Here is a 56,757-nt window from a genome sequence, read left to right on the forward strand (position 1 = left end):
GCTCTTCCGATCGGGGGGGGGGGGGGGGGTGGCGGGGGGGGGGGCGGTGTGCGGGGTGGGGTCCGGGGTGCGGTCGGCGGCGACCAGGCGGGCGTAGAGGCCGCCGGCGGCGAGCAGGGTGCGGTGGTCGCCGACCGCGTCCACCCGGCCGCGGTCCAGGACGACGATCCGGTCCGCGTCCCGTACCGAGGACAGCCGGTGGGCGACGATCAGGCAGGTGCGGCCGCGGGCGGCGGACCGCAGGGCGGCGCCGATATGGGCCTGGCGGTTCTCGTCCACGGCGCTGGTGGCCTCGTCCAGGACGAGGACCGGGGCGTCGGCGAGGAGGGCGCGGGCGAGGGCGAGCCGTTGGCGCTGGCCACCGGAGAGGGTGGCGCCGCGTTCGCCGAGGACGGTGGCGTAGCCGTCGGGCAGGGTGAGCAGTTCGTCGTGGACGCCGGCGGCGCGGGCGGCGGCGTGCAGTTCCCGCTCGGTGGCGTCGGGGCGGGCCAGACGCAGGTTGTCGGCGACGGAGCCGTGGAAGAGGTAGGTGTCCTGGGAGACGACGGCGATGCCGTGGCGCAGGGCGGCCAGCGGGTGGTCCCGGATGTCGGTGCCGTCGAGCAGCACCCGCCCGGCGTCCGGGTCGTGGCGCCGCAGCAGGGTGCCGAGGAGGGTGGACTTGCCGGCGCCGGAGGGGCCGACGATGGCGGTGGTGCGGCCGCCCTCGGCGGTGAAGGCGACCTCGGTGAGCGCGGGATGGGCGGCGCCCGGGTGGCGGTAGCCGACGGAGTCGAAGCGGACGGCGGGGGCGGCCGGCCAGTCGGTGGGGCGGGTGCCGGTGTCGGGTACGCCGCCCTCGGCGGTACGGAGCCGGGTGAGGCCGTCGGCGGCGGAGACGCCGAGGTGGCCGGCGTGCCAGGCGCGGGAGAGGTCGCGGACCGGGCGGAAGCACTCGGCGGTCAGCATCAGCAGCAGATAGGCGCCGGTGGGGGCGAGTTGCCCGGTGGCGGCGGACCAGCAGGCGACCAGCGCGGCCGCGAGGGCGCCGCCTTGGAGGGCGAGGTCGGTGAGGGCGGTGTCGACCAGGGAGACCCGCAGTTTGGCGACGGTGGCGCGGTGCAGGGCGCCGGAGGCGGTGGCGAGCCGGGCCCGGGTGCGGTCGACGGCGCCCGCGGCCCGCAGGGCGGGCATGGCCTGGAGGGCTTCCAGGAAGTCGGCGGCGAGGGATTCGTACGCTCCCCAGTGCTGCTGGTCGCGGCGGCGCAGCAGCCGGTCCCAGAGGCGGGGGGCGAGCACGGCGAGCAGGACGGCGGGGGCCAGGGCGAGGGCGGCGAGGGGTTCCACGGCGGCGGTGGCGGCGAGCAGCAGGGGCGGCAGGGCGCAGGTGACCAGCGCTTGCGGCAGATAGCGGGAGACATAGGCGTCCACGCCCTCGACGCCGTCCACCAGCACCGCCCGCAGCGCCCCGGCCCGGTCTTCGGCGCGGGCCGGGCCGCCGGTGCGGCCGAGGTGGGCCAGCAGTTCGTCGCGGAGGCGGACGCGGACCAGGGCCCCGGCCCGGACGGCGAGGGCGCGCTGCCGGTGGCTGAGCACGGCCCGCGCGAGTACGGCGGCCAGCACCCCGGCGAGCAGGGCGGGCAACTGTCCGGTGTCGCCGCGGGCGATGGAGGCCAGGGCGAGGGCGAGCAGCACCGCCTGCCCCAGCTGGGTGAGGGCGACGGCGGCGAGCAGCCCGGTGGCGGCGAGCAGCGGCCCGCGTGCCGGGCGGGCGGCGCGCAGCAGCTCGGGGTGGAGCATCATGACGGATCCCTGGGGGTGGCGGTCGGGAGGGCGGGCGGTCCGGACGGGTCGTCCTCGGTGCGGCCGAGGGCGAGTCCGTGCAGCACCCAGTCGCGGTCGGCCGGTCCGCCGAGCGCGGCCCCGAGATCGGCGCGCTGCCAGGAGCCGACGGGTCGGGACCTCAGTCCGAGGGCGGCGGCGGCGAGTTGGGCGTGGCCCATGGCGTAGCCGGCGCCGAGGTGGGCGGCGCGGATGGCGGCGGGCGGCGCGTCGCCGGGGCAGCCGTGGGCGAGCAGCAAGGCGCCGCTGTCGGCGATCCAGTCCTGGCGGGCCGCCCAGGCGGCGAGGGTGGGGCGGGCCTCCCCGGTGGCGAGCAGGACCGGACCGCGTCCGTCCGGGCCGAGCCGGCGCAGACCGGGGCGGAGCCCGCCGGTGGCCGCGCACCAGGAGACGGCGGCCGGGCCGTGTTCCGTGGCCGTGCGCAGGACGGCGCCGAGTTCGGCGGCGGAGGGCGGGTGCGGGAAGCCGGGTGGGGCGCTGCGGCGCTGGAGCAGCAGGGCGTCGGCGTGGCGGGGCGCGGGGGCGGCCTGCCAGGACGGGGTGGTGCCGGGGGCGCGGGTGAGGGCGTGCAGGAGGCGGCCGGTGGGGTGCGGGGAGCGGGTGGGCGGGTCGGTGTCGGCGGCCCAGCGTTCCAGGGCGTCGGCGGGGCCCTCGGGGGTGAGTCGCAGCGCGGCGACCGGGTGGTGGCGGCCGGTGGTGGTGAGCCCGGCGGCGCGGGCGAGGAGGTCGCCGTCGGCGTCCAGGCAGAGCGCGGCGGCACCGGCGAGCGCCAGGGCGGCCGCCGTGTGGCCGGCGTCGAGCAGGAGCAGGGGCCAGCCGCGGTGGCCGTAGTGGGCGGTGGTCGGAACGGGGTCCAGGGTGAGCACGGCGAGGGTGCCGGGCGGGGCGTCGGCCGGGGCGGGGCCGGTGGGGTGGAGGCGGTGGTGGAGCGGGTCGTAGCGGTGGCGGCCGGGCGGCAGGGCGCCGCCGGGGCCGGCCAGCAGGTGGGCGGTGACCGGGTGCAGGGCGCCCGCCGAGGGTGCGGGGCGCAGCCGGCCGCGGAGGTCCTCGGGTGAGGCGGCGAGGGCGAGGCGCAGCAGCCGGTCGAGCGGTGGCGGCGGGGCGATGCCCGGGCCCCGGGGTGCGGCGGCGGCCCGGGGCAGGGCGGCCGGCGGCCGGGGGACGCGCCCGGAACGCGCCCGGGCCAGGGCGGCCGCCACCAGCGGATCGGGCGCGGGTGCGGACGCGGTACGGGGCATGGGGTGTCCTCGACGGAAGGCGGAAGGCGGAATGCGGAGGCGGAAACGGTGGCGTGGTGCGGTGCGGTGTGTTCGGCGGATGGGGGGCGGTGGGCTCGTGACGGAGGCGGTGCGGGGCGGTCCGTTCGGCGGACGGGGCCGGTGGGGGCGGTGGCTGTACGGGGCGGGGTTGCCGCAGTCGTCGCGGCGGCGACCGTCGGAGTGCCGGGCGGCGTCCCCGCCGTACCGGCCGGGGTTCCGCGGTGGGGGCGGGCGGGGCCGGACTCGCGGGCGCACAGGGCGGGTTGCCGCCGCGGCTATCGGGCCCGGTGGGCGCCATGGCGGGCGGGGTCACATATGCGGCGGGGGCGCCAGGGTGAAGTCGGCGGGTCCGGCGGGCGGGCTGGTGCGCCAGCCGCGGCGGAGGGCGGCCTCGGCGAACCGGGGGCAGCCCACGTAGGCAAAGGCGGCAGGGGCGTTGGGGATCAGGCCGGAGACCAGGACGCGGGCGACCCGTAGCGGGGTCTCGGCGACGTCCTCGGTGGTCAGGTCGAAGGTGATCACCCGATGACCTCCTTCGGCGAGGCGGGCGTCGAGCTCGGCGCGGCTGCCGTTCCGCAGGTCGGTCACCGCGATGGTGCCGAGGGCGGGTTCGGTGAAGCGGCGGGCCAGGGGGGCGGTGCGCGGGTCCAGCCAGACCTGGACATGGGCGCCGAGGTCGCGGACCCGGGCGAAGTCGGTGCCGCAGTCGTCCAGATAGCGGCGGTCGGGGCGGTGGTCCAGATAGAGGCCCGGGGCGAGCAGACCGGCCTCGATGGCGCGGAACACCCAGCCGTCGGCCTCGACGGCGCCCTGGCTGAACACCCAGGTGTGCACCGCCTCCAGCACCGCCTTGCGGGCGGCCTCGGCGGGGTCGAGGCGGCAGGCGAAGCCGGCGGCGTGGATGCCGAGTGCCGGGTCGTGGACGAGTGCGGCCATACATGGTGCGAACTCGGAGGGCATCTCCACGATCCAGACGTCCAGTCCGCAGCCCGCCAGATCGCGGTCGAGCCCGGGAACACTGGCCGGGTCGATGCCGCGGGTGGGGCCGTCCAGATGCCACCAGAGTTCGAGCGCGTCGCGTTCCACGATCTCCAGCAGGGCGCGTTCGACCGCGTCGTCCAGCCCCTGACCGGTGGCGATGCCCGCGTAGTTGAGATGGTGGGTACGGGGCAGGGAACGCAGCTCACCCTGGCGCCAGTTGAGGTGGGTGAGGGCGACCGGCGCCCAGCAGTCGCGGCCGTCTTCGCTGCCGCGGGCCCAGAGCGCGGGGGTGTCGGGGGTGAGGCGCTGGTAGGGGAAGCCGGGGCGGGCGTACTGCCAGTCGGCGTACCCGGGCAGCTCCTCGGGGCCGTACAACCGCAGCCCCTCGGCGCGGAGTTCGGCGGCGGTGGCCCGGCGCGGGGCGTCCGGGTGGCCGGGGGGCGGGAGCCGGTTGCCGCAGTAGCGTTCGGCGGCCTCGGCGATGGCGGCGATGCGGGCACCCTCCGGGTCTCCGAAGGTGGTGCCGAGGGAGACCCGGTCGGCGGGCCAGGCACCGAATCTGCGGGCGTCGGAGACATCGGCGGTCATCGCGGTGTAGCGGGGTGGGGCACCCTCGGGGTGGTCGACCGGGGCGACGGCGCGGATCAGTCCGCAGACCGGGTCCACCAGGGCGTCCAGCGGCAGGGGCGGCGAAGTGGGGGCGGTGGCGGTGGTCACCGGCAGGTCTCCTCGGCGGGGTCGATGGGGGTGGCCCGGCCGACGGCCAGCCGCAGGGTGCTGCCGGTGGGCCGGACGGTACGGCGGGAGGCCAGCAGCCGGGTGGCGGTGACCGGGTCGGCGCCGGTGTGCGGCTGGCGGACATGGGCGGGGAAGTGGTGGCCGGCGACCTCCACCCGGAGCCGGGTGCCGGCCGGCAGCCGGCGGGCGAGCCGGCCGAGCGGCACGGTGAACGCGGCGGTGGCGCCGGGCGGGTCGGCGCGGCGTACGGCGCCGAAGGCCAGCGGGTCGGCGGTGCCGTCGGGGGCGAGCGCGACCAGCCGGACGGCCCAGTCGGCGTGCGCGGTGTCGGCACTGGCGGTGAGGGCCAGTTCGGCGGGGCCGAGCAGGTCCAGGGGCCGGTCCAGGGGCAGAGTGAGCAGCAGGCACCGGTCGGGGGTGCCACTTCTCGGGATGTCCAGGGTGTCGGAGCGTACGGGCCGGGCCGGATCGGCGGTGAACGCGGTGCCGCGCAGCGGGCGCAGCCCGTCGGGGGCGCCGAGGTGCCAGCGCCGCTCCCCCGCCGGAGCGGTGGCCCGGCACCACAGTTCGCTGCCGCCGAGGGCGACCGCCCCGGCGGCGCCCTCGGTGAGCCGGCCGGCCAGGGCGGCGCTGGCCCAGCGGGCGTAGAGGCCGCCGAGGTCGATGCGGTGGCCCGGGCGGGCCTCGGGGCCGGGTTGGGCGGTGAGGCCGTGGCCCCAGGGGCCGAGGAGCAGCCGGGCGGGGGCGCCCCAGGAGGCCCAGAGGCGGTGGGTGTCGCCGGCGAACGGGTCGCGGCTGCCACCGACGGCGAGCAGCGGCACGGTGGCGCGGCCGGCGTGCCGCAGCAGTGGCCCGGGGCGGGGGTGCCGCCACAGCTGGGGCCAGGAGGGCAGCGGGCGGCCGAGCCGGTCCGGGAGGGCGGCGACCGGCAGGTGTTCGAGGAGCCGGGGGTCGGTGGCGAGGGCCCGGTCCAGGGCGGCGGGGTCGGAGTCGGGGCGGTCGCCGTGCGCGGCCCACCAGCCGGCGCGGGCCAGGAGGCGTTCGGGGCCGCCGGGTTCGCGGGCGGTCTCGGCGGTGCCGAGGGCGGGTACGGCGGCGATCACGGCGTCCGGTCGGGTGGCCGCGCGGGCGGTGAGCGCCAGGGCGAGCGCGCAGTGGGCGGCGTAGGAGGCCCCGGCGGCCACCACCCGTCCGTCGCACCAGCGTTGGGCACGCAGCCAGCGCAAGGTGCCGGCGCCGTCCTCGGTCTCGTGCCGGTAGGGATGCCAGCGCCCCTCGGAGGCGTACCGGCCGCGGACGTCCTGGAGGACGGCGGCATAGCCCCGGGCCGCCCATCCGCGGGCTTCGGCCCGGTGGGCACGGCGGTCGTAGGGGGTGCGCAGCAGCACGGCCGGGTGCGGTCCGGGCGGCCCGTCGGGAAGGTGGACCTCGGTGGCGAGCCGGATGCCGTCGGCGGCGGCGACCTGCTGGACGGCGGTCATCGGGCGGGCCGTTCGGATCGTGCGCGGTCCACCGGGGTGGAGGGATGGGATACGTGGGCAGGGTGGGGTACGGGGCTGGGCGGGAGGGTGCGTCGGATGCGGGCCGCGCGCCGGAGGGCGGCATGATCGGCGGCGTCGGCCGCGCCTGCGACAGGGCGCGTGGCTTTGGCCTTTCGGCCGTCGAGACCGTCGTACGCCGGGCTCATCGGGCCGTCGGCAGGGCCTGTGGGGAACGCCGTCTGGGCGCGGGAACGGCCGTGGGCCGGGCTCATCGGGCCGTCGGCACGGCTCGTCGCGATGGCGGTCTGGGCGCCGGTACGGCCGCGTATCGGGTTCATCGGGCAGTCGGCAGGGCTCGTCGGGATCGCGGCGCGGGCGCCGATACGCCCGTGGGCCGGGCCCACCGGGCCGCTGGAAGGGCCCGTCGCGATCGTGGCCTGGGCGCCGGTACGGCCGCCCATCGGGCTCAACGGGCAGTCAGCAGGGCTCGTCGGGATCGCGGCGCGGGCGCCGATACGCCCGTGGGCCGGGCCCACCGGGCCGCCGATAGGGCCCGTCGCGATCGCGGCCTGGACCCCGGTACGGCCGCCCATCGGACCCATCGGGCAGTCGGCAGGGCCCGTCGCGATGGCGGTCTGGGCGCCGGTATGGCCGCCCATCGGGCCCAGCTGGCCGTCGGCAGGGCCCGTCGGGATCACTGTCGGCGCGCCGATACGGCCGTGCACCGGGCTCATCGGGTCGGCTGCTTCGGCAGGGGGGCAACGTCGGGCACCGGGAGCACCGGGTGCTCGGTGACGGTGAGGTCGCGCAGGTCGAGGCGGCGGAGCCGGCGGCGTACGGGGAGGGGGCCGCGGCCAGGGTCGGCGGCGGCCCAGGCCAGGAGGTCGGCGGCGAGCAGGGCGGCGGCGAGGGCGGCCGGGGCGCCGGTGGTGGGCGGCGCGGCCTCGGGGCTGCGGTGGCCGGCCCAGTAGGCGGCGAGTTCGCGGTGGGCGGGGGTGGCGGCGAGGCGGCGGAGCCGGATGTGCGCGGAGGTGACGTCACCGGGCCGGTCGGCGAAGGGCTCCAGCCAGAGCTGGGCGCCTTCGCGGTGGCAGCGGAGCCAGGCCGTGCCGTGCGCGGGGAGGCGGTCGGCGTCGTCCCAGAGCCCGGGCGGCACCGGCCGGTCCAGGCACCAGACGACGGCGGTGGCGGCGGCCCCGGTGCCGGATATCGCGGTGAGTTCGCCGGGGTGGGTGGGGCGTACGGTGCCGCCCTCCTCCCGTATGAGCGCGGCGAGGGGTTCGGTGAGGGCGGCGTCGCCGAGGAGGTGGACGGTGCGTCCGTCAAGGCGGCCGGGGTGGTCGGCCGGCGCGGGGGCGGCGTAACCGGCCTGCTCGAACGCGGCGATGAGGTCGGTGAGTTCCGGCGCGGGGGTGCCGCTGTCGCCGTAGGGGTGCCCGGTGAGGGCGGCGGTCAGCGCGGCGGGGTCGGTGTCCGCGGTGTCGACCCGCAGGAAGGCCCCGTCGGCGGTGCGGACGGCGAGGCCCTGCCCGGGGGCGGTGACAAGGGTGACGCCGGGGGCGAGCTGCGGGGCGCTGGCCACGGGGAACTCCTGTGCCTGGTTGGGGGGGAGGGAGGGGAACCCCCGGTCGGTGGCGCGGACGGGCGCTGCCGGCCGGGGGCGGTGCGGGCCGGCCTGGGCGATGACCCGGGCCGGCCCGCTCGGAGGGTGTTACTCGTTGCCGTCGGTGTCGGCGGCGGCCTGCTCGTCGAAGGGGTTCTCGACGAGGGCGTTGGAGTGGGTGGCGGACAGGTGGGCGAGCTGGCCCTGCTCGGCGATCGGGGTGAACACCTTGTTCTGGTCCATGAGTTGGTCCTCCGTCGGTTCGGATGGTTCCGCTGCTGCGGATTCGCGCGGCGGTCGCCGTGCGTCGTGAGAGACTCTAGTGAAAATGATTGTCATCTTCAATGCCTGGTGGATCAGGCAGAGGGTGATCCGGGTAACACACCGGCCAGCCGCCCTCCGGATCGCGCCCCACTCGCCCCACCACGCCCAGGGCTTCGGCGAGCAGACGGGGGGTCACCACCTCATCCGGCGGTCCGTCGGCGACCAGCCGGCCGTCCCGCAGGGCGACGATCCGGTCGGCGAACCGGGCGGCGTGGCCGATGTCATGGAGGACCATGACCACGGTGAGGTCGCGTTCGGCGCGCAGCCGCACCACCGTCGACAGAACCTCCAGCTGGTGGCGGAGGTCGAGATAGGTGGTCGGTTCGTCCAGCAGCAGCACCCGGGTGTCCTGCGCCAGGACCATCGCCAGGCGCACCCGCTGGCGTTCGCCGCCCGACAGGGCGTCCACCGGCCGCTCGGCCCAGTGCGCCACGCCCGCGTCGGCCATCGCCCGGGCACACACCGGATCGTCGGCCTCGCGGAGCATGCCGAGTGGTCCGCGTACCGCGTACCGGCCCTGGCGCACCAGCTGCCGCACCGTCATCCCGGGCACGGCCGGGGCCGACTGGTGGAGCAGGGCGATCCGGCGGGCGGTGGCCCGGCGGGAGAGCCCGGCGACCGGGTCCCCGTCCAGCAGCACCCGCCCGGCGGTGGGTTTCAGCAGTCCGGCGCAGAGCCGCAGCAGGGTGCTCTTGCCGCAGCCGTTGAGGCCGACGAGGGCGAGGAGTTCGCCGGGGCGGACGGTGAGGTCCACCCCGCGCAGCACCGGGCGGCCGGGGTAGCCGAAGCAGAGCCCCTCGGTGCGGATGCCGCCGCCGGGCGGGGCCTGGGGCGTGCCGGAGGCGGTCTGGTCGGTCGGTGCGGTGGTCATGGCGTCCTCCCGCCGGGGGGCGGATCGGGTACGGGGCGGGCGGGGGTGGATGGGGTGCGGGCGGGGGCTCATGGGTCGAGTCCCCTCCCCCGGTGGGCGACGGCGAGCAGCAGCAGGGCGCCCACGCCGGTGGTGACCGCGCCGGTGGGCACGGTCAGCCGGTCGGCGTCCAGGGCCCCGGCGGCCAGCCGGGAGAGCCACTGCGCTGCCGCGTCCGCCCAGCCGACGGCGGCCGCGCCGAGCAGGGCGGCGCCGGGCAGCGCGGTGCGCAGATCGGCGCCGAACAGCGCGAAGGCGAGGTGCGGGACGAGCAGCCCGACGAAGCCCAGCGCGCCTACGGCCGGGACGGCCCCGGCGGTGAGCGCCACCGCGCAGACCAGGGCGGCGGCGCGGGCGCGGCCGGTGGCCAGCCCTGCCGCGGCGGCTTGCTCCTCGCCGCAGCGCAGCAGGGTGAGCGGACCGGCGAGCAGCCATGCGGCGATCGCCCAGGCCAGGGCCCAGGGCCAGAGCAGCTGCCAGTGGGTCCAGACCCGGCCCTCGGTGGAGCCGACCAGCCACTGCACCACGCTGCCCAGTTCTCCGGGGGCGACCAACAGCACCACGGCCGTCAGTCCGGAGAGCACCGCGGAGGTGAGGACGCCGTGCACGGCGGTACGGGCCGGGTCGGAGCGTTCCCGTCCGGCCAGCGCCCAGAGCAGGGCGGCGCCCGCGAAGCCGCCGGCGCAGGCGGCGGCCACCACGGCGGCGGGGTGCTCCCAGCCGGCCAGTCCGAGTCCGGTGGCGGTGACCGCGCCGAGCACCGCGCCGGGGGTGACCCCGGTGACCTCGGGTCCGGCCAGCGGATTGCGCAGCGCGGCCTGGAGCACGGTCCCGGCGAGGCCGAGGGCGGCGCCTGCCCCGGCGGCCACCAGGGCGCGGGGCAGCCGGAGTTGGAGCAGGACATGGCGGGCGGTGGCGTCACCGCCGCCGCGCAGCACCTGCCAGACGTCGGCCGGGGCGAGGGCCCGCCCGGCGGTGAGCCCGGCGACCGCGGCCGCCGCCACGAGCACGGCGAGGGTTGCCAGAAGGGCCGGGGCGGGGAGCGTACGGGCGCGGGCGGCGGCCGCGGCGAGTGGTGCGGCGCTCATCGGGCTGCCCCCTCGCTCCGGCGCCGTCCGCCGAGCAGCAGGGCGCCGGCCGGGACGCCGAGCAGCGCGGTCCAGGCGCCGACCGGGGTCTCCACCGGGGCCAGGGCGAGCCGGGCGGGCAGGTCGGCCAGGAGCACGGTGGCCGCGCCGAGCGCCGCCGACCAGGGCAGCCAGCCGACCGCGGTGGCATCGGGCCGCAGCCGCCGCGCCAGGTGCGGGGCCAGGAAGCCGACCCAGGCGACCGGCCCGCAGACCGCGACCACCGGGGCGATCAGCAGCGCGGCGAGCGCCAGGGCGGCGAGCCGGGCGCGGCGGACCCTGACCCCGAGGGCGCGGGCGTCGTCGTCGCCGAGGCGGAGCACCGAGAGCACCGGTGCGCACAGCAGCAGGGCGGGTAGGCAGACCACCAGCCAGGGGGTGAGGCCGGTGACGTCGTCCCAGGTGCGGGCGGAGAGGCTGCCCAGCAGGTAGCGGTAGACCAGCTGGAGGTCGAGCTGGTCGGCGAGGACCATCAGCACCAGCAGCGCGGACTGGAGGGCGGCGGTGACCGCGGCGCCGGTGAGCAGCACCGCGGAGGGTGAGCGGCCGAGGCCGCCGGCGAGCAGGGTGAGCGCACCGCCGAGGACAGCCCCGGCGAGGGCGAGCAGGGGTTCGACGGCGGCCGGCAGGGAGAGGGCCAGCACTAGGGGGGCGGCGACACCGAGCGCGGCACCGGAGGAGACGCCGAGCAGTTCGGGCACGGCCAGCGGGTTGCGCAGCGCCTCCTGGAGGACGAGCCCGGCCGCCCCCAGGCAGGCCCCGGCGACCAGGGCCAGCACCAGCCTGGGGAGCCGCAGTTCGGTGACGACGACCCCGGCGAGGTCGTCACCGCCGAGCGCGGCGGGGAGCCGGCCCGGCGGGACGAACGGGGTGCCGAGGGTGAGGGTCGCGAGGGCGGCGGCGGGCAGCAGGACGGCAAGGGCCAGGAGAAGGGTGCGCTGCCGCACGGCGACGGGGACGCGCTGCCGTACCCCGGCGGGCACGCCGCCCTGCCGTACCCCGGCGGGCACGCCGCCCTGCCGTACGCCGGTGGGGACGCCCTGCTGGGGCGCGGCGGGGGTCTGTCCCTGGGTCGCAACGGGGAGGCGCCGCCTGAGGGTCACCGGGCTCGCGGCGGAGGCGCGCTCCCGTAGCGCACCACGGGCACGCCCCGGCAGCGCATCGCGGGCGCGCTCCCTCGGCCCAGCGAGGACGCCCTCGCTCGGCTCCTCGCGGGCGCGCTCCCCCAGCGCATCGCGGGCGCGCTCTGCCGACTCGGCGCGGGCGCTGACGCTTGCCTCCTCGCGGGTGCCTTCGCTCGGCTCCTCGCGGACGCGCTCCCCCAGCGCACCACGGGCGCGCTCTGCCGACTCGGCGCGGGCGCTGTCGCTCGCTTCAGCGCAGGCACCTTGGCTCGCCACCTCGCGGGCGCTGCCGCTCGGCTCATCGCGGGCGCGCTCCCCCAGCGCACCACGGGCGCGTTCGCTCAACCCGGCGCGGGCGCTGTCGCTCGCCTCATCACGGGTGCCTTCGCTCGGCTCAGCGCAGGCACCGTGGTTCGCCGCCTCGCAGGCGATGTCGCTCGGCTCATCGCGGGCGCGTTCCCCCAGCCCATCAAGGGCGCGTTCTCCCGACCCGACGTGGGCGCGCTTCGTCCCCGTAGCGCGGGTACGCCACCTCATCGGAGTGCGGCCCGGGCCTCGTCGAGGACGATGCCGAGCGAGCGGGTGCCGCGGCCCTTGGCCCACACCTCGGGGTCGACCTCGACGACCTTGCCGTTCTTCACGGCGGGGATGCGCTTCCACAGCGGGTTGGCGGCCAGCTTGTCGGAGAGCCGCTCACCGGGCTTGGCGGGGCCGCCGAAGGAGAGGGTCTCCACGAAGAGCACGTCCACGTCCCGGGCGAGGATCTCCTCCATGGCGTAGGAGCCGTCCACGCCCCGGCTCTCCCAGGGGTAGTGGGCGACCTTGGGCAGCAGGCCGGCGGCCACGTCGTTGCCGGGAGTGGCGACGCCGAAGTTCTCGTCGCTGCCGAACATCACCAGCGCGGTCTGGTCACTGCGCTCCGCCTCGGCGGCGGCCAGCTTCTCGCGGAAGGCCTTCTCGGCCCGTTCGCCCTCTCGGGTGCGACCGGTGAGCGCGGCCAGGTCGCGCAGATAGCCGACGCTGTCCTGCCACTTCGCGGGCTGCACCGGCCAGAAGGTGGTGGCGCCCCGGAGAGCGGGAGCGAGCTTGCCGTGGGTGTCCTCCAGTCCGATGACCAGGTCCGGCGTGAAGCCGACGATCGCCTCGGCCTCGGGGCTGAGGAAACCGCCGGGGACGGTGGGGACGGCGGCCGCCTTCCTCGGGCCGAGGAACTTCTCGTGGGCCAGCAACCGGGAGTTGGTGGCGGTGGGCGTCATACCCAGCTCGGCGAGCATGTCGTCGCAGAGGGCCACCAGGCAGACGATCCGCCGGGGCGGCTGCTTGGTGGTGACGGTGGTGCCCCGGGAGTCGGTGATGGTGCGGGCCGCCTTGATGGGCTTGACCTCGGTGCCGGTACGGGCGGTGGTTCCGGCGGGCTTGCCGTCGGCGGCACCGGTGTCGGCGGCGGTGCCGCAGCCGGCCAGGGTCGAGGCGATGACGGCGCTCAGCGCCAACCGTCGTAGGGCGTACAGGGTGGTGCGGGACATGTCACTCCAGGGATGCGGCCCGGCGGTCGGGCCGGGGTGGTGAGGGGCAGCGCGGTGCGGGCGCCGGCAGTGGCAGCGGCGACGGCCGGGGGCATGCCCCGACAGAACGATGCCACATGATAATCATTACCAACAAGCCCCTACCCACCCACCTTGGAGGCCCGTGATGGCCACATCCCTGCCCCCGCGCCTGCTGGTCGCCGATCAGGTGGCCGACACCCTCACCGTGCTCAACCTCCCTGACGGCAGCGAGAGTTCGGCGCTGCACGGCCGCCATCTCGCCGAGCACGCCGGTTTCCTGGCGCTGCCCGGCGGCCGGGTGGCCTTCGTCGACGACCGGGCGGGTGAGCTGCTGGTGCTGGACCCCTACGGCCCGGACCGGGACCGGCCGCTGGTGGCGGCGGCCGTGCCGGTGGCCGTGCCCGCCGAGCATCTGGCCGCCGATCCCACCGGGCGGCGGCTCGCGGTCACCACCGGGCTCGGCCGCAACGAGGAGCCGTGGTCCGATCTGCTGACCGCCGTGGACCTCGGCGCACCGGAAGGCCCGGAGGCGGTACGGATACGCACCCGCACCGGCGAGCCGGGGGTCACCGTCACCGGCGGCGCCGACCCGCTGGTGGTGCTGCGCCACCGCGAGCCGGGGCGGTTCGCCGCGTACCGGCACCGCACGCTGATGGCCGCCGCCCCGGCCTGCCCCCGGACCGAGCCGGACGCCGACCTCGCCCTGCCCGACGACGACGGGCACGGCGACGCCCATGACCCGGTCACCGGGCGGCTGTTCGCGGCGGCCGGCTCCGGGGTGCACCGACTCGCCTACGGTGAAGGGCGGTTGACGGCCGAGGAGGCGCTGCCCTGGGGCGGTCCGGGGCGCGGCTACTACCTTCGGCTCGACCCGGTGCGGCGGACGCTGTGGTCCTGCGTGCGCGGCGGGCCCGCCGATCCCGGGCGGTGGCCGGAGTGGAGCAACGACGCCTGGTGGTACGGGCTGGACTCCGGCCGCTCCGGCCGCGTACCGCTCGGCCCGGGCCTGGTGTTCCGGCTGGCGGTGACCGCCCGGCACACCGCCTTCGCCCGGGTCCATCCGGACGGCGACGAGCTGGTGCTGCTCGCCGTGGACTCCCCCGGCGGCCCCCGGGTGTCCGCGCGGGTGGGGCTGGCGCCGATGGCGGGCGCCCCGAGGGCCGGAGGCAGCCCCTGGGACGGGGTGGAGCGGCGGGCGATCGCCGCCTCCCCGGCCGGTTCGCTGGTCGCCGTCAGCCGCGGCGGCCATGGGCAGGTCGAGCTGGTGGACGCCGAGCGTCCGGAGTGGCGCCGCACCCTCACCGTACCCACGCCCCTGCACGAGGGCGGCCATCTGGCGCTGGTCCACCCCGACGACCCGGCCGCCGGGGATCCGGTGGGGCGGTGAGCGGGGGGCACAGTGAGCGCCGAGGGACAGCATGGGGGTCGGGGAAAGGCATAGGGGTTGAGTGAGGGGGGTGGCGAGGACTCGCCACGCTCGCACCTCCCCTCCCCGCGACCCCGCGCTCCGAGCCGAGGCAGCCGCCGGGTCGGCCATGGCGGGTCCACCCGCCTGGCCCCTCACGGCGACGAACGACCGGCCAGCCGGGGTGTCGCGGCGGCGAGAGGTCGCCATGTCAGGCGCCGGCCCGTGTGGCGCCTCTGGGCGGAGGGCCGCCGCGGGTGGGGTGCTCCCGGCCCCGGAGGGCGTTGTGCAACTTGTTGCATAAGCGGGTCGGCTCGGCGACACTGGGGCGCGACGAACCGCCCGAGGAGGCTCCGTGAACCCGACCCCGTCCCCGTATCCGCATCTGCTCAGTCCGCTCGACCTCGGGTTCACCACCCTGCCCAACCGGGTGCTGATGGGTTCCATGCACGTCGGCCTGGAGGAGGCGGAGGACGGCTTCGCCCGGATGGCCGCCTTCTACGCCGAGCGGGCCCGCGGCGGGGTGGGGCTGATCGTGACCGGGGGTATCGCACCCAACGCGGAGGGGCGGCCGTACGAGGGCGGGGCAAAGCTGACCACGCCGGAGGAGGCCGAGCGCCACCGCGAGGTGACCGATGCGGTGCACGCGGCGGGCGGGCGGATCGCGATGCAGATCCTGCACTTCGGGCGGTACGCCTACCACCGCGAGCTGGTCGCGCCCAGCGCGCTCCAGGCGCCGATCAGCCCGTTCGTCCCGCATGAGCTGACCGACGAGCAGGTCGAGCGGACCGTCGAGGACTATGTGCGGGCGGCGGAGCTGGCGCGGTCGGCCGGCTACGACGGGGTCGAGATCATGGGCTCCGAGGGCTATCTGATCAACGAGTTCATCGCGGCGGCGACCAATCGGCGCACCGACCGCTGGGGCGGCTGCTACGAGAACCGCACGCGCTTCCCGCTGGAGATCGTCCGCCACACCCGGGAGCGGGTGGGGCCGGACTTCATCATCGTCTACCGGCTGTCCATGCTGGACCTGGTGCCGGGCGGCTCCTCGCTGGAGGAGGTCGTCGCCCTCGCCAAGGAGGTGGAGGCGGCCGGCGCCACGCTGATCAACACCGGGATCGGCTGGCACGAGGCCCGGATCCCCACCATCGCCACCTCCGTCCCGCGAGCCGCCTACACCTGGGTGACCCAGCGGCTGATGGGCGCGGTGTCGGTGCCGCTGATCACCTCCAACCGGATCAACACCCCCGAGGTCGCCGAGCGGGTGCTCGCCGAGGGGCGGGCGGACATGGTCTCGATGGCCCGGCCGTTCCTCGCCGACCCGGCGTTCGTCGCCAAGGCCGCCGAGGGCCGGCCGGAGACCATCAACACCTGCATCGGCTGCAACCAGGCCTGCCTGGACCACACCTTCAGCGGCAGGATCACCTCCTGCCTGGTCAACCCGCGCGCCTGCCACGAGACCGAGTTGGTCCTCTCCCCCACCCGGCTGCGCAAGCGGGTCGCGGTGGTCGGCGCGGGCCCGGCCGGGCTGGCCTGCTCGGTCGCCGCGGCCGAACGCGGCCATCAGGTCACCCTGTTCGACGCGGCCGAGGAGATCGGCGGGCAGCTGAACACCGCCCGGCGGATCCCCGGCAAGGAGGAGTTCGACGAGACCCTGCGCTACTTCCGCGCCCAGCTCGACCTGCGCGGGGTGGAGGTGCGGCTCGGTACGTACGTCACGGCCGAGGCGCTCGGGGACTTCGACGAGGTCGTGGTGGCCACCGGGGTCACCCCGCGGGTGCCGGAGATCGACGGTGTCGGCCACCGCAGTGTGATCGGCTACCGGGACGCGCTGCACGGCACCGCGCCGGTGGGCGAGCGGGTGGCGGTCCTCGGGGCGGGCGGCATCGGCTTCGACGTGGCCGAGTACCTCACCGACGGCGGTGAGGGCGCCGGGCGGGACGCGGAGACCTACTTCCGGCAGTGGGGCGTGGACACCGGCTACGCCGAACGCGGCGGACTGCGTACCCCCGAACGGCCCACTCCCCCGCGCGAGGTGCATCTGCTCCAGCGCAAGACGTCCAAGGTGGGCGCCGGGCTCGGCAAGACCACCGGCTGGATCCACCGCACGGAGCTGAGGCACCGGGGCGTCACCATGGTCGCCGGGGCGGTGTACGAGCGGATCGACGACGAGGGGCTGCACCTGACCGTGGACGGCGAGCGCCGGGTGCTGCCGGTGGACACGGTGGTGCTGTGCACCGGCCAGGAGCCGCGCCGCGAGCTGTACGACGAGCTGGTGGCCGCCGGGGTGGAGGCGCACCTGATCGGCGGCGCCGATGTGGCGGCCGAGCTGGACGCCAAGCGCGCCATCGACCAGGGCACCCGGCTGGCGGCGCGGCTGTGAGCGGCCGGCGCCGTCCCTAGGATGCGGTCATGTCGCTGCCGCACGCCATCCTCACCGCCCTGTTGGAGAAGCCCTCGTCCGGGCTGGAGCTGACCCGCCGCTTCGACCGGTCGATCGGTTACTTCTGGTCCGCCACCCATCAGCAGATCTACCGGGAGCTGGGGAAGCTGGAGGAGGCCGGGCAGATCCGGGCGCTGCGGTCCGCGGAGCCGGCCAGGGGCGGGAAGAAGGAGTACGAGGTGCTGCCGGCCGGCCGGGCCGAGCTGGCGGAGTGGGTGGGCCGCAGCGAGGAGCCCAAGCCGATCCGGGACGCGCTGCTGCTGCGGCTGCGGGCCGCGGCGGTGGCGGGCCCGGACGCGGTCGCCGGGATCGAGAAGGAGCTGGGCCGCCATCTGGCCCTGCACGAGGCGCAGCTGGCCGAGTACCTGGACATGGAGCGGCGCCAGTTCGGCCCGGACCAGGACAGCGAGGCGGACCGCCTGCGCTATCTGGTGCTGCGCGGCGGGATCGAGCTGGAGCGGTTCTGGACCGGCTGGCTGACGGAGGCACTGGCGACGCTGCGGACCCGTTGAGCCGCGTGGGTGACGGACGGGGACCTGGGCCGGTGGCGGTCCTCCCGAGGGCGAAGCCCCATGGGCCGGTGGCCCGCCCTACCGGTGCGGGGCCCCGTGGGCTGGGGTCCCGCACCGGTAGGTCGTAAGGCCGGAGGGGTGGGTCAGGGGCGCATGACGATCTTGACGGCGCCGTCCGCCGTCTCCTGGAAGGTCTTGTACGCCTCGGCGCCCTCGGCGAGGGGGACGTGGTGCGTGGCGAAGCCGTCGACGCCGAGGGGGTCCTCGTCCACCAGGAGCGGCAGGATGTCGTCCACCCAGCGGCGGACGTTGGCCTGGCCCATGCGGAGTTGGACCTGCTTGTCGAAGAGGGTGAGCAGGGGCAGCGGGTCGGCGGCCCCGCCGTAGACGCCGGAGAGCGAGATGGTGCCGCCGCGGCGGACCAGTTCGATGGCGAGCAGCAGGGCGGCGAGCCGGTCGGTGCCGGCCTTCTGGAAGAGCTTGGCCGCCCAGGCCTGCGGCAGCAGTCCGGCCGCCTGCTGGCCGAGGCGGGCGGCGGGGCTGCCGTGCGCCTCGGTGCCCACGGCGTCGATGACCGCGTCCGGCCCGCGTCCGCCGGTGCGGTCGCGGATGGCCTCGATGAGCTCCTCCTGCTTGTCGAAGCCGTTCAGGTCGAAGGTGTCCACCCCGCGCCCCCGGGCCCGCAGCAGCCGCTCGGGCACCAGGTCGACCCCGAAGACCTTCTCGGCACCTTGGTGCAGGGCGACCCGGCAGGCCATGTCGCCGATCGGGCCGAGGCCCAGTACGGCGACGGTGCCGCCGGGCGGGATCGCGGCGTACTGGACGGCCTGCCAGGCGGTGGGCAGCACGTCGGAGAGGTAGAGGAAGCGGTCGTCGGCCGGGCCCTCGGGGACCTTGATGGGGCCGAACTGGGCCTGCGGGACGCGCAGGTACTCGGCCTGGCCGCCCGGGACCGCCCCGTACAGCCGGGAGTAGCCGAACAGCGCGGCGCCCATCCCCTCGTCGCGCACCTGGGTGGTCTCGCACTGGGTGGGCAGCCCCGAGGAGCACATCCAGCAGTGCCCGCAGGCGATCTGGAAGGGCACCACCACCCGGTCGCCCACCTTGAGGTCCCCCGCCTCCGGGCCGACCTCCTCCACGATGCCCATCGGCTCGTGGCCGAGGACGTCGCCCGGGGTCATGAACGGGCCGAACACCTCGTACAGGTGCAGATCCGATCCGCACAGCCCGGTCGAGGTCACCCGGATGACCGCGTCCGTGGGCTGCTCGATCCGCGGGTCGGGCACGGTCTCCACCCGTACGTCCCTCTTGCCCTGCCAGGTCACGGCCCTCATCGTCTTCGTCCCTTCGCCGGTTGCCCGCATCACGCGTGCGAGAGGCGACGAGTACCCAGGGCGGGGCCGGACGAACAACCGAAGCGCGGTACGCCGGGCGGGCGTTTCGGCCAGAATCGCCGGACCCCTCTTCCCTAGAGGTTTAGACCAATGGTAGGAACGGGTCACCCACACGGCAGGCTCGGCTACGCTGAGCTAAGGACATTGAGGGTTGAACCAATGGCTGAGTCCCGCGTCTCCACGCCGCTTCCGCTCTATCTCCGGGTCGCCGCCTCGCTTCGGGACGACCTGGCCCACCGGCGGATAACCCCGGGGGCCCGGCTGCCGTCGGAGCGCTCGCTGGCGAACCGCTTCCGGGTGAACCGGCAGACCGTGCGCAGCGCACTGCAACTGCTGCGGCAGGAGGGCCTGGTGGCCACCGAGCGGCGGGGCACCTTCGCCGCCGCGGGACCGGCGGACCCCTCCGGCGGCCGGGTGCTCGTACCGGCGGGGGCCGGGATCACCGGACCGGCCGGGACGGCGGACTTCCCGTGCGGACCGGTCACCGCGTCGCTGGACGCGGTGACCGGGATCTGCTGGGAGCCGGTGCCGGCCGGGCCCGCCGGACGGCTGGGGCTGGCGGCCGGCGAGCCGTCGCTGGTGCACCGCTACCGGGTGCCGGGCCCCCGGGGCGCGGTCCTCCAGGAGGCGCTGACCCGCTTCTCCCGCCATGCGCTGGCCGAGGTGCCCGAGCTGGCCCGGCTGCGGCGGACGGCGGACCGCCCCGCCGATCCGGACCTGCGTCCGCTGTACCGGTGGATGCGGCGGGCCGGGCTGCGGCTGACCCGGCGGGAGTCGATCGGGGTGGACACCGGCATCCGCACCGGTATCGGCGCCGGTGCCTTCCTTTCGGTCCACCGGGAGGTACGCGACCAGCACGGCCATGTGCTGGAGCTGACCGATCTCCGGTTCGCGCCGGACCACGCGGGCCTGACCTACGAGTTCACCGGCTGAGCCGCCCCCGGGACCCGGGGGCGGCGGGGGTCAGACGATGCCCTCGGATATCTCCGCCTGCTCCCGGGCGGAGCCGTACGCGGTGGCGGTGGGCACGCCGTAGGAGCGGCGGGCCACGTACCACCAGACACTGGCCAGGACCAGGACGACGGCCAGCGCGATCACCGCGTAGTTCATCGAGTCCACGGTGACCGGTGACTTCTGCGGCAGGCAGAACAGCACGGTGACGAAGGCGACCCAGACCACCGCGATCCAGCCGATCGGCTTGCTCCAGCGGCCCAGGTGCCAGGGGCCGCGCTGGAAGCGGTCGCCGGCGCGCAGCCGCAGGTAGATGGGGATGGCGTAGGCGGGGGTGATCCCGATGACGTTGATCGCGGTGACCGCGCCGTAGGCGGTGGCGGACCAGAGCGAGGGCAGGGCGAGCAGCGCGGGCACGGCGACCGAGAGCCAGACGGCGGCGACCGGGGTCTGGGTGCGGCTGCTGACCTTGCGCCAGACCTTGGAGCCGGGCAGGGCGTTGTCGCGGCTGAAGGCGAAGACCATCCGGCTGGCGGCGGCCGTCTCGGCGTTGCCGCAGAACAACTGGGCGACGATGACGACCAGCAGCAGGGCGCTGGCGGAGCCGTCGCCGAGCGCGTCGATGAGGATCTGGGCGGGCGGCACCCCGGTGGCGCTGTTCTGGGTGCCGGCGTAGTCCTGGATGGCGAAGGTCAGTCCGGCGAGCAGGGCGAAGCCGGCGATCCAGGAGACCCAGATGGCGCGGACGATGCCCTTGGCGGCCGCCACCGAGGCGTTGGAAGTCTCCTCGGAGAGGTGGGCGGAGGCGTCGTAGCCGCAGAAGGTGTACTGGGCCAGCAGCAGGCCGACGGCGGCCACGTAGAACGGGTTGGCCCAGCCGGTGTCGTTGACGAACTCGGTGAAGACGAAGCTCGCCGACTGGTGGTGGTCGGGGACGACGGCGAGCGCGCCGACGATCACGGCGACACCGGCCAGGTGCCACCAGACGCTGATCGAGTTGAGCAGGCTGACCAGCCGGACGCCGAAGAGGTTCAGCACGGCGTGCACCAGCAGGATGATCAGGAAGATCACGAACGTGGAGCCGGGGGTCGGTTCGAAGCCGAAGCGCAGGTTGAGGAAGGCGCCGGTGAACAGGGCGGCGCCGTAGTCGATGCCGGCGATGGCGCCGAGCAGCCCGAGCAGGTTGAGCCAGCCGGTGTACCAGCCCCAGCGGCGGCCGCCGAGCTTGTCCGCCATGTAGTACAGCGCGCCGGAGGTCGGGTAGGCGCTGGTCACCTCGGCCAGGGCCAGGCCGATGAAGAGCACGAACAGGCCGACGCCGGCCCAGCCCCACATCATGGTGGCCGGGCCGCCGGTGCTCAGGCCGAAGCCGTAGAGGGTCATGCAGCCGGACAGGATGGAGATGACCGAGAAGCTGATGGCGAAGTTGCCGAACCCGCCCATGCGGCGGGCGAGCACCGGCTGGTAGCCGAGCTCTCGGAGCCGCTGCTCCTCGTCCATGGGCGGAGCCTGGGGCTCCGGCCGGGCCGCCTGGATGCGGGACATGGCGCTACCTCCGGGGGTGGTGAGGACGTACGGGGACGGGGGGATGTACGAGGACGGGTGCGGGTGCAGGTGGACGGGCGGGGCGTCAGCCGTCGCGGGCCGCCGACAGGCAGCGGACGCGGGCCCGGGTGAACAGCTCCTCGGCCGCCGCCCGGTCGTCCGGCTCCCGGGTGCGGTACATCCAGGGCTGGGGGGTGTAGTACGGGCCGATGGCCTGGAAGACGGGCCCGGCGGCGGCGAACCGCAGCGCGCCCCACAGGGCGTGGGCCAGATGGTTGAGGTCGGTGAGCGAGCGGGCGGACGGGTCGGCGTACTGGAACCACGCGAGCAGGGCCCGTTCGGCGTCGCGGGCCGCGTCCTCGGCCACCCAGTGCAGGTCGAGGGCGCGTTCCTGGCCGCGTTCGCGGCGGTAGCGCTCGACCCGGGTGTAGAGCGGCAGGGCGTGCAGCGGGGAGCCGGCCGGGGCCGAACCGGCGGCCCACTGGACGAAGTTGACGGCCTCGGAGAGCGCACCGCGCGAGCCCCGGCGGCGGGAGTGCAGGAACTGCAGCATCCGGTGGTAGGCCTCGCGGTTGTAGGCGTCGCGCTTGTCGGCCTCGGCGAGCAGCCCCCAGGGCCCGGGCGGCAGCATCGGCCCGGGCGGGCGGACCCGGTGCTCGGCCATCGCCTGGTCCTCGTCCAGGACGGAGAGCGCCAGCAAGCAGATCCAGGGCACCGGGTCGTCGGGGGCGGTGTGCGTGGCGGTACCGCAGGCCTGCCAGGCGGCCTGCCACAACTCCTGGGTGCGCGGGTGGCGTTCGCGGTGGGCGCGGACCGCGCGCTCGACGGACACGCGGGCCTGCATCACCTGGGCGGCGGTGCTGCCGGGCTGCTCGGTCCGCCAGACCTCGACCAGGTCGGAGCCCGCGGCCACGGCGGCCAGCACCTGGGTGCGCTGGGTCCACGCCGGCCAGTCGGTGGTGGCGGCGAGCAGCTGGGCCATCGACAGCCAGCGTCCGGCCCGGAGGTCCTGCACGGTCGCGCGCAGGGGGCCGTCATGACCGGCCGGATGGTAGACCGGCCGGAAGTCGGGGCCGGGCATCACTCCGTTCCCGTCGGCGGGCAGGCGGATCTCGGTGCGCTGGTCATGGTTCCTCGTGCGGGGCGTACAGGCGTGCGGGCGGGGGGTGTGCCGTGCTGCGGTCGGCGCTCGCGCGAGGCGGCAGGCGTCCGGAACGGACCGCCGGCTACCGGCCGTTGATCGGCGATCACTATAGGGCCGATCGATGGCGCGTTGTGCACTTCCGTTCGACAATTGCCGACATTCGTGCGCGGATTTGAGCGGACACGGCCTGTCGGCTTGCCCGGGCCACCCGGTGAACGGTACGGGCGGATGAACTTCGGATGATCTTCCGTACCGTGGGTGGCACTTGACGGAGGCTCCGGTCTGGACCACTCTTCGAGCGACGATCATGGCCGGAGCGCGGCGGCCGATCATGGCCGCAGTGCGGCCGGCGACCACGGCCGGAGGACCGGCGGGCGGGACGGGAGAGCGATGACGACGGGTCCGGTACTGGCCGTCGACCAGGGCACCTCGGGCACGAAGGCCCTGGTGGTCTGCCCGGAGCGCGGGGTGATCGGCTCCGGCTTCGCTCCGGTGCGGCCCCGCCATCTGCCGGGCGGGCGGGTCGAGGTGGATCCGCGCGAGCTGCTGGACTCGGTGCTGGCGGCCGGACGGGCCGCGCTGGCCGGGGCCGGGGGGCCGGTGGCCGCCGTGGGGCTGGCCAACCAGGGCGAGACGGTGCTCGCCTGGGACCCGGCGACCGGTGAGCCGCTGACCGACGCGATCGTCTGGCAGGACCGGCGCGCCGAGGAGGTGTGCGCCGCGCTGGCTCCGAGGGCCGAGGAGCTGCGTGCGCTGACCGGGCTGCCGCTGGACCCCTACTTCGCCGCGCCCAAGATGACCTGGATCCGCCGGCATCTCACCCGCGAGGGCGTGGTGACCACCAGCGACGCCTGGCTGGTCCACCGGCTCACCGGGGCCTTCGTCACCGACGCGGCCACCGCCGGGCGCACCCAGCTGCTCGATCTGGACACCGCCGCCTGGTCCTCGGCCGCCCTGGACGCCTTCGGACTGGCCGGTGAGCGGCTGCCCGAGGTGGTGGACGGCGCCGGGGCGTTCGGCTACACCGGGGCGTTCGGCGCCGAGGTGCCGCTGACCGGGCTGGTCGTCGACCAGCAGGCGGCGCTGCTCGCCCATGGGGCGCACCGCTCCGGCGAGGCCAAGTGCACCTACGGTACGGGGGCGTTCCTGCTGGCCCACACCGGCTCCACGCCCCTGCGCGGGGACTCGGGGCTGGTCTCCTGTGTGGCCTGGCGGCTGGCCGGCCGGACCCGCTACTGCCTGGACGGCCAGGTGTACACGGCCGCCTCGGCGGTGCGCTGGCTCACCGATCTGGGCGTGCTCTCCGGGGCGGCGGAGCTGGACGCGGTGGGCGGGGCGGTGCCGGACGCCGGCGGGGTGGTGTTCGTCCCCGCGCTGGCCGGGCTGGCGGCGCCCTGGTGGCGGGGCGAGGCCCGCGGCTCGCTCACCGGACTGGGCCTGGACACCGGCGCCGGGCATCTGGTGCGGGCGCTGTGCGAGGGGATCGCCGCGCAGGTGGTGGAGCTGGTCGCGGCGGCCGCCGCCGATCTGGGCGCCCCGCCGGCCGCGCTGCGGGTGGACGGCGGGCTGACCCGCTCGGCGCTGCTGATGCAGACCCAGGCCGATCTGCTGCAACTCCCGGTGGAGGTCGCCGCGTTGCCGGACGCGACCGCGCTGGGGGTCGCCGCGCTGGCCCGGATGGGCCTGGACCCGGGGCTGACCCTGAAGGAGGCGGTCCCCGGGGCCGCCCCCTCGGCCGTCTACGAGCCGCGCATCGGCGCCGCCGAGGCGGCCGAGCGGATGGCCGCCTTCCGCGCCGCCGTCGCCGCACTGCCCGACACCCCGGCGGCCCCCTCCCCCACCGCGCCATGACCTCCGGGGAAGAGCGCGGGGCCGGGATCGCCGGTGAGGGGGGCCGGGCCGGGGTCGCGGGGGACGGATACCGGGCCGGGGTCGCGGAGGATGGGCGCCGGGCCGGGGTCGCGGGTGAAGGGCATAGCCCCCGGGTGGCTGATGAGGGGTGCCCTCCTAGCGCCGCCGGGGACGGCCGCCGGGCTGCGGCCCTCAACGAAGGGCACCGCCTCGGGGCCGCCGAAGACGACCGCCGGGACGGGCCCCCAGGCCAAGGGCACCGTTCAGGGGTGGCCGGTGAGGGGCGCCGGTCTGGCGTCGGCGGGGAAGGGCGCCGGCCTGGGAGCCCCGGCGACGGGCACCGCCCAGGGACAGCCGAGGTAGGGCACCGTCCTGGGGGCGTGACCCGGCGGGGTTCGCTTCCGGCCGCCGGGGTGGACGGTGGTGGCGGAGAGCCGTATGACGTGGTCGTGGTGGGCGCCGGGGTGGTGGGCGCGGCCATCGCCCGCGAGCTGGCCCGCCACCCGCTCCGTATCGCCGTGCTGGACGCGGCCGAGGACGTCGGTGAAGGCTCCTCCAAGGCCAACACCGCGATTCTGCACACCGGTTTCGACGCGGTGCCGGGCACCCTGGAGGCCCGGCTGGTACGCGAGGGGCACCGGCTGCTCACGGCGTACGCGGCCGAGACCGGCATCCCCGTCGAACCGGTCGGCGCGCTGCTGGTCGCCTGGGACGGCACCCAGCTGGCCGCGCTGCCCGCACTGGCGGCCAAGGCCGAGGCCAACGGCCACCGCACCACCCGGCTCATCGACGCCGACGAGCTGTACACCCGCGAACCGCATCTGGGACCGGGTGCCCTGGGGGCGCTGGAGGTCCCCGGGGAGAGCCTGATCTGCCCCTGGACCACCGTGCTCGCCTACGCCGTCCAGGCCGTACGCGCCGGCGTGGACCTGCATCTGAACTGCCGGCTGGAGGGTGTCACGGAGGACGTCTCCGGAACCGGTACGGTCCATGAACTGCTCAGCAGCCGTGGCCGGTTGCGGACCCGGTATCTGGTGAACGCGGCCGGGCTGTACACCGACGAGGTGGACCGGCTCCTCGGCTACCGGGACTTCACGGTCACCCCCCGACGCGGCCAGTTGCTGGTCTTCGACGCCTTCGCCCGCTCGCTGGTGCGGCACATCCTGCTGCCGGTGCCCACCGCGCTGGGCAAGGGGGTGCTGGTCGCACCGACCGTGCACGGCAAGGTGCTGCTCGGCCCGACCGCCGAGGACCTGGACCCGTCCGAGAAGACGGCGACCGGGTCGACGCAGGAAGGCACGGCCCGGCTGCGCGAGCAGGGTGCGCGCATCCTGCCGGAGCTGGTGGCCGAGGAGGTCACCGCCGTCTACGCGGGGCTCCGCGCGGCCACCGGGCAGGAGGACTACCGGATCACCGCCCACCCGGGGCGGCGCTGTGTCACGGTGGGCGGGATCCGCTCCACCGGGCTGACCGCCTCCCTGGCGATCGCCCGCCATGTGGCCGGGCTGCTGGCGGACACCGGGCTGGACCTGGATCCGGGCGCGGTGCGGCCGCTGCCGCCGGTGCGGATGCCCAACCTCGGTGAGGCCTTCCCCAGGCCGTACGCGGACGCTCGACTGATCGCCGCGGACCCGGCGTACGGGACGGTGGTCTGCCACTGCGAACGGGTGACCCTCGGCGAGATCCGCGACGCGCTCGCCTCCGAACTGCCGCCCGTCTCACCGGGCGGGCTGCTCCGGCGCACCCGGGCGCTCGCCGGCCGCTGCCAGGGCTTCGCCTGCGGGGCGGCCGTCCGGGCGCTGCTGGAAGGGGCGGCCCGGTGAGGCGGGAGCGGACGGTGGATGTGCTGGTGGTCGGCGCCGGGCCCGCGGGGCTGGCCGCGGCGGCCGGGCTGGCCTCGGCGGGGGCGGGTGCGGTGGAGGTGCTGGAGCGGGAGTCCGCGCCCGGCGGCGCCCTGCGGTATCTGCGCTCCCCCGGTCCGGGGCTGCCGCTCGGCGGCCCGGGGTACGCCCGGTGGCTGACCACGGCCGCGCTACGCGCCGGGGCGGTGCTGCGGACCGGGGTGTCCGCCACCGGTTGGGCGGACCTCCCCGACACGGGAGCGGGTCCGGGGCCGGGGGCGGTGGAGACGACCGGGCCGGGCGGACTGGAGCGGATCACCGCCCGGGCGGTGGTGCTGGCGACCGGGGCGCGGGAGCGTCCGCGCAGCGCCCGGCTGGTGCCCGGGACCCGGCCGGCCGGGGTGCTGACCACCGGTGAACTGCTCCGTTCTGTCGAGTTGTTCGGGCAGCGGGTGGGTGAGCGGGCGGTGGTGGTGGGCGGCGGCCCGGTGGCGCGGCGGGCGGTCCTGGCACTGCGCCGCTCGGGTACGGAGGTCGCCGCGGTGGTCGCGGAGGAGGCGGTCGGCGGGTGGCGGCGGTCCGCCGGGGGCCTCGGCGGGCCGGTGCCGCTGCTGCGCGGGGCGCGGGTCACCGGACTGGCCGGGCGGGGGCGGCTCAGCGGGGTCGCGGTGGCCGGCCCGGACGGGCGTACGGCGGTGCTGGGCTGCGACACGGTGGTGTTCACCGGGGACTGGGTGCCGGACCAGGTGCTCGCCCGGTACGGCGGGGTGGTGCTGGACCCGGGCACCGGCGGCCCGGCCGTGGACGCAGGTTTCCGTACCAGCGCACCGGGGGTGTTCGCGGTGGGCAACACCCTGCACGCGGTGGAGCGCGCGCCGAGTGCCGCCGCGGAGGGCCGGGCGGTGGCCGGGCCGGTGCTGGACTTCCTGCGCGGGGGCGGGCCCTGGCCCGCCGGCCCGGTGCCGGTCCGGGTGGCCGGGCCGCTGCGCTGGGCGGTGCCCAACCTGCTGGTGCCGGGTGCCGCCGCGCCGGACGCGGTACGGCTGAGGGCGCTGCGGCCGCTGCCCCGGCCGGTGGTGGTGGAGGTCCGCCAGGACGGGCGGCTGCTCGCCCGCCACCGGCTGCGCTCGCCCCTCGGGCCGGACCGCTCAGCGTCGCTGCCCGGCGGATGGGTGGACCGGGTGGACCCGGCGGGCGGGCCGGTGCGGATCGCCGTCCGCTGAGTTCCGCGGTCGGAGCGGGGCGCGTCAGTGTACGGGGTCGAGTCCGGCGGCCCGGGCGGCGGTGCGCAGCACCTCGCGGAGCATCTCCGGGGTGAGCCGGCCGGTGAAGGTGTTGCGCTGGCTGACGTGGTAGCAGCCGAACAGCTCCAGCGAAGGGCCGCCGTCGGCCGCCGCCAGGACCGTCCGGGCACCATGGGCGAAGACCGGGCGGGGACGGGGCACCACCCAGCCCGCCTCGGCGAGCGCGGGCAGCACCGCCTGCCAGCCGAAGGCGCCGAGCACCACCAGCGCGCGGGCGGTGGGCCGCAGCAGGGTCAGCTCGCGGACCAGCCAGGAGCGGCAGGTGTCCCGCTCCGCCGGTGTCGGCTTGTTGGCGGGCGGCGCGCAGTGGACCGGTGCGGTGACCCGGGTCCCGTACAGTTCGAGCCCGTCGTCCGGGCGGACGGCCTCGGCCTGGCTGGCCAGCCCGATGTCGTGCAGCGCGGCGAACAACACGTCGCCGGAACGGTCGCCGGTGAACATCCGCCCGGTGCGGTTGCCGCCGTGGGCGGCCGGGGCGAGCCCCACCAGCAGCAGCGCGGCGTCCTCGGGGCCGAAGCCGGGGACGGGCCGGGCCCAGTAGTCCCAGCCCGTGTAGGCGCGCCGCCCCTCCCGGCCCACCCGCTCCCGCCACTCCACGAGCCGGGGGCAGGCCCGGCAGTCGGCGACCAGACCGTCCAGGTCGGGCACCGAGGCCGCGGTGGGCGCCGCCAGCGCCGGATGTCGGGGATCGTCGGTGCGGTCCTCCGGCGCGCCGGGCGGCGGGGTCGGGGGCGGTACGGGCATGGGCGGCGGGTCTCCCTTCGGGTGGCGGGCGCGGGTATGCGCCTGCCCGGTCCTTGGGCGCCCACGCGGGCGGGCCCGGTCCGGGTGCGGCATGCTCGACCGCATGACGGCGAAGCGAAGCGCGGGCCTGCTGCTGTTCCGTACCCCGCCGGGCGGGGGCCTCCAGGTGCTCATCGCCCATATGGGCGGACCGTTCTGGGCCTCCCGGGACGAGGGCGCCTGGTCGGTGCCGAAGGGCGAGTACGAGGAGGACGAGCCGCCCGAGGACGCGGCCCGCCGGGAGTTCACCGAGGAGCTGGGGTTGCCCGTGCCGGCCGGGGAGACGGTGCCCCTGGGGTCGGTCCGGCAGTCGGGCGGCAAGGTGGTGACGGTGTGGGCCCTGGAGGGCGACCTCGATCCGGCCGAGGTGGTGCCGGGTGTCTTCACCATGGAGTGGCCGCGGGGTTCGGGCACCCAGCGGGAGTTCCCGGAGGTGGACCGGGTGGCCTGGTGCACGCCCGAGGAGGCGGAGCTCCGACTGGTGTCGGCGCAGCGGGTGTTCGTCGAGCGGCTGCGCGAGCATCTCGGAGGCCGGTGAGGGCGGGGGCCGGAGCGCGTGGCGACCGGCGGCTGACGTTCGATCAGGGTGACTGTCAGTGGCGTGCGTAAGAGTGGAGGTCCAACCGGTCGACAGGGAGTGTGGGATGACGGTGGTTCTTGACCCCCGGGAGCGCGCGGCCGCTCAGGCGTACGTCAGGCTGATGGAGACGGCCCGGGCCGTGCTCACCGATCCGGACACCGCGCCGTTGGCGGGGGTGTATCTGACCTCCCCGATGGCCGAGGCGGACGAGGCGCTGCGCCGCGCCGGGCTGACGGGCAATGAGGAGCGGCTGCTGCGCTGCGTGTCGGCGCTGCGCGGACCGGACCTGGACGGTTCGGCGTAGCACGGCGGCGCGGTTCCCGACGGGGGCGCCGGGCCTGGGGCGGGGACGCCCCCGTACGCGTCGACGCGCCGGTCCGGCCACCGGCACGGCACCCGCGCGGGCCGCGACTCCTCGTCCCCTGGGGCGGGCCGTCTCCTCGGGCCTGCGCCGACGAGCCCGGGTGCCCGGCCCCGGTCAGTACGCGGGCTGCGGTCCGTTGGGTAGCACGTGGGCGCCCGGCCCCGGTCGGTACGCGGGCTGCGGCCCGTTGGGCGGCACATGGGCGCCCGGTGCGGTGCGGAGGGCCGCCCGGTCCGAGTCGGTGCGCGGGCTGCGAGCCACGGACGTATGAGAGGACGTTCGGTGCGGTGCAGAAGAACCCCGTGCGGTGCGCGAGTGCCCGGGGCCGGTGCGGTACGTGGATGGTGGGTGCGCTTGGACGCGCCGGGCGGTCGCCTCAGCACGTGGGCGCCGAGCGCGAGCCGGTGCGCGGGGAGCGGGCCCGAGCCGGTGCGCGGGGATCGGCCTGGTGCGGTACGCGGATGCCCGGCCCGAGTCGCTGTACGGGCAGCGAGCCCGAATCGGCAGGCAAAGCCCTGTCCGCCGGACGGTACCCGGGCGCTCGGCCCCTGGTGCGCGGGCGGCGAGCCCGGCTCGGCACGCGGGGCCCGGCCCGTCGCGGCACGCGAGCGCCCGGCCTCCTGGTGCGCGGGCGGCTGGCCCGGCTCAGCACACGGGGCCGGACCGTTCCATACACGGACGCCCAGTGCGAGTCGCTAGCCGGGCAGCGGGCACGGCTCGGGCGTGACGGTCGCCGCGTGCCCGCCGGCCCGGGGAGCCCCCGGGTCTGCGGGCAGGGAGGGGCCGAGCCCCCCGGGTCAGCCTTCGACCCAGCCGTGGTCGGCGGCCAGCTCCACCAGGCGGGCGCGCACCCGCTTGACCTGGGCCGCGGTGAGGGTGCCGTCGGCGTCCAGCAGGGCCTCGGTCAGTTCGGCGCGGAACTCCTCGGCGGTCAGCACGTCGACCGTGTCGTCGTCCACGTCGTCGTCTCCCACCCGGGGCAGGGCCACCCGGGCCGGCCGGGCGGTGGCCGGCGGCGGGGACACCAGCCGGATCTCCGAGGCCTTGGGCCCCTTGTCACCCACCTCCAGATAGAACTCCACCTCACGCCCCGCCTGGTACAGGTACTTCTCGTCCACCAGGTCGTTCGCGTGCATGAACACGTCCTCGCCCCCGTCATTGGGGACGATGAACCCGTAACCGCGCACATCGTCGAAGCGCAGGATCTTGCCCACCGTCAGCACAGCCGTACCTCCACACACCACACACCACGGACCAGTCGGCCGGACGCGCCTGCGCGCCCCGGCCCGCGGAGAATCTACCGCCATCCGGTGGAGGGCGGGAACGCCGGTGGGTATCTCGCGCCCGTCGGCGGCCGGGATCCGGGTGCCCCACGGGTCCGCGTCCACTCACAGCCGGGGCATTACCGGCGCGGGGTCATCCGCTCGCCGCGACACGCCGAGGTCGCCGCGCCCCTTCCGGCGAACGGCGGCATGGTGGGGAGGGAGGTGGCCGCCCCGGCGCCTCACCGGTGGCACACCGGGCACACCGAGTCCGAAGGGGACCGACATCATGCCGATGCTGCGCCGCGCCCGCGTCGCCGACCACGCCGCGCTCGTGGAGTGCGTGCACCGCTGGTGGGACGGCGGGTCCACGCCCGCCGGAAGCCGCCACCCGGTGCCGGCGCTGCCGCGACTGTTCCTCCAGTCCTTCTCGGGGACCAGCCTGGTGGCCGAGGACGGGACCGGGATCAAGGCCTTCCTGGTGGGGCTGCACTCCGCCGACAACGACGAGCACGCCTACATCCACTACGTCGGGGTGGAGCCGGCGCTGCGGGGCCGGGGTCTGGCCCGGGGGCTGTACGCGGCGTTCTTCGACCGCGCGGCGGAGGCCGGACGCCGGGAGGTGCGGGCCGCGACCTCGCACCGCAACGCCGGGTCGATCGCCTTCCACCAGGCGCTCGGCTTCACCCTGGACAGCAGCGAGGCGGAGTGGGACGGGCTGCCCGTGCACCGCGACTACGACGGTCCGGGGCAGCACCGGGTGTGCTTCCGCAAGGCGATCCCGGTCTGAGCCCGGCGCACGGAACCGTCAGGAGGCGGCGGTCGCCGTCCGCTCCCCGGCGGCGACCGCCGCGCGGACATGTTCCTCGAAGGAGCGCGGGGGCCGTCCGGTGACCCGTTCGACCTCTTCGGTGACCCGGTCCTCGGCACCCTCGGCGATGGCGCCGTCCAGGCCGGCCAGCATGGCCGCGAACTCCTCGGGCATGAAGGGGGCGTAGCGGGCCGTCATCTCGGCCACCGTGACCGGGCGGTGGCGCACCGGACGGCCGGTGGCCTCACTGAGGACCGCGGCCGCCTCGGCGTAGGAGAGGGGGCGGGGTCCGGTCAGTACCCGGTCGGTGTTGTGCGGCACGGGATCGGTGAGGGCGTGCGCGGCGACGGCGGCGATGTCGTCGGCGTCCACGAACGCGACCCGGCCCCCTCCGGTCGCGGTCACCAGCAGCCCGTCCCGGCGGATCGCCTCGGCGTGCTGGTGCTGCCCGGTGAGGTTCTGCATGAACCAGGACGGCCGCAGTACGGCCCATTCGGGGAACAGCTCCGGCAGCACCCGGTGGACGCCGCCGGCACCCGGTCCGCCGGACTCCACCTGGGAGGAGCTGAGCAGCACCGCCCGGCGCACCCCGGCACGCCGGGCCAGGTCGAGGAAGGGCAGCATCACGGGGACGGGGTCGAGGGTGCCCGGGGGCGGGATCAGGTAGACGGCCGCGGTTCCGTCGAGCGCCGGGCGGTGGGTATCGGGATCGTTCCAGTCGAAGCTGGCGGACTCGGCGCCGACGGCAGGCCGGGGCCGGCGGGCGGCCGCGCGGACGGGGTGTCCGGTGTCCACCAGCCTGCGGACGAGCCGGCTGCCGGTGGTTCCGGTCGCGCCGATCACCAGGATCGTGCCGGGGTGGGGCATCTGAGGTCTCCTCGGGACAAGGGCTGCTGAGCGGGGTTCAGGGGTGGTGGGGGGCGGTGGGGGCGAAGGCGCGGGGGCCGCGTGCCGACTCCGGGACGGCGAGCGGGTTCCAGTAGTCGCGGTAGCGGGTGATGAGTCCGCCGACGACGGTGACCAGCGCGATATAGGACATCTCATACGGCTCCCCGGTGGCCCCCAGGCGGCCGGTGGCGCGCAGGTCGGCGACGATCGTGCGGGGGTCGGCGGTCGGGGTGATCTCCAGATACGGGATGGCGCGCAGGTCGATGTGGTCCGGATAGCCGCGCATATAGCCGGCGACCGCGGCCCGCCCCTCCAGCCGGCGGGGCCAGCCCTCGGGAGCGAACGGAAACTCCATCACCCCGTGCTCGTCCCACAGCCCGACCCAGCCGTCGATGTCTTTGGCGAGCAGCAGGTCAAGGGCGTGGCGGTAGAGCTCCCCGGGGGCGGTCGAGGGGTCGGGGTGGGGCCGGCGCGGACGGTGGGTCATCGCTGCCTCCTCAGGGCGGAGAGGGAGAGAGGGAGAAGAAGGGGGGGTGGGGCGCGGATGCGGGGCCGGGGCCGGTAGGATGCGGACCGCCGGTCCGTATCGATGGGAGCGACGATACGGACCATCGGTCCGCTTGGCAAGCACTTCTCAGCCCGTCCGCCCCACAGCCATTCGGCTCTCCAGCCGCTCAGCGCTTCACCGGAGGTCCCCATGTCCGAGCCACGCCGGCGCGCGGACGCCGTACGCAACCGGGAGGCCGTCCTGGACGCGGCCGAGGCCCTGTTCGCCCGGGGTGGCGCGGACGGGGTGAGCATGAACGCCGTCGCGGAGGCCGCGGGGGTAGGCAAGGGCACGGTGTTCCGTGCGTTCACCGACCGCACCGGCCTGCTCCAGGCCCTGGCCGAGCGGCGGTCCGCGCCGCTGCGCCAGGCCGTGGAGTCGGGGCCGCCCCCGCTCGGGCCCGGCGCCCCGCCCCGGGAGCGGGTGGTGGCGGTGCTGAACGCCCTGCTTGGCGCCAAGCTGGACAACCAGGGCCTGTACCTGGCGCTGGAGGAGGCCGGAGGGGCGGCCAGCCCGTACCGGAGCCCCTCGTACGGGTGGTGGCACACCGTCCTGCGGGACGAGCTGGCCCGCCTCACCGGAACCGCCGGCCGGGCGGACTTCCTGGCCCATGCCCTGCTGGCCGCCGTCCGGGCCGACCTGGTCGCCCATCTGACCGTCGATGAGCGGCTGCCGGTCGCGGAGCTGCGACGGCGGCTCACCGCGTACGCGCACTCGGTGATCCCGCCCGAGGGAGGATGAGGTCCGCGCGGGCGGCGCAGCGAGCCCCGCGGAACCGGGTCTAGCTCCCGTACTGCTCGGCCTGGAGCTGGTACATGCGGCGGTAGCGGGAGTCCGGGCGGTCCATCAGTTCCTGGTGGGAGCCGGACTCCACGATCCGCCCCTCGTGCAGTACGTGGATGACGTCCGCCGCCTGGACCCCGGCCATCCGGTGGCTGACCAGCACCACCGTGCGGCCCTCGGCGGCCAGGTCGCGGATGCGGCGGAAGGAGTCGACCTCGGCCTCCGGGTCGAGCGCCGAGGTGGGCTCGTCGGCGATGACCAGACTCGCCTCGCGGTAGCGCAGCCGGGCCTGGCCGACGGTCTGCCACTGGCCGCCAGAGAGCTCCGAGCCGCCCCGGAACTGGCGCGCCAGCAGGGTGTCGTAGCCCCGCGGCAGCGTGGTGCCGAGCCGGTCCGCGCCGGAGTGGGCGGCGGCCCGCTCCAGGCGGCCGGGGGCCGGGTCGCCGTCGGGCTCGCCGATGGTGATGTTGGTGCGCAGGGTGAACGGCCAGCGCTGGAAGTCCTGGTCGAGCACGGCGACATGGCGGAAGACGTCGTACCGGTCCGCCTCCGCCAGATCGGTGCCGCCCCACAGGACCCGGCCGCCGTCGGGCAGGTGCAGCCCGGCCAGGACCTTGACCAGGGTGGACTTGCCGGAGCCGTTGGCTCCCACCAGCGCGACCACGGTGCCGGCGGTCAGGGTGAGGCTGACACCGCGCAGCGCGGGCTCCTCGCGGTCGGGGTAGCGGAAGACCACGTCCTCGAAGACGATCTTCCCGGGGAAGTCGGGCAGCGGGGCGCCGCCGACCGGGATGGCCCGCCGGTCGGCCTCGGTGGTGAGCCGGTGCAGGTCCCGGACGTACAGGGACTCCTCGTGCAGGGTGTTGACATGGGCGATCAGCGCGCTGAGGTTGGCCGACCCGGTGCGTACGGCGAGCGCGGCGGTGCCCGCCATGGCGATGTCCATCCGGCCGGTGGCCAGCAGCGCGCCGAGCGCGGCGTAGGTGAGCAGGGTCGCGGCGCCGGAGAAGGCGGCCGCGGTCAGCTCGGTGACGGCCCGTCCGTGGGCCAGCCGGGTCTGCTCCGCCTCGGAGGTCTCTGCCATGTCCCGGTAGCGGTCGAGCAGATAGGGCCCGGCCCGGTGGACGCGGATCTCCTGGGCCGAGCCGCGCTCGGTGATCAGCCCGCTGACCAGCCGGGCGGCGCGCTCGTGCTCGATCCAGTTCATCCGGGAGGCGTAGCGGCGCTGCGCCACGTGCATGGCGCCCCAGCCGCGCGGCAGGGCGATCAGCACCAGCAGCGGCAGCAGGGCGGGATGGAGCACGGTGAGCACCCCGCCGGCGGCCAGGATGCCGAAGATGCCGTTGAGCGCGGCGACGCAGGCACCGACCATGGCCCGGGCCGAGAGCGCGCCGAACTGGGCGGAGTCCAGCAGCTTGCGGAACTCGCCGTCCTCGATGGCCGACAGCTCCACCGCGACCGCGCGCCGCAGATACCCCTCGGTGGCGAGCCGCTCCACCTTGGGCTCCAGCCGTCCGGTGGCCGCGGTGGAGAGCGAGGCGAGCACCGCGCCGACGGAGGCGAGGACGGCGACCGCGAGGAGCGCGGGCAGCGCGGCGCGCAGCCGGTCGCCGGCCGGGCCGGTGCCGAACAGGGCGGCCAGGATCTCGTTGGTGAGCAGCAGGCCGAAGGCCTGGGCGGTGCCCTGGCCGACCTCGGCGAGTCCCACGGTGTACAGCGCGCGGCGGTCGGCGTCCCGGGCGATCCGCAGGGTGGTGGCAAGGAGCCGCGGCAGCGCGCGCACGGCGGCGAACGGGGTGAGGTCGAGCATCGCGTACTCGTGCTTCACCCAGCCGAAGTCGTAGCGCAGCGCGCCGCCGAAGAGTTCGCGCTCCCCGGCGGAGACCACCGGGGCGATCCGCCGGGGCCTGCGTAACGGTCTCCTGGTACGCCTCTCGCCCACGGCCGTCCCCTTTCCTCACGCGGTGTTGTTCGTTCCCGGTCCGTTGCCACGGGCCGGGAACGCCCCGTGCCGCGGCAGTCGGCCGCCGCACGGAGCGCTCCCCCGCCGCCGACCGGGTGAAACGCCGCACGGAGGTGGCTACGCGCGGGCTGCGATCACGGGGCGAGGGACGGTACCCCCATTGATGTGAGGCGGTTCGGACCATGGGCGCGTCGCTTCCACCCTTACGAACCGATGATCTTATTTTCCCGTTATGCGATGGATGGCGGAGAGGGCCCCGCGCCGACTGGGCGCGATGGCGGCGGTGTGCGCACTGTGCGCCCTGGGCGCGGCGCAGACCATGGCGGCCACCGCGGTGGCCGCGCCGATCGGTGACCGGTCCCCGGGAGCACCGGAACGCACGGCGGTCGACGGCCGATTCGGGATCGTGGTGCACGGAGACGCGCTGCTGGCCGGAGCCAGGGTGGACGGGGCGGTCGCGGTCGGCGGCGACCTGGCGTTCGGCGCGGTCCAGCAGGTCGCCGCACGCTCCCCCGGCACCTTCACCGCGGCCGGTGACGCCCGGCCCACCGCCCTGCTGGTCGGCGGCGCGGTCGACTTCGCCGGCTCCGCCCGGCAGGGGGTGCTGCGGGTGCGGGGCGACGGCTACGTCAAGGTCGGCGATCTGTCGGGGGCCGCGGCCCTTACGGCGGGTACGGCACCCGGTGCGGCGACGACCGCCACCCAACTGGTGGCGGCCGGGGCCGCGTACGGGTCCACTCCGCGGATCGAGCTGACGGCGGCCCAGCCGGACACCTCGCTGGCGGCGCGCGGGCTGGTCGACCTCGACCGGGTGTTCACCGCGCACCGCGAGCGGGCCGACGCACTGGCCGGCTGCCCGGGGACCGTCACCCTCCGGGACCACCGCGGGGCACCGCTCGCCGAGGGCGCGGCCCTCGCGCCGGGCGCGACGGTACGGGTGCGGCCGGCCGCCACCGGGACCAGTGTGCTGCGGCTGACCGGCCGGCAGCTCGCCGCCATCGGGCTGCTGGTGTTCGAGCACCGACCCACCGCGGCCAACCCGCTGGTGGTCGCGGTCGACACCGCGGACACCGGCGGCCGGTTGAGCTGGCGCACCCCCGCACTCGCCGGAATCGGCGGGGCGGACGCCGCCTCTCTGCTGTGGAGCTTCGGGGACGCCCGCGAGCTGACCCTCACCCCGGGCGGCGGCACCCTGGTGGGTGCGGTGCGGGCACCGCGCGCCCGGTTCACCGATCTGAGCCCGGCGGCCATGGAGGGCGAGCTGGTGGTCCGCGAGCTCGCCGCCGGGCGCCTCGCCGGACCGGCCGGGCCCGCCATGGACGCGGGCAGCTACCGCACCGCCCCGTTCACGGCCCGCCCGGTGTGCGGGGGCGGGTCCGGGACGGGGACGGGGGCGGCGGAGCAGGGCACCGGTACGGGGAGCGGTACGGCTACGGGGGCGGGGAGCGGTGCGGGGACGGGGACGGCTACCGGCACGGGCAGTGGTACGGGGGTGGGCGCGGCGCCGGAGGGTGGCGTACCCGGGGGCGGGGCGAGCCCCGGCGGCGGTGCCGAACCCGTACCGGGCGGCACCGATCCCGTACCGGACGCGACCGATCCCGCGAAGGACGGGCCCGCGCCGGAGCCGGAGGTCTCGCAGGACGCACCGCTGGAGAGCGCGCCGGAGTCGGAGGGCATGGAGTTGTCCCCCGAACCGGTCGCGCCGCAGGAGGAGCCCGAGCCCGCCGCCACGCCCGTCCCGTCCTCACCACCCGCGGCCGGGGGCAGCAAGCCCGGTGACCCGGCGGCCGACGGGGACAGGGGAGCCGAGGGTGCCGCCGGTGCGATGGCGGACACCGGCTCCCGGCCGGTGCTGTGGGTGGCGGGTGGCGCCGCCGCGCTCTTCGTCAGCACGGGGGTCGCCCTGGTCACCGTCGCCCGCCGCAACCGGCGCGGGCTGCGCGGCTGAGGGGCCGGGGACCACGGCGGGGCCGACTGGATCGACCGGCCCCGCCGTGGTTCCCGCGCGCCGCGCCCCCCGGCAGAGGCGGTCGGCCTCCGGGTGGCCGAGTGCGGTCCGCAGCACGGGCTCCAGCTACGGCCGGCTCAGACCGCCGGAGATCCGGGCGGTGTGGCCGGTCCGGGAACAGCGGCCCGTGGCGGCCGCGCGGCGGCGCGGGGCGAGGAGGTTGCCCAGCGGGACGGTGCAGTCGCCGCGCCGAGCACCGGGGGCAGCGGCCCGCCTTCAGCAGGCTCGATACCGCGTCGGCCAGCCACGCTGAGTACCCGGCGATGGCGGGGAGGGGTGAGCGCCCCGGTGGCGGGGGCGCGCGCGGGGGCGTATGGCGGCGCTTCGGCCCGGGGGGCCCGTACCTCGCCGGTCCGGGGCATCGGTCCGGCGCCGAGCGGGGTCTCCGGCAGGTCCTGGGCGCCCGGTACGGAGGGGGCCTCGATGGTCGCCGGTTCGCACACGGTCCGACTCCCTCGTGCGTCGCCGCAGCACGGGTGCTGCCGTTCCGCCACCGCGACCGCCATAAAAGACCACCGCCCGGGTACCCGATCGGCTCCCCTGGCAGGCCGACGAGGAGGACGGAAACCCTGTGAGGAACTACTCGGAAGACGCCACCCGGCAGGACGGGCCGCGCGAGCCGTCCGGGCTGCGGCTGGCCGGGGGCAGCGAGGTGGCCGGTGACGGCGTCGCTCCGGCACCGCTGGGCGTCCCCGCCGACCCGGGCCCCCTGCCCGGAGGCCGGGAGAACGGCACGGGCGGCACCGGCACGGTCCTTCCCCGCGGTGGCGGGCATGGCACCGTCCGGGGCGCGGACTTCGGCGGTGCGGCCGGCCGGCGGGCCGACGCGCGCGCGGAGGCGGACAGTGAGGCGGACGCGCACGGTCAGGCCGACGCGGACCGGGAGGCCGACGCCGCGCTCGGGGCGGGCGCGGGGGTCGGCGGGCCGGTGGCGGGCGGGCTCGGCCATGTGGAGCGGGCCGCGCATCCGCCGGACCGCACCCAGGCCATCCTGGAGGCGACCAAGCACGTGGCGGGGCTGCTGAAGGCGGCCGGCCATCCGTTCGCGCTGGCCGGGAGTGTGGCCGCCTATGCGCACGGGGTGCCCGCCAGTTTCCAGCACGACACCGACTTCGCGATCACCCGGGAGGACTCCGAGGCGATCACCCGGGACCTGGAGAAGGCGGGCATCCAGGTCCGGGTGCCGCCGGAGGACTGGCTGATCAAGGCGCGCAGCCACGGTGAGGAGATCGACCTCATCTTCGAACTGGCCCGCCATCCAGTCACCCACGAGCTGCTGGACCGGGCCCAGACCCTGCCGGTGGACTCGGTGCGGATGCCGGTGCTGGCGCCGACCGACCTGGTCGCCAGTCTGCTGGCCGCCTTCTCCGAGCACCACTGCGACTTCGGGCCGGTGCTGCCGATCGCCCGGGCGCTGCGGGAGAAGATCGACTGGGATCTGCTGCGGGAGGAGAGCGAGGGCGCCCCGATGGCGGAGGCGTTCCTCTTCCTGCTGGAGCGCCTGAACATCATCGACGCGCGGTCCGGTCCCGCTGCCGGTCCGCGAGAGGAGGCGCCATGACCGCCGCCGACACCGCCGAGTACCGCATCGCCCATCTGCGGGACCGGCTGGCGAGTGAGGACATCGCCGAACTGGGCGTCCGGATCGAGCAGCGCGGCACGGGCGTGGCGCTGTACGGGACCGTCTCCTCCCCCGCGTGCCGGGCGGAGATCCTGCGGCTCGCCGAGGAGGAGCTGGCCGGACTGCCGCTCCACGCGGACCTGGTCGTGGTCCGGTCGGACGCCCCCGAGCACCCCGAGGAGCTGACGTGATCCGAGTAGCGGCGGTAGGCGACATCCACCTGGGCCCGGACGGTGCCGGGACGCTGCGCCCGGCCTTCGACACCCTGTCCGAGCGGGCCGACCTGCTGCTGCTCGCCGGGGACCTGACCCGCCACGGCACCGTCGAGGAGGCGGAGGTGGTGGCCGGCGAGGTGGCCGGGCTGGGTGTGCCGGTGGTGGCGGTGCTGGGCAACCACGACTACCAGAGCGACCAGGAGGCCGGGGTGGCCGCGGCCCTGGACCGGGTCGGGGTCACCGTGTTGGAGAAGGAGGGCACCGTCCTGCACATCGGCGGGGTCCGGGTCGGGGTGGCCGGGACCAAGGGGTTCGGCGGCGGGTTCGCCGGGCGCAGCGGGGGCGAGTTCGGCGAGCCGGAGATGAAGGAGTTCATCCGCTACACCCGGCGCTGCGCGGACGGGCTGCGCGATGCGCTGGAGGCGCTGGCGGAGGCGGGGTGCGCGGTGCGGATCGCGCTGACGCACTACTCGCCGGTGCCGGACACCCTGGCGGGTGAGCCGCTGGAGATCTACCCGTTCCTCGGTAGCTATCTGCTGGCGGAGGCGGTGGACGCGGCGGGCGCCGATCTGGCGGTGCACGGGCACGCGCACATGGGCGCCGAGCACGGGATGACCAGCGAGGGCGTACGGGTGCGGAACGTGGCGCAGCCGGTGCTGGGGCAGGCGTTCGCGGTGTACCACCTGCCGGTGCGGACCTCGGACGGCGCCGGTCCCGGGACCGGGACTGGGACCGGGACGGAAGCCGTCGCGGGGCGGGCGGCCGGGGTGCGGTAGGCCGCCGGCGCGGCGGGCGGGCCGCCCGCAGAGAGGTGAGGGGCCCCGCCAGGGTGGCGGGGCCCCTCGGCGCGTACCGGCTCAGGGGCGGCGCCAGTCGTCGCCGCGCAGATGGGAGCCGGCCATCGGGCCCATCCGCAGCATCCCGCCGTCCACCGCGTACGAGGAGCCGGTGACGTAGGAGGCCTCGGGGCCGGCCAGGAAGGCGATGACCGCGGCGACCTCCCGGGCGTCGCCGGGGCGGCCGAGCGGCACGCCGGGGCGGCGCTCCTGGCGTACGTCCCGGTCCTCCTGGCCGGTCATCGGGGTGGCGATCTCGCCGGGCGCGACCGCGTTGACGGTGATCCCGTACTCGGCCAGCTCCAGCGCCATCACCTGGGTGAGCAGCCCGAGTCCGCCCTTGGCGGCGCAGTAGGGGGCGGCGCCGACCCGGGGCTGGTGCTCATGGACGGAGGTGACGTTGACGATCCGTCCGCCCTCGCCCTGGGCGATCATCCGCCGGGCGGCGATCTGGGAGCAGAGGAACGGGCCGATCAGGTCCACGTCGACCACGTCCCGGACGGTCTCGTAGGACAGGTCCACGAACGGGGTCGCGGTGCCGGTGCCGGCGTTGTTGACCAGGACGTCGATCCGGCCGAGGGATTCGGCCAGCTCCTCGACGGCGCCCGCCGCCTCCGGCAGCCGGGTGAGGTCCAGACGGGCGAGGGCGGCCCGGCGGCCGGAGGCGCGCACCTCCTCGGCCGTCCGCCGGGCGCCCTCCTCGTCGGAGTGCCAGGTGATGCCGATGTCCATGCCCTGCTCGGCGAGGCGTACGGCGGTGGCCCGGCCGATGCCGGAGTCGGAGCCGGTGACGACGGCGACCGGGGTGCCCCGGCCCGCGGGGGTGTCCATCGGTGCCTCCCTGAGGTGGTGGGTGTCCGATGGGCGGTACCACGGGCGGGTGGCGGCAAACCCGGGCGTACGAGGGGTTCGGCGCCCGGGACCGTGCTGAATCGGCCATGATCGGGAAGGGGAAGGGGATGCCGGACGTATCAGGCCCCGTGATCAAGCTGGTGCGGCGGACCACCGAGCCCGTGGCGGCGCAGACCCTGCGCTCCACGACCGCCGCGGTGATCTCCTATGTGGTCGCCCTCGCCGTCCTCCCTCCCCAGCCCGCGCCGCTCACGGCCCCGCTCACCGCGCTGCTGGTGGTGCAGGTGACCCTCTACGCCACGCTCACCACCGGTATCCGCCGGGTGAACTCGGTGGTGGTGGGGGTGCTGATCGCCACCGGGTTCTCCACCCTGGTGGGTCTGAGCTGGTGGAGTCTGGGGCTGACGATCTTCGCCGCGCTGATCATCGGCCGGTTCGTGAAGGTCAGCGAGTTCGTCCCGGAGGTGGCGATCAGCGCCATGCTGGTGCTGGGGGTGTCCCAGGCGGCCACCCAGGCCTGGCACCGGGTGCTGGAGACTTTGATCGGCGCCGGGGTGGGCCTGCTGTTCAACCTGCTGTTCGCGCCGCCGGTGTGGGTGCAGACGGCGGGGGCGTCCATCGACGGGCTGGCGCGCGGGATGGGCCGGATGTTCCGGGAGATGGGCGAGGAGATCGGCGAGGGCCACATCTCCTTCCCGCACGCGGCGGCCCGGCTGCACCAGGCGCGGCGGCTGGACCACGACATCGTGGAGGTGGACGCCTCGCTGCGGCAGGCCGAGGACAGCCTGCGGTTCAACCCCCGGGTGCGGGAGGGGCTGCTGTCCCGGGTGGTGCTGCGCACCGGTCTGGACACCCTGGAGATCTGCGCGGTGGTACTGCGGGTGCTGACCCGCTCGCTGACCGACCTGTCGAAGTTCCGCACCGAGGAGTCGCTGTTCGCCCCGGATGTGGCGGAGGCGCTGGAGGAGCTGTTCGGGGAGATGGCCCTGGCGATCGAGTCCTTCGCCCAGCTGATCACCACCCAGGCCGCGGACAGCGCGGAGGAGGCGGAGGACCTGCTCACCGGGGCGCTGGCGGCGAGCCGGGAGACCCGGGACCGGGTGGCGGACCTGCTCCTGGAGGACGTCCAAGAGCACCCCCGGCAGTGGCAGCTGCACGGGGCGCTGCTGGCCGAGATCGATCGCATCCTGGACGAGCTGGACATCGACAAGCGGACCGAGCGGCTCACCCAGGAGCTGGACCGCAACGCGGCCGAGCTGGGCGAGCGGCACCCGCGGCTGGCCGCGCTGCGCCGCCGGCTGCGCGGCGCCGCGCGGGAGCGCCGTACCACCGTGGAGGCCGGCTGAGCCCGGCCCGGGTGCGATCCTGGAGTGATGGACCCTGACACCGAGCCGGACGCCCTCTTCGGTCTGGCCGAGCTGCTGGACGACGACGGCGGTGGTGCCCCGGCGGACGCCGCCGGGGCCGGGGCGCGGCCGGCCGGGGCGGGGCTGCTGGACGTACGGGAGATCCACGCCGAACCGGCGGCGGCGCTGTCCCCGCGCGGCCGGCAGGTCATCGCCCGCTTCCCCGGGGCCCGGCTGATCGAGGTCGGCTCGCACTGGAACATCCCGCAGCTGCACGGCAACGAGGGCAACGCGGAGCGCTGGGTGCGGGTCAAGCGGCAGACGCTGGTGCTGGGGGTGCGCAAGTCGCTGACCGTACGGCCCAACGGGCGCTCGGCGGACTGGATCGCGCCGGGGGCGTCCAACGGCTGCGCGATGTCCTGCGCCTACTGCTATGTGCCCCGGCGCAAGGGGTACGCCAACCCGATCACCGTCTTCACCAACATCGGGGACATCACCGGAGCCCTGGAGCGGCACATCGCCTCGCTGGGCCCCAAGGAGGAGCCCAACCAGTGCGACCCCCGGCGCTGGGTGTACGACATCGGGGAGAACGGCGACTGCTCGGTGGACGCGCTGATCAGCGACAACACCGCCGACCTGGTGCGCGCCTTCCGGGCCTGGCCGACGGCCATGGCCTCCTTCGCGACCAAGTACGTCAACCGGGACCTGCTCGACCTGGACCCGCGCGGGTCCGCCCGGGTGCGCTTCTCCCTGATGCCGCCCGGCGACTCGCGGCTGCTGGATGTGCGGACCAGCCCGGTGGCGGAGCGGATCGCCGCCGCCGGGGACTTCCTGGAGGCGGGGTACGAGGTCCACTTCAACCTCTCCCCCGTGGTGCTCCGCCCGGGGTGGGAGGCGGACTGGGCCGAGCTGCTGCGCCGGCTGGACGACGAGCTGCCGCCGGCGGTGAAGGCGCAGGCGGCGGCCGAGGTGATCATGCTGACGCACAACCGGGAGCTGCACGAGGTCAATCTGCGCTGGCACCCGAAAGCCGAGGACGCGCTGTGGCGCCCGGACCTCCAGCAGGCCAAGCGCTCGGAGAACGGCGCGCTGAACGTCCGCTACCGCAACGAGGTGAAGCGGGCGGGTGTGGAGCGGCTGACGGAGCTGGTCGCGGAGCACGCGCCCTGGCTGCGGGTGCGGTACGCGTTCTGAGCCGGGCCCTGGCAGGTGCCCGCCGGGCGGCGCGGGTCAGTCCTCGGTGCTGACCCGGATGCTGGTGACCTCGGTGTCGGCGGCGTCGGGGACGACCATGCCGGCCTCCACCCCGCTGCGCAGGTACTCCAGCACCTCGGCGTTCAGCCGCTCACCGGGCAGGGCGGCCGGGATGCCCGGCGGGTAGGGCGTGAGCATCTCCGCGCTGACCCGGCCGACCGCCTTCTGCCAGGGGACCTGCTCGGTCCGGCCGAAGAAGGCGTCGCGCGGCAGCAGGACCTGCTCCAGCCGGAGCGCGGGCGGGTCGGGCACCTCCACCCGCGGGGCCGGCCGCAGCCGGTCCGCGTGCCGGGCGGCGTCCGTCAGCGCCGCGACCAGGATGTCCGCGGTGTCGGGGTTGTCGGCGTGGGTGAGCTGGGCGCTGCTGCGCCGGTGGTCGGACAGGTGCAGATTGACCCGGTGGTGCTCGCGGATCCAGTCGGCGACCGCGTAGCCGGTGGTGCCCAGCCCGGTGACGTCCACGATGACCTGGAGCGGGTCGAGGTCGGCCGCGCGGCCCGGGCCGCAGAAGTCCTCCCGGCCGTGCACGTGCAGCCCCTCCACGGCGGCGATCCGGGTGCGGACGTCCTTGGCGAGGGTGAGCGCGTCGTCGAAGAGGGCGCGGCCGTGCTCGGCCATCTGGCGGCGCCAGCCGTCCAGCCCCGCGTAGATCAGGACCGAGGGGCTGGTGGTGCCGAGCAGGTCCTCGCGGTTCTTCAGCACCTCGGGGCGGATCAGATCGCCCTGGAGGTGGAAGACGGAGCCCTGCTCCAGGCCGGAGCCCATCTTGTGGACCGAGGTGACGCAGACGTCGGCGCCCGCGTCCATCGCCCAGGTGGGCAGTTCCGGGTGGAACGGCAGATGCGCGCCCCAGGCCTCGTCCACGATCAGCGGCACCCCGTGCTCGTGGCAGGCCTCGGCGATGGCGGCCAGGTCCGAGCAGGTGCCGTAGGGGGTGGGGGTGGTGACCAGCGCGCCCCGGGCGTCGGGGTGCTCGGCCAGCGCGGCGCGGAAGGCGTCAGCGGAGGGCGGATGGGCGAGGTGGCGCTCGGCGTCCCACTGCGGGTCCACCCACACCGGCACGATCCCGGCCAGTACGAGCCCGGAGACCACCGACTTGTGGGCGTCCCGGCCGACCAGCAGCTTCTCGTGCGGTCCGGCCACCGACAGCATGGCCGCCTTGACCGACAGGGAGCTGCCGCAGGTGGAGAAGAAGGTGTGCTCGGCACCCACCGCGTCGGCCATCAGCTCCTGGGCCCGCTCCAGCACCCGCCGGGAGGAGCGGCGGTCGTCCAGGCCGCTGGTGGCCAGCACGTCCGAGCGGAAGACGGCGTCCCCGAGCACCGCCCAGACCCGGGGGTCGGCGCCCCGCCCCTGCTTGTGGCCGGGCGGGGTGAAGGGCGTCTGCCGCTCCTCGTGGTAGGCGGCCAGTGCTTCCAGTACGGGTGCCTGCGAGTGGTCCATGGCTCCTCCGGTGCCCGGCGGAACGGTACGGAAACGGCGCGCCGGGCGGGCGTGCGGGGGGGGCGGCCTGGTGGCAGGTCAGCCCGCGGCGTTGTCCACGCGCATCCGGACCTGGTCCTCCAGCCGCTCCAGGCTGCGGTCCAGCGAGCGGTGCACGGAGCTCTCCCCGGGGTCGTGGCTCTCGTCGAAGAAGGAGAGGTGCACGGTGACCTCGCTGGTGGCGCTGTCCAGCCCGGCGACCTGGAGCCAGCCCGCGTAACTGCCCTGCTCGCGGGTGCCCCACTCCAGGCGCAGCTGGTCCTTGCGGGCGCGCAGCAGGGCGGCGGTGTCCTCGTCGGTACGGTCCTCGTGGACGGTGACGGCGGGCGGCTCCCCGCCCCGTACGTGCAGCTCGCCGGGGAGCCAGGTGTCGAGCTGGTCGACGTTGGCGGCCTGGTCGAAGACGTGCTCGGGCAGGGCGGGCATGGTGCGGGTGCGCTCGTACTCCGTCATGGGATCGGCCCCTTCGCTCGCTCGGTCGTAGGGAGTGGCCGGTGACGAGTGCCCGCCGGGCGGGAAACGAAGCGGTGGCCGCGAGCGGAGCCCGGGAAAGGGAAAGCCCCGGCTGGACGGGGGAACCAGCCGGGGCAGTCTGTGAGGAACGGGGAGGTCTCACCGGATATCCCGGTATCTCCACCCGTTCGATGTATGAACAGTAAACCACCTGGAGGGATTCAGGCCACCTCGGGGGGTGCGGTTCCCGTCACACCGGCGAGGCGGGCGGCGTGGGGCCGGACGCCGGGCCCCGGGCGGCCGGACTTCCGCCACCGGACTGCTCGGCCGCGGCCTGCGCGGAGAGCGGGGTGGCGATGTCCTCCAGCGACCGGCCCTCGGCGGCGACCGCGAAGAACACCGCGACCAGTCCTCCGGCCACCATCAGCGCGGCTCCGATGCAGAAGGCGAGCACGGTGTCCCCGGGGTTCCCGCTCTCGGTCAGCTCGGAGAAGATCAGCGGACCGGAGATACCGCCGGCCGCGGTGCCCACCGCGTAGAAGAAGGCGATGGCCATCGCCCGGGTCTCCATCGGGAAGATCTCGCTGACGGTCAGATAGGCGGAGCTGGCGCCCGCCGAGGCGAAGAAGAGCACCACGCACCAGCAGGCCGTCATGGTGGTCGCGGTCAGCCAGCCCTGGCCGAACATCCAGGCCGTGACGAAGAGCAGGGCGCCGGAGAGCAGATAGGTGCCGGCGATCATGGGGCGGCGGCCCCAGGTGTCGAAGAGCCGGCCGAGCAGCAGCGGGCCGAAGAAGTTGCCCAGCGCGATCACGGCGAAGAAGTAGCCGGTGGAGCCGGTGCCGACGTCGAAGAAGGTCACCAGGATGGCGCCGAACCCGAAGGTGATCGCGTTGTAGAGGAAGGCCTGCCCGATGAAGAGCGCCAGACCGAGCACGGCGCGCTTGGGGTAGGCGCGGAACAGCGTCTTGGCGATGGTGACGAAGCCGACGCTGTGCCGCTGCTTGATGGTGATGGCCTTCCCGGCCTCGGGCAGCGGCCGACCGAGCTCGCGCTCCACCTCCCGCTCCACGTCCCCGACCAGCTTCTCGGCCTCCTCCTCCCTGCCGTGGATGAACATCCAGCGGGGGCTCTCCGGCACATGCCGCCGCACCACCAGGATCACCAGGCCGAGCACGACGCCCAAGGCGAAGGAGACCCGCCAGCCGATGTCGATGGGCAGGAAGTCGGTGTTGAGCGCGACGACGGAGAGCAGCGCGCCGCCGACCGCGCCGAGCCAGTAGCTGCCGTTGATGATCAGGTCGACCCGCCCCCGGTACTTGCTGGGGATCAGCTCGTCGATGGCGGAGTTGATCGCCGCGTACTCGCCGCCGATGCCGAAGCCGGTGAAGAAGCGGAAGAGGAAGAACCACCAGGTGGAGAAGGACAGCGCGGTCATCGCGGTGGCTGCCAGATACACGGCCAGGGTGACCAGGAACAGCTTCTTGCGGCCGAACCTGTCGGTGAGCCAGCCGAAGAACAGCGCCCCGGTGCAGGCGCCGGCCACATAGAGCGCGGCGGCCAGGCCGGTCACCTGGGCGCTGGAGATGTCCAGACCGCTGCCCTCCTCGGACAGCCGGCTGGCCATGTTGCCGACGATGGTGACCTCGAGCCCGTCCAGGATCCAGACGGTGCCCAGACCGATCACGATCATCCAGTGCCACCGCGACCACGGCAGCCGGTCCAATCTCGCGGGGACTTTCGTGGTGACGGTCCCGTCCACCGACTGGCCGAGCTCGCTCATGGTCACCTCCGGGGTGTAGTGGCGGGCGGCGGGTACCCGGCGGCGATTCCCGCGAAACGGGGCATGGGCCGTACGGCGGGGGTACCCGGCGCGCATGAACGACACAGTGAAGCCGCTGGCCGTGGTGACCGGAGCCTCCAGCGGGATCGGCCGCGAACTCGCCAAGCGGTTCGCCGGGAACGGGTTCGACCTGGTGGTCTGCGCCGAGGACGCGGAGCTGGACGGCGCGGTGGCGGAGCTGCGCGCGCTCGGGGCGCAGGTCACGGCGGTCCGGGCGGACCTCGCCGTCTACGACGGGGTGGAGCGGTTGTACGCCGCGATCGGCGCCACCCACCGCCCGATCGCCGCGGCCGCGCTCAACGCGGGCGTCGGGCAGGGCGGCGCCTTCCTGGACCAGGAACTCGCCGACGCGGCCCGGGTCATCGACCTCAACATCACCTCGACCGTCCATCTGGCCCGGCGGCTGCTGCCGGACATGGTGGACGCCGACGAGGGCCGGGTGCTGATCACCTCGTCCATCGCCTCGACCATGCCGGGCTCGTTCCAGGCGGTCTACAACGCCTCCAAGTCCTTCCTCCAGTCCTTCGCCCAAGCGCTCCAGGACGAGCTGAAGGACACCGGGGTCACGGTCACCTCGCTGATGCCGGGTCCGACCGAGACCGAGTTCTTCCACCGCGCCGGGATGGACGGCACACCCGTCGGCAAGCAGCAGAAGGACGACGACGCCCAGGTGGCGAAGGAGGGGTTCGAGGCGCTGATGCGCGGCCGGGACAAGGTGGTGGCCGGCTCGGTGAAGACCAAGGCCCAGGGGCTGGCCGCCAAGGTGCTGCCCGACCGGCTGAAGGCGGCGGGGCACCGGAGGATGGCCGAGCCGGACGAGGAGTGAGGACGCCGGCGGCGGGCCTTGACGAAGGGTGGGGACAGCGGCAGCGAGCGGCGGGACGCGGGGTGAGGACAACCGCGTCGGGCCGCCGGGGCGCGGGGGTGAGGACACCGGCGGCGGGGCGCGGGTCGCGGGGCCCGGGAGTCAGAAGCTGCCGAACCCCCCGCCGCTGAAGCCGCCGCCGTAACCGCCGCCGGAGTCGCCGTAACCGCTGCCGGAGTCGCCGACGCCGCCGTAGTCGCTCCCTGAGTGGCCCTGGCTCCCGGGTCCCCGGGCGGTGCCGGAGCGGGGGCGCCCGGGTGGCCTGGGCGGCACCTCGGCGGAGGAGCGCCAGCGGCGGCGGGTGACGGCGGCCCACCACTCCTCGAACGCCACCGGGTCCCCGGGGACCGAGCACTCCGCCATCACGCTCTCCCGGGTCGCCAGGTCCCAGCGCAGGGTGGTGAGGCCCTCGTCGCCGAGCGCCAGCAACTCCTCCTCCAGCCCGTACACCGTCAGCGGCTCCGCCGACCGGGGGGCGGCCTCCGGCGGCGGAGGTCCGGCGGGCAGATCGCCGCGGTAGACCAGGACGGCCGCCCCGTCGCCGTCGACCGCCCAGCCCCACACCCGGCGGCTCGCGAGTGCGTGGTACCGGGCGTGCCGGGCGTGGGCGGCCGCGCGCAACGCCTCCCGCTCGGCCCGCTCGGCCTCCCAGCGGCGGGCCTCCTCCTCGCGCTCCCGCCGCGCCTCCTCGGCGCCCGCGGCCAGGCGGCGCCCGATCTCCTCGCGTACCGGCGCGTATCCCTCCTCGGCGTCCGCCAGGGCGGCGCGGAAGAGCTCCGCCGCCCGCTCCCTGCGGCGCCGCGCGCCCGGCAGATGACGGACCGTCCGGCGGCGGGTGTACGACCGGTAGGCGTCCTCCGCGGCGTGTACCGCGCGCGAGAACCGCTCCCCCACCGCCCGCCACTCGGCCTCCTCGGCCGGGGTGCCCCAGACGGCGTTCCAGCCGAGCATGCCGCTCCTGGAGTGCCCGACCGGGTGGTACGAGTAGCCGGTCCGCCCCAGCGGTTCCGGATAGCACGTCAGCCTGCCCACCTCGATGAGTACCCGCCGCTGCCCTTCGCCGGCCATGGGCGACCACCTCCCCGCGTGGAGCATCCCCCACGGCCCCGTGGCGGGAAACGGTGCCGGGTTCGGCCCGAGGCCGGAGGGTACCCGGCGGCCACGGGCAGGGACGACCGTACGAATGGAGGTGCGGCGATGAGCGAGCCGGCGGACTTCTGGGGCTACTCGACCCCGTCGCAGGCCGAAGGCGAGCGGGATCCGGAGGGCGGCGAGCACCCCGACGTGGACCGCTCCACGCCCTCCCAGGCGGAGGGCGAGCGGATCGCCGACGAGGAGGCGCCGCAACCGGGCGGGGACGCACCGCGGCACGGCTGAGGGGGGCGTGGGCCACCCTGGCGATTGGCCCAGCCGGGCAGGGCCGCAATGGACCAGAGTGAGTGGGCCGCCCGCTCCTAGGTTGGCCGAGGCTGGCGAGTGCACGTCACGCTCGCCGCTCTCCCGACGACCGACCTCCAGGAGACCTCGGTGCGCCACCGCCTGCTCCCCGCCGCCGGGCCCGCCCGGGGCCTCGCCCTCGCCCAGTTGGTCAACTCGGTGGGCGACGGCGCCTACTACGTCTGCTCGGCGCTCTACTTCGCCCGGGTCGTCGGCCTCAGCGCGACCGAGATCGGTCTCGGGCTGACCCTGGCCTGGGCGATCGGCGCACCGGCGGGGGTGCCGATCGGCCACCTCGCCGACCGGCGCGGCGCGCGCGGGGTCGCCGTCGCCCTGGCCGCGGCCACCGGTACCGCGGTGGCCGCCCTGCTGCTGGTCCGCACCTACCCCCTCTTCCTCCTCGCGGTCTGCGGCTACGCCGCGGCCCAGTGCGGGCTGGCCGCGGCCCGGCAGTCGCTGCTGGCCGCGCTGGTCCCGGCGGCCGAGCGGACCGGGGTGCTGGCCCGCCTCCAGTCGACCGCCAACGCGGGCATCGGCGCGGGGGCGCTGGTGGGCGCGGTGGCCCTGCAGATCGCCACCCCCGCCGCGTACCTCTCCGTCCTCGCGGTGGACGCGGTGGCGTTCGCCGGCTGCGCGGTGCTGCTGGGGCGGCTGCCCGCGGCCGTGCCCGCCCCACCGGAGCGGTCCGGGGCGGCCGAGCCACGACTGGGCGTGCTCCGGGACCGCCCGTACGCCCTGGTCACTCTCCTGCACACGGTGATGCTGCTGCGGATGCCGCTGATCAGCCTGGCCCTGCCGCTGTGGGTGGCCGAGCGCACCGGCGCCCCCGGCTGGACGGTCGCGGCGCTGATGGTGCTCAACACCGGCGGGGTGATGCTCTTCCAGGTGCGCACCGCGGCCCGGGTGCGGGGGCTGGAGAGCGCGGTGCGCACGGTGCGCTGGGGCGGGGCCGGGATGCTCGCCTCCTGCGCGGTGTTCGCACTGACCGGGGTGGTGGACGGGCCGGTGTGGGTGGTGACCGCGCTGCTGGTGGCCGGGGCGGTACTGCTGGTGTGGGGCGAGATGCGGCAGTCGGCGGGCGCCTGGCAGATCGCCTTCGACCTGGCTCCGGCCGGACGGCAGGGCCAGTACCAGGGTTTCTTCGGGATCGGGGTGCCGGTGGCCCGGATGGCCGGGCCGGTGGTGCTGACCGCGCTGGTGCTGGGCTGGGGCGGGCCGGGCTGGTTGGCGCTGGGCGGACTGCTGCTGGCAGCGGGGCTGGCCATGGGCCCGGCAGTCCGCTGGGCGGAGGGCCGGAATGCCGCTACCGGTCCGGTCCACTGGGCGGAGGGGGGCCGGGGCGCCGCCGCCGGTCCGCCGGACGCGGCCGGGACCGCGGCGGCCCGCCCCTGGCAACCCTCCCGATATCCCTCCCGATGTGCCCCGGGCGTCTCTCCCGGTGGCCCTGCCCCGGCCCGGGGTGGCGGACGGTGGGCATGCCCGGCGATCACGCGGGCACTCGCACACGGGAGCGGGTTGCCGAGTACCGCCGGGGAGATGACCGGCCGGGCGCCCGCTTCCCGTCTTGGAGGAGCTGTGGCCATCGATGCAGGTGAGGTCGGAGAGGAGCACGGGGTCCCGGAGCGGTCCGCGCCGGGAACCGTGCCGCGCGCGGGCGGCATACCGGGAGCTCGGCGGTGTCCGGGAGGTGCGCCGTGTGCGGTGTGAGCGGTGAGATCCGCTTCGACGGGGCCCGCCCGGATGTGGCGGCCGTGGAGCGGATGACGGACCGGCTGGCGGCCCGCGGGCCGGACGGCCGGGGCATCTGGTCGCAGGGCGCGGTGGCGCTGGGCCACCGCCGGCTGAAGATCATCGACCTGTCGGAGAGCGGCGCCCAGCCGATGACCGACGCGGCGGCCGGACTGACCGGGGTCTTCAACGGCTGCGTCTACAACTACCAGGAGCTGCGCGAGGAGCTGCGCGGGCTCGGGCACCGGTTCTTCTCCACCTCCGACACCGAGGTGGTGCTCAAGGCGTACCGCGAGTGGGGCACGGACTGCGTGGAGCGGTTCGCCGGGATGTTCGTCTTCGCCATCGTGGAGCACGAGTCGGGGCGGCTGGTGCTGGGCCGGGACCGGCTCGGCATCAAGCCGCTGTACCTCTCGCAGGAGCCCGGCCGGCTGCGGTTCGCCTCCTCGCTGCCCGCGCTGCTGGCCGGCGGCGGGGTGGACACCTCGCTGGACCCGGTGGCGCTGCACCAGTACCTGAGCTGGCACGCCACGGTGGCCGCGCCGCGCACGGTACTCAACGGCGTACGCAAGCTGCCGCCGGCGACCGTGCGGGTGATCGAGCCGGACGGCACCCACCGCGACCACCGCTACTGGGGGCCCTCGTACACCCGCCGCCCGGAGCACGCCGGGATGGGCGCCGAGGAGTGGCGGGACGCGGTGCTGGACCGGCTGCGCACGGCGGTGCGGCGGCGGATGGTCGCCGATGTGCCGGTCGGGGTGCTGCTCTCCGGTGGCCTGGACTCCTCGCTGATCGTGGCGCTGCTCGCCGAGGAGGGGCAGCGGGACCTGGCGACCTTCAGTGTCGGGTTCGAGTCCGAGGGCGGTGAGGAGGGCGACGAGTTCGCCTACTCGGACCTGGTGGCCGAGCGGTTCGGCACCGACCACCACCAGCTGCTGGTCCCCTCCGACCGGGTGTCCACCGCGCTGGACGGGGCGGTCGCGGCGATGAGCGAGCCGATGGTCAGCCATGACGTGGTCGCCTTCCACCTCCTGTCCGAGCTGGTCTCCAAGGAGGTCAGCGTGGTGCAGAGCGGGCAGGGCGCCGACGAGGTGTTCGCCGGCTACTACTGGTACCCCGACCTGGCGGACGTCCCCCGCGCGGGGGAGCCGGAGCGGTACGCCGAGGTGTACTTCGACCGCTCGCACGCCGACCTGGCCCGGGTGCTGCGGCCGGAGCTGCTGCCGGACCGGGACGTGGCGTCCGACTTCGTACGGGAGCACATGGCCGCGCCGGGCGCCGAGACCGCGCTGGACGCGGCGCTGCGGCTGGACACCCACGTCATGCTGGTCGACGACCCGGTCAAGCGGGTGGACAACATGACCATGGACTGGGGTCTGGAGGCCCGGGTCCCGTTCCTGGACCACGAGCTGGTCGAGCTGGCGGCGGCCTGCCCGCCGGAGTTCAAGCTGGCCCAGGGCGGCAAGGGCGTGCTGAAGGACGCCGGGCGCAAGGTGCTGCCGCGCGAGGTGGTGGACCGACCCAAGGGCTACTTCCCGGTGCCGGCGATCCGCCATATGGCCGGGCCCGTGCTGGACCGGGTGCGGGAGGCGCTGTCGGCGCCCGAGGCCCGGGCACGCGGCGTGTTCCGCGAGGAGTACGTGGCCGAGCTGCTGTCCGCCCCCGACGACCACCGCACCCGCCGCGGGGCGAACGCCCTGTGGCAGGTGGCGCTCCTGGAGATATGGCTGCAGACACACGGGATCAGCTGACCTGGGCGGCCGCTCCGGCGGCCGTCCCGCTGGCGGACGCGCCCGGCGGACGCGACACCCCCCGTCCGCTCACCGCGCACGCCTGCTGGTATCCCTCGGCGGATCCGGCGGGCGAGCGCATCGCCTTCGTCTGCGACCGGACCGGGGTGCCCCAGCTGTGGACCGGCCCCGCGTCCGGCGACCGGGAGCCCGATGGCACGGACGGGCTGCGGCTGCTCGACTCCGGGCCCGATCCGGTGACCGAGGTGGCCTGGTCACCGGACGGCCGCTGGATCGCGTACACGGTGGCGCCCGGCGGCGGTGAGCTGACCCGGGTGCTGTGCGTGCGCCCGGACGGCACCGGCCGGCGGATCGTGGCGGGCGCCGAGCCGGACAGCTCGGCCTACCTCGGCTGCTGGGCGCCGGACGGCTCGGCGGTCGCCGTCACGGTGGCGCTGCCCCCCGGCGGGGCGGCCCGCCTGCTCTCCGACGCCGGCCGCCAGGACGGTCCGGGCCTCGGGGCCCTGGAGGAGACGGCCCCGGACGGCGTCCGGGACCCGTTCGCGGAGGGCTGGGCCGGGGCCGGAGTCGAGGACGGGGGGCGCGACCGGGATCCGTTCGCGGAGGACGGGGCCGAGGGCGGGGACGGCGGACGGGACCGGCTGGGCGCCTATCTGGTCGATCCGGACGGTGTCCGCTCCCCCGTACTGCTGGCCGCCGAGCGCGGCGCCGCCACGCTGCGGGTCTGCGACCTCAGCCGGGACGGCCGGTTCGCGCTGGTGCGGCGCGGTCCGCGCGGGCGGCGGGAGGCGGTGGTGGTGCGCACCGCCGACCGGGGCGCCGGCTGTGTGCTGCGGGTGGCCGACGGCGACCCGTGGATCGGCCGGTTCTCCCCCGACGGCTCCACGCTGTGGCTGCGCAGCGACCACGAGCGGGAGTTCGCCGCCCTGCTGGCGGTCCGGCTGGATCAGGAGGGCCGGTACACCGGGTCCTCGGTGGCCGCCGAGCGGGCGGACTGCGACCTGGAGCTGCTGGCCTTCGCCGGGGACGGCGGGACGGCGGTGCTGGCCTGGAACGTACGGGGGGTGAGCGAGCTGCGGCTGCTGGAGCCGCAGGCCGGGCGGGCCGGAGTCGGGGAACCCGTCGCGGGCGGCGGCCGGGAGGTGGAGCTGGCGCACGAGGTGGTGGTGCGGATCGCCGCGGCCGGACCGGGCGGCGCGGTGCTGGCGCTCGCCGGGTCGCAGCGCCGGACCGGGGTGTGGTGGCTGCCGGGCGGCGCCGCGCCGGTACGGACGGCCTGGTCCTCGCGGGACGAGGACGCCGTACCGCCGGGCGCGGCGCCTCCGGTGCGGCCGGTGGCGCTGAGCCCGGTGGCCCGGGACGGGCTGGGCCTGGGCGGCTGGTACTACCGGGCGCCGGGGCGGGACGGCGACCGTCCGGCGCCCTGTGTGGTCCATCTGCACGGCGGCCCGGAGGACCAGGAGCGGCCGGTGTTCTCCTCGCTCTACCACGAGCTGCTGGGGCGTGGCTTGGACGTCTTCGCGCCCGACGTGCGCGGCTCCTCGGGGTACGGCCGGTCCTTCACGGACGCCGACCTCGGCACCGGGCGGTTCGCCGCCCTCTCGGACGTGGCGGACTGCGTGGCCCATGTGGTGCTGGCCGGACTGGCCGACCCGGCGCGGGTGGCGGTGATGGGGCACTCCTATGGCGGCTATCTGACGATGGCCTCGCTGGTCTGGCACCCGGAGCTGTTCCGGACCGGGGTGGCGGTGTGCGGGATGTCCGACCTGGAGACCTTCTTCGCCGGGACGGAGCCGTGGATCGCCGAGTCCGCCGCACACAAGTACGGCCACCCCGAGCGGGACCGCGAACTGCTGCGGTCGCTGTCGCCGATGAGCCGGGTGGACGCGCTGCGGGTGCCGCTGCTGGCGGTGCACGGCGAGCACGACACCAACGTCCCGCCGGGCGAGTCCGAACAGTTCGTGCGCGCCGCCCGGGAGCGCGGGCACGCCGCCGAGCTGCTGGTCCTGCGCGAGGAGGGCCATGAGTTCCGGCGCGCCGACAACCGGCGGCGCTTCCGCCGGAGGGCCGGGGACTGGCTGGAGCGGTATCTGGGCTGAGGGCGCGGGCGGGACGGCTCCGGGGCCCGGAGGGTGACGCCGACGGCGGCCGGCCCCGGCCGGGCGGCGGCCCTCGGGCCCGGGTGCAGAGCGGACCGGGGCTGCCTACAGTGACCGCACGGCCGCTTTCCGTACCGGAACCGCAGCCGTACGGTCAGCACCCGGTCCGCACCAGGAGGCGCCGACGATGCACCCCCCGCTCGCCTCGTACGCCGTCGTCGTCCCCACCATCGGGCGGCCCTGCCTCGCCGACTGCCTCCGCGCGCTGGCGACCTGCTCGGGGCCGGAGCCCAGCCGGATCGTGCTGGTGGACGACCGCCCCGGTGCGCCCGGCAGCCCGCTGCCGCTCGCCGCGCTGGGCCCGCTGGCGGACCGGGCCGTCGTGCTGCGCAGCGGGGGCCGGGGCCCGGCCGCCGCCCGCAACACCGGAACGAGGGTGGTCGAGGAGCCGTGGACCGTGCTCCTGGACGACGACGTACGGGTCACCGCGCACTGGCGCGAGCAGCTGGCCCGCGACCTGGCCGAGGCGGGCGCGGACACCGGCGGGGTGCAGGGCGTGCTGGAGGTGCCGCTGCCCACCGGGCGGCCGCCCACCGACTGGGAGCGCAACACCGCCGGGCTGGCCGGGGCGCTGTGGGCGACCGCGGACATGGCGTACCGCACCGAGGCGCTGCGGGCGGTCGGCGGCTTCGACGAGCGGTTCCCGAGGGCCTTCCGGGAGGACGCCGATCTGGCCCTGCGGGTGGTGGACGCGGGCTGGCGGATCGTCCGCGGTGAGCGGCGCACCGAGCATCCGGTGCGGCCCGCGGACCGCTGGGTGTCGCTGCGGGTGCAGCGCGGGAACGCCGACGACGCGCTGATGGCCCGGCTGCACGGCCGGGACTGGTGGGAGCGGGCGGCGGCGCCGCGCGGCCGGATCCGGCGCCACGCGGCGCTCAGCGCGGCCGGCCTGGGCGCGCTGGTGCTGGCCGGCGCCGGGCAGCGGCGGGCCGCGCTGCTGGCCGCGGCGGTGTGGGCGCTGGGGACGGGCGAGTTCGCCCGGGCCAGGATCGCGCCGGGACCGCGTACCGCCGACGAGGTGGCCACCATGCTGCTGACCAGCGCGCTGATCCCGGCCGCCGCCACCTGGCACCGGCTCAGCGGACGGTGGCGGCACCGGGCGGCGCCGGCCTGGGAGGGCACGTGGTGACCGGGGCCGAGGGGCGGCCCCCGGTGCGGGCGGTGCTCTTCGACCGGGACGACACGCTGGTGGCGGACGTCCCCTACAACGGCGACCCGGCGCTGGTGCGGCCCATGCCGGGGGCGCGCGAGGCGGTGGCGCTGGTGCGCGCCCGGGGGCTGGGCTGCGGGGTGGTGTCCAACCAGTCCGGCATCGGCCGGGGGCTGCTCAGCCACGCCCGGGTACGGGCGGTGAACGCCCGGGTGGACGCGCTGCTGGGGCCGTTCGGCGCCTGGGTGTACTGCCCGCACTCCCCCGAGGACGGCTGCGGCTGCCGCAAGCCCGCGCCCGGACTGGTGGTGGAGGCGGCCCGCCGGCTGGGGGTGCCGGCCGAGGCCTGTGTGGTGATCGGCGACATCGGGGCGGATGTGGAGGCGGCCCGGGCGGCGGGGGCGCGGGCCGTGCTGGTGCCGACCGCGCGGACCCTCCCGGCGGAGGTGGCCGCGGCGCCGGCGGTCTGCC

General features: G+C 75.9%; 47 protein-coding genes (1 of these 47 only partly in view). 24 read left to right on the top strand and 23 right to left on the bottom strand.

The features are described 5' to 3' along the window. The 10 genes from M1O15_RS27545 to M1O15_RS27590 all read right to left on the bottom strand — a co-directional run. Nucleotides 1-1,782: ABC transporter ATP-binding protein/permease (locus M1O15_RS27545; RefSeq protein ID WP_248636911.1), on the bottom strand; the 1,782-nt coding region annotated here is incomplete at its 3' end. After that, on the bottom strand, nt 1,779-3,059 hold the full coding sequence (locus M1O15_RS31525; protein WP_282577338.1) for a nitroreductase family protein: 1,281 nt from the start codon (nt 3,057-3,059) through the stop codon (nt 1,779-1,781). The genes M1O15_RS31525 and M1O15_RS27545, both read right to left, overlap by 4 nt. Before the next feature lie 330 nt (nt 3,060-3,389). Continuing rightward, on the bottom strand, nt 3,390-4,778 hold the full coding sequence (locus M1O15_RS27555) for a YcaO-like family protein (RefSeq protein ID WP_248636912.1): 1,389 nt from the start codon (nt 4,776-4,778) through the stop codon (nt 3,390-3,392). Next, nucleotides 4,775-6,280 carry a CocE/NonD family hydrolase gene (locus tag M1O15_RS27560; RefSeq protein ID WP_248636913.1) on the bottom strand — a complete coding sequence of 502 codons (1,506 nt, stop codon included), beginning with the start codon at nt 6,278-6,280 and terminating at the stop codon, nt 4,775-4,777. Before M1O15_RS27560 ends, M1O15_RS27555 begins: the two co-directional genes overlap by 4 nt. Before the next feature lie 730 nt (nt 6,281-7,010). After that, nucleotides 7,011-7,862 (bottom strand): hypothetical protein, encoded by an 852-nt coding sequence (locus M1O15_RS27565; RefSeq protein ID WP_248636914.1) that lies wholly within the window; start codon nt 7,860-7,862, stop codon nt 7,011-7,013. A 129-nt stretch (nt 7,863-7,991) separates the two neighbouring features. After that, a complete protein-coding gene (gene amiA, locus M1O15_RS27570; RefSeq protein ID WP_248636915.1) occupies nt 7,992-8,126 on the bottom strand; it encodes a streptamidine family RiPP in 135 nt (44 codons plus the stop codon). 76 nt (nt 8,127-8,202) lie between these two features. Continuing rightward, the gene (locus tag M1O15_RS27575; RefSeq protein WP_248636916.1) at nt 8,203-9,078 is read right to left on the bottom strand and encodes an ABC transporter ATP-binding protein; all 876 of its coding nucleotides are present in this window, start codon (nt 9,076-9,078) and stop codon (nt 8,203-8,205) included. A 68-nt stretch (nt 9,079-9,146) separates the two neighbouring features. After that, entirely contained in the window at nt 9,147-10,205 is a 1,059-nt protein-coding gene (locus tag M1O15_RS27580; RefSeq protein ID WP_248636917.1) for an iron chelate uptake ABC transporter family permease subunit, read from the bottom strand. Further along, nucleotides 10,202-11,170, bottom strand: coding sequence for a FecCD family ABC transporter permease (locus M1O15_RS27585; protein ID WP_248636962.1), 969 nt, complete (start codon nt 11,168-11,170; stop codon nt 10,202-10,204). The genes M1O15_RS27580 and M1O15_RS27585 overlap by 4 nt, the downstream gene beginning before the upstream one ends. Before the next feature lie 731 nt (nt 11,171-11,901). Next, the gene (locus tag M1O15_RS27590) at nt 11,902-12,894 is read right to left on the bottom strand and encodes an ABC transporter substrate-binding protein (RefSeq protein ID WP_248636918.1); all 993 of its coding nucleotides are present in this window, start codon (nt 12,892-12,894) and stop codon (nt 11,902-11,904) included. Nucleotides 12,895-13,060: 166 nt separating this feature from the next. Between M1O15_RS27590 and M1O15_RS27595 the strand changes: the two genes are divergently transcribed. The 3 genes from M1O15_RS27595 (at nt 13,061) to M1O15_RS27605 (ending at nt 17,275) form a co-directional block, all read left to right on the top strand. Further along, nucleotides 13,061-14,302: a hypothetical protein gene (locus M1O15_RS27595; protein WP_248636919.1), complete on the top strand. Its 1,242-nt coding sequence runs from the start codon at nt 13,061-13,063 to the stop codon at nt 14,300-14,302. 373 nt (nt 14,303-14,675) lie between these two features. Continuing rightward, nucleotides 14,676-16,703 carry an oxidoreductase gene (locus tag M1O15_RS27600; protein WP_248636920.1) on the top strand — a complete coding sequence of 676 codons (2,028 nt, stop codon included), beginning with the start codon at nt 14,676-14,678 and terminating at the stop codon, nt 16,701-16,703. Between the two features lie 29 nt (nt 16,704-16,732). After that, the gene (locus tag M1O15_RS27605; RefSeq protein ID WP_248636921.1) at nt 16,733-17,275 is read left to right on the top strand and encodes a PadR family transcriptional regulator; all 543 of its coding nucleotides are present in this window, start codon (nt 16,733-16,735) and stop codon (nt 17,273-17,275) included. 143 nt (nt 17,276-17,418) lie between these two features. On the opposite strand, the gene M1O15_RS27610 is transcribed toward M1O15_RS27605, so the two are convergent. After that, nucleotides 17,419-18,609: a zinc-dependent alcohol dehydrogenase gene (locus M1O15_RS27610; protein ID WP_248636922.1), complete on the bottom strand. Its 1,191-nt coding sequence runs from the start codon at nt 18,607-18,609 to the stop codon at nt 17,419-17,421. A gap of 219 nt (nt 18,610-18,828) precedes the next feature. Between M1O15_RS27610 and M1O15_RS27615 the strand changes: the two genes are divergently transcribed. Continuing rightward, on the top strand, nt 18,829-19,602 hold the full coding sequence (locus tag M1O15_RS27615) for a GntR family transcriptional regulator (protein WP_248636923.1): 774 nt from the start codon (nt 18,829-18,831) through the stop codon (nt 19,600-19,602). A gap of 30 nt (nt 19,603-19,632) precedes the next feature. On the opposite strand, the gene M1O15_RS27620 is transcribed toward M1O15_RS27615, so the two are convergent. After that, complete coding sequence (locus M1O15_RS27620; protein WP_248636924.1) at nt 19,633-21,165, bottom strand: amino acid permease; 1,533 nt, start codon at nt 21,163-21,165, stop codon at nt 19,633-19,635. 85 nt (nt 21,166-21,250) lie between these two features. Continuing rightward, on the bottom strand, nt 21,251-22,246 hold the full coding sequence (locus tag M1O15_RS27625) for a hypothetical protein (protein ID WP_248636925.1): 996 nt from the start codon (nt 22,244-22,246) through the stop codon (nt 21,251-21,253). A 453-nt stretch (nt 22,247-22,699) separates the two neighbouring features. Here M1O15_RS27625 and M1O15_RS27630 point away from each other — a divergent pair, with 453 nt between their 5' ends. The 3 genes from M1O15_RS27630 (at nt 22,700) to M1O15_RS27640 (ending at nt 27,224) form a co-directional block, all read left to right on the top strand. After that, nucleotides 22,700-24,160 (top strand): FGGY family carbohydrate kinase, encoded by a 1,461-nt coding sequence (locus M1O15_RS27630; protein WP_248636926.1) that lies wholly within the window; start codon nt 22,700-22,702, stop codon nt 24,158-24,160. Nucleotides 24,161-24,540: 380 nt separating this feature from the next. After that, a complete protein-coding gene (locus M1O15_RS27635; RefSeq protein WP_248636927.1) occupies nt 24,541-25,983 on the top strand; it encodes an NAD(P)/FAD-dependent oxidoreductase in 1,443 nt (480 codons plus the stop codon). After that, entirely contained in the window at nt 25,980-27,224 is a 1,245-nt protein-coding gene (locus M1O15_RS27640; RefSeq protein ID WP_248636928.1) for an FAD-dependent oxidoreductase, read from the top strand. The genes M1O15_RS27635 and M1O15_RS27640 overlap by 4 nt, the downstream gene beginning before the upstream one ends. A 24-nt stretch (nt 27,225-27,248) precedes the next feature. Here M1O15_RS27640 and M1O15_RS27645 read toward each other — a convergent pair whose 3' ends face one another. Further along, nucleotides 27,249-28,049 (bottom strand): uracil-DNA glycosylase, encoded by an 801-nt coding sequence (locus M1O15_RS27645; RefSeq protein ID WP_248636929.1) that lies wholly within the window; start codon nt 28,047-28,049, stop codon nt 27,249-27,251. A 103-nt stretch (nt 28,050-28,152) separates the two neighbouring features. Between M1O15_RS27645 and M1O15_RS27650 the strand changes: the two genes are divergently transcribed. Together M1O15_RS27650 and M1O15_RS27655 are read left to right on the top strand one after the other, a co-directional pair. Then, on the top strand, nt 28,153-28,626 hold the full coding sequence (locus M1O15_RS27650; RefSeq protein ID WP_248636930.1) for an NUDIX hydrolase: 474 nt from the start codon (nt 28,153-28,155) through the stop codon (nt 28,624-28,626). A gap of 106 nt (nt 28,627-28,732) precedes the next feature. Continuing rightward, nucleotides 28,733-28,972 carry a hypothetical protein gene (locus M1O15_RS27655; RefSeq protein WP_248636931.1) on the top strand — a complete coding sequence of 80 codons (240 nt, stop codon included), beginning with the start codon at nt 28,733-28,735 and terminating at the stop codon, nt 28,970-28,972. A gap of 857 nt (nt 28,973-29,829) precedes the next feature. On the opposite strand, the gene M1O15_RS27660 is transcribed toward M1O15_RS27655, so the two are convergent. Further along, nucleotides 29,830-30,255: a cold shock domain-containing protein gene (locus M1O15_RS27660; protein WP_248636932.1), complete on the bottom strand. Its 426-nt coding sequence runs from the start codon at nt 30,253-30,255 to the stop codon at nt 29,830-29,832. Between the two features lie 328 nt (nt 30,256-30,583). Between M1O15_RS27660 and M1O15_RS27665 the strand changes: the two genes are divergently transcribed. Beyond that, nucleotides 30,584-31,084 (top strand): GNAT family N-acetyltransferase, encoded by a 501-nt coding sequence (locus tag M1O15_RS27665; protein WP_248636933.1) that lies wholly within the window; start codon nt 30,584-30,586, stop codon nt 31,082-31,084. 18 nt (nt 31,085-31,102) lie between these two features. On the opposite strand, the gene M1O15_RS27670 is transcribed toward M1O15_RS27665, so the two are convergent. Together M1O15_RS27670 and M1O15_RS27675 are read right to left on the bottom strand one after the other, a co-directional pair. Then, nucleotides 31,103-31,972 (bottom strand): NmrA family NAD(P)-binding protein, encoded by an 870-nt coding sequence (locus M1O15_RS27670; RefSeq protein WP_248636934.1) that lies wholly within the window; start codon nt 31,970-31,972, stop codon nt 31,103-31,105. A 37-nt stretch (nt 31,973-32,009) separates the two neighbouring features. Further along, complete coding sequence (locus tag M1O15_RS27675) at nt 32,010-32,480, bottom strand: nuclear transport factor 2 family protein (protein ID WP_248636935.1); 471 nt, start codon at nt 32,478-32,480, stop codon at nt 32,010-32,012. 210 nt (nt 32,481-32,690) lie between these two features. On the opposite strand from M1O15_RS27675, the gene M1O15_RS27680 reads away from it, so the two are divergent. After that, nucleotides 32,691-33,281: a TetR/AcrR family transcriptional regulator gene (locus M1O15_RS27680; protein WP_248636936.1), complete on the top strand. Its 591-nt coding sequence runs from the start codon at nt 32,691-32,693 to the stop codon at nt 33,279-33,281. Between the two features lie 40 nt (nt 33,282-33,321). Here M1O15_RS27680 and M1O15_RS31725 read toward each other — a convergent pair whose 3' ends face one another. Next, the gene (locus M1O15_RS31725) at nt 33,322-35,265 is read right to left on the bottom strand and encodes an ABC transporter ATP-binding protein (protein WP_248636937.1); all 1,944 of its coding nucleotides are present in this window, start codon (nt 35,263-35,265) and stop codon (nt 33,322-33,324) included. A gap of 253 nt (nt 35,266-35,518) precedes the next feature. On the opposite strand from M1O15_RS31725, the gene M1O15_RS27690 reads away from it, so the two are divergent. From M1O15_RS27690 to M1O15_RS27705, 4 genes are all read left to right on the top strand, one after another. Beyond that, nucleotides 35,519-37,234 carry a collagen-binding domain-containing protein gene (locus M1O15_RS27690; protein ID WP_248636938.1) on the top strand — a complete coding sequence of 572 codons (1,716 nt, stop codon included), beginning with the start codon at nt 35,519-35,521 and terminating at the stop codon, nt 37,232-37,234. A gap of 631 nt (nt 37,235-37,865) precedes the next feature. Further along, on the top strand, nt 37,866-38,855 hold the full coding sequence (locus M1O15_RS31940) for a nucleotidyltransferase family protein (RefSeq protein WP_372499597.1): 990 nt from the start codon (nt 37,866-37,868) through the stop codon (nt 38,853-38,855). Then, on the top strand, nt 38,852-39,106 hold the full coding sequence (locus tag M1O15_RS27700) for a hypothetical protein (protein ID WP_248636939.1): 255 nt from the start codon (nt 38,852-38,854) through the stop codon (nt 39,104-39,106). The genes M1O15_RS31940 and M1O15_RS27700 overlap by 4 nt, the downstream gene beginning before the upstream one ends. Then, nucleotides 39,103-39,906, top strand: coding sequence for a metallophosphoesterase family protein (locus tag M1O15_RS27705; protein ID WP_248636940.1), 804 nt, complete (start codon nt 39,103-39,105; stop codon nt 39,904-39,906). The genes M1O15_RS27700 and M1O15_RS27705 overlap by 4 nt, the downstream gene beginning before the upstream one ends. Nucleotides 39,907-39,987: 81 nt before the next feature. On the opposite strand, the gene M1O15_RS27710 is transcribed toward M1O15_RS27705, so the two are convergent. Next, nucleotides 39,988-40,797 carry an SDR family oxidoreductase gene (locus tag M1O15_RS27710; protein ID WP_248636941.1) on the bottom strand — a complete coding sequence of 270 codons (810 nt, stop codon included), beginning with the start codon at nt 40,795-40,797 and terminating at the stop codon, nt 39,988-39,990. A gap of 128 nt (nt 40,798-40,925) precedes the next feature. Here M1O15_RS27710 and M1O15_RS27715 point away from each other — a divergent pair, with 128 nt between their 5' ends. Then, a complete protein-coding gene (locus tag M1O15_RS27715) occupies nt 40,926-42,164 on the top strand; it encodes an FUSC family protein (protein WP_248636943.1) in 1,239 nt (412 codons plus the stop codon). 27 nt (nt 42,165-42,191) lie between these two features. After that, nucleotides 42,192-43,358, top strand: a complete 1,167-nt coding sequence (locus M1O15_RS27720; RefSeq protein ID WP_248636944.1) for a spore photoproduct lyase family protein — start codon at nt 42,192-42,194, stop codon at nt 43,356-43,358. A gap of 36 nt (nt 43,359-43,394) precedes the next feature. On the opposite strand, the gene M1O15_RS27725 is transcribed toward M1O15_RS27720, so the two are convergent. The 3 genes from M1O15_RS27725 to M1O15_RS27735 all read right to left on the bottom strand — a co-directional run bounded on the left by M1O15_RS27725 (nt 43,395) and on the right by M1O15_RS27735 (nt 47,136). Next, the gene (locus tag M1O15_RS27725; RefSeq protein WP_248636945.1) at nt 43,395-44,861 is read right to left on the bottom strand and encodes an aminotransferase class I/II-fold pyridoxal phosphate-dependent enzyme; all 1,467 of its coding nucleotides are present in this window, start codon (nt 44,859-44,861) and stop codon (nt 43,395-43,397) included. Between the two features lie 78 nt (nt 44,862-44,939). Then, entirely contained in the window at nt 44,940-45,353 is a 414-nt protein-coding gene (locus M1O15_RS27730; RefSeq protein ID WP_248636946.1) for an SRPBCC family protein, read from the bottom strand. A 250-nt stretch (nt 45,354-45,603) separates the two neighbouring features. Then, nucleotides 45,604-47,136, bottom strand: a complete 1,533-nt coding sequence (locus M1O15_RS27735) for an MFS transporter (protein ID WP_248636947.1) — start codon at nt 47,134-47,136, stop codon at nt 45,604-45,606. Between the two features lie 94 nt (nt 47,137-47,230). Between M1O15_RS27735 and M1O15_RS27740 the strand changes: the two genes are divergently transcribed. Next, nucleotides 47,231-48,022, top strand: a complete 792-nt coding sequence (locus tag M1O15_RS27740; protein ID WP_248636948.1) for an SDR family NAD(P)-dependent oxidoreductase — start codon at nt 47,231-47,233, stop codon at nt 48,020-48,022. Nucleotides 48,023-48,163: 141 nt separating this feature from the next. Here M1O15_RS27740 and M1O15_RS27745 read toward each other — a convergent pair whose 3' ends face one another. Next, entirely contained in the window at nt 48,164-49,129 is a 966-nt protein-coding gene (locus tag M1O15_RS27745; RefSeq protein ID WP_248636949.1) for a hypothetical protein, read from the bottom strand. Between the two features lie 129 nt (nt 49,130-49,258). Here M1O15_RS27745 and M1O15_RS27750 point away from each other — a divergent pair, with 129 nt between their 5' ends. The 6 genes from M1O15_RS27750 to M1O15_RS27775 all read left to right on the top strand — a co-directional run. Continuing rightward, nucleotides 49,259-49,438, top strand: coding sequence for a hypothetical protein (locus M1O15_RS27750; protein WP_248636950.1), 180 nt, complete (start codon nt 49,259-49,261; stop codon nt 49,436-49,438). 99 nt (nt 49,439-49,537) lie between these two features. Further along, the gene (locus M1O15_RS27755) at nt 49,538-51,205 is read left to right on the top strand and encodes an MFS transporter (protein ID WP_308282411.1); all 1,668 of its coding nucleotides are present in this window, start codon (nt 49,538-49,540) and stop codon (nt 51,203-51,205) included. Next, nucleotides 51,193-52,977 (top strand): N-acetylglutaminylglutamine amidotransferase, encoded by a 1,785-nt coding sequence (locus tag M1O15_RS27760; protein ID WP_248636951.1) that lies wholly within the window; start codon nt 51,193-51,195, stop codon nt 52,975-52,977. Before M1O15_RS27755 ends, M1O15_RS27760 begins: the two co-directional genes overlap by 13 nt. Next, nucleotides 52,950-55,076 carry an alpha/beta fold hydrolase gene (locus tag M1O15_RS27765; protein WP_248636952.1) on the top strand — a complete coding sequence of 709 codons (2,127 nt, stop codon included), beginning with the start codon at nt 52,950-52,952 and terminating at the stop codon, nt 55,074-55,076. The genes M1O15_RS27760 and M1O15_RS27765 overlap by 28 nt, the downstream gene beginning before the upstream one ends. A gap of 187 nt (nt 55,077-55,263) precedes the next feature. Beyond that, a complete protein-coding gene (locus M1O15_RS27770) occupies nt 55,264-56,265 on the top strand; it encodes a glycosyltransferase family 2 protein (RefSeq protein ID WP_248636953.1) in 1,002 nt (333 codons plus the stop codon). After that, nucleotides 56,262-56,757 carry the 5' portion of a D-glycero-alpha-D-manno-heptose-1,7-bisphosphate 7-phosphatase gene (locus tag M1O15_RS27775; RefSeq protein ID WP_248636954.1) on the top strand. Its footprint extends 98 nt past the window's final position, so the window shows 496 of its 594 coding nt (coding positions 1-496); it begins with the start codon at nt 56,262-56,264; its stop codon lies beyond the right edge, outside the window. The genes M1O15_RS27770 and M1O15_RS27775 overlap by 4 nt, the downstream gene beginning before the upstream one ends.

It is taken from the genome of Streptomyces lichenis, assembly GCF_023218175.1.
In the GTDB taxonomy this organism is placed as follows: domain Bacteria; phylum Actinomycetota; class Actinomycetes; order Streptomycetales; family Streptomycetaceae; genus Streptomyces; species Streptomyces lichenis.

Excerpts from the sequence above, each read along its gene's own strand:
- M1O15_RS31525 (WP_282577338.1), bottom strand. The coding sequence starts at position 3,059 with ATGCCCCGTACCGCGTCCGCACCCGCGCCCGATCCGCTGGTGGCGGCC.
- M1O15_RS27560 (WP_248636913.1), bottom strand. The coding sequence starts at position 6,280 with ATGACCGCCGTCCAGCAGGTCGCCGCCGCCGACGGCATCCGGCTCGCC.
- amiA (WP_248636915.1), bottom strand. The coding sequence starts at position 8,126 with ATGGACCAGAACAAGGTGTTCACCCCGATCGCCGAGCAGGGCCAGCTC.
- M1O15_RS27575 (WP_248636916.1), bottom strand. The coding sequence starts at position 9,078 with ATGACCACCGCACCGACCGACCAGACCGCCTCCGGCACGCCCCAGGCC.
- M1O15_RS27580 (WP_248636917.1), bottom strand. The coding sequence starts at position 10,205 with ATGAGCGCCGCACCACTCGCCGCGGCCGCCGCCCGCGCCCGTACGCTC.
- M1O15_RS27590 (WP_248636918.1), bottom strand. The coding sequence starts at position 12,894 with ATGTCCCGCACCACCCTGTACGCCCTACGACGGTTGGCGCTGAGCGCC.
- M1O15_RS27595 (WP_248636919.1), top strand. The coding sequence starts at position 13,061 with ATGGCCACATCCCTGCCCCCGCGCCTGCTGGTCGCCGATCAGGTGGCC.
- M1O15_RS27605 (WP_248636921.1), top strand. The coding sequence starts at position 16,733 with ATGTCGCTGCCGCACGCCATCCTCACCGCCCTGTTGGAGAAGCCCTCG.
- M1O15_RS27610 (WP_248636922.1), bottom strand. The coding sequence starts at position 18,609 with ATGAGGGCCGTGACCTGGCAGGGCAAGAGGGACGTACGGGTGGAGACC.
- M1O15_RS27615 (WP_248636923.1), top strand. The coding sequence starts at position 18,829 with ATGGCTGAGTCCCGCGTCTCCACGCCGCTTCCGCTCTATCTCCGGGTC.
- M1O15_RS27620 (WP_248636924.1), bottom strand. The coding sequence starts at position 21,165 with ATGTCCCGCATCCAGGCGGCCCGGCCGGAGCCCCAGGCTCCGCCCATG.
- M1O15_RS27625 (WP_248636925.1), bottom strand. The coding sequence starts at position 22,246 with ATGCCCGGCCCCGACTTCCGGCCGGTCTACCATCCGGCCGGTCATGAC.
- M1O15_RS27630 (WP_248636926.1), top strand. The coding sequence starts at position 22,700 with ATGACGACGGGTCCGGTACTGGCCGTCGACCAGGGCACCTCGGGCACG.
- M1O15_RS27645 (WP_248636929.1), bottom strand. The coding sequence starts at position 28,049 with ATGCCCGTACCGCCCCCGACCCCGCCGCCCGGCGCGCCGGAGGACCGC.
- M1O15_RS27650 (WP_248636930.1), top strand. The coding sequence starts at position 28,153 with ATGACGGCGAAGCGAAGCGCGGGCCTGCTGCTGTTCCGTACCCCGCCG.
- M1O15_RS27655 (WP_248636931.1), top strand. The coding sequence starts at position 28,733 with ATGACGGTGGTTCTTGACCCCCGGGAGCGCGCGGCCGCTCAGGCGTAC.
- M1O15_RS27665 (WP_248636933.1), top strand. The coding sequence starts at position 30,584 with ATGCCGATGCTGCGCCGCGCCCGCGTCGCCGACCACGCCGCGCTCGTG.
- M1O15_RS27670 (WP_248636934.1), bottom strand. The coding sequence starts at position 31,972 with ATGCCCCACCCCGGCACGATCCTGGTGATCGGCGCGACCGGAACCACC.
- M1O15_RS27675 (WP_248636935.1), bottom strand. The coding sequence starts at position 32,480 with ATGACCCACCGTCCGCGCCGGCCCCACCCCGACCCCTCGACCGCCCCC.
- M1O15_RS27680 (WP_248636936.1), top strand. The coding sequence starts at position 32,691 with ATGTCCGAGCCACGCCGGCGCGCGGACGCCGTACGCAACCGGGAGGCC.
- M1O15_RS27690 (WP_248636938.1), top strand. The coding sequence starts at position 35,519 with ATGCGATGGATGGCGGAGAGGGCCCCGCGCCGACTGGGCGCGATGGCG.
- M1O15_RS27700 (WP_248636939.1), top strand. The coding sequence starts at position 38,852 with ATGACCGCCGCCGACACCGCCGAGTACCGCATCGCCCATCTGCGGGAC.
- M1O15_RS27710 (WP_248636941.1), bottom strand. The coding sequence starts at position 40,797 with ATGGACACCCCCGCGGGCCGGGGCACCCCGGTCGCCGTCGTCACCGGC.
- M1O15_RS27715 (WP_248636943.1), top strand. The coding sequence starts at position 40,926 with ATGCCGGACGTATCAGGCCCCGTGATCAAGCTGGTGCGGCGGACCACC.
- M1O15_RS27720 (WP_248636944.1), top strand. The coding sequence starts at position 42,192 with ATGGACCCTGACACCGAGCCGGACGCCCTCTTCGGTCTGGCCGAGCTG.
- M1O15_RS27725 (WP_248636945.1), bottom strand. The coding sequence starts at position 44,861 with ATGGACCACTCGCAGGCACCCGTACTGGAAGCACTGGCCGCCTACCAC.
- M1O15_RS27730 (WP_248636946.1), bottom strand. The coding sequence starts at position 45,353 with ATGACGGAGTACGAGCGCACCCGCACCATGCCCGCCCTGCCCGAGCAC.
- M1O15_RS27735 (WP_248636947.1), bottom strand. The coding sequence starts at position 47,136 with ATGAGCGAGCTCGGCCAGTCGGTGGACGGGACCGTCACCACGAAAGTC.
- M1O15_RS27740 (WP_248636948.1), top strand. The coding sequence starts at position 47,231 with ATGAACGACACAGTGAAGCCGCTGGCCGTGGTGACCGGAGCCTCCAGC.
- M1O15_RS27745 (WP_248636949.1), bottom strand. The coding sequence starts at position 49,129 with ATGGCCGGCGAAGGGCAGCGGCGGGTACTCATCGAGGTGGGCAGGCTG.
- M1O15_RS27750 (WP_248636950.1), top strand. The coding sequence starts at position 49,259 with ATGAGCGAGCCGGCGGACTTCTGGGGCTACTCGACCCCGTCGCAGGCC.
- M1O15_RS27765 (WP_248636952.1), top strand. The coding sequence starts at position 52,950 with ATGGCTGCAGACACACGGGATCAGCTGACCTGGGCGGCCGCTCCGGCG.
- M1O15_RS27770 (WP_248636953.1), top strand. The coding sequence starts at position 55,264 with ATGCACCCCCCGCTCGCCTCGTACGCCGTCGTCGTCCCCACCATCGGG.